Annotated in this window: 55 protein-coding genes and 2 tRNA genes; 23 read left to right on the forward strand and 34 right to left on the reverse strand. The window is 56.4% G+C overall.

Annotated elements, in window-relative coordinates:
- Positions 1-3: 3 nt before the first annotated feature.
- A tRNA-Leu gene (locus HMPREF0183_RS10025) sits at positions 4-85 on the reverse strand.
- 118 nt (positions 86-203) lie between these two features.
- Positions 204-674 carry a thioredoxin-dependent thiol peroxidase gene (gene bcp, locus HMPREF0183_RS10030; protein WP_005885720.1) on the reverse strand — a complete coding sequence of 157 codons (471 nt, stop codon included), beginning with the start codon at positions 672-674 and terminating at the stop codon, positions 204-206.
- A 74-nt stretch (positions 675-748) separates the two neighbouring features.
- On the opposite strand from bcp, the gene HMPREF0183_RS10035 reads away from it, so the two are divergent.
- From HMPREF0183_RS10035 to HMPREF0183_RS10050, 4 genes are all read left to right on the forward strand, one after another.
- Positions 749-1,027 (forward strand): DUF3618 domain-containing protein, encoded by a 279-nt coding sequence (locus HMPREF0183_RS10035; protein WP_005885721.1) that lies wholly within the window; start codon positions 749-751, stop codon positions 1,025-1,027.
- A gap of 4 nt (positions 1,028-1,031) precedes the next feature.
- The gene (locus HMPREF0183_RS10040; protein WP_005885722.1) at positions 1,032-1,376 is read left to right on the forward strand and encodes a GroES family chaperonin; all 345 of its coding nucleotides are present in this window, start codon (positions 1,032-1,034) and stop codon (positions 1,374-1,376) included.
- A gap of 118 nt (positions 1,377-1,494) precedes the next feature.
- Positions 1,495-1,567: transfer RNA gene (locus tag HMPREF0183_RS10045), tRNA-Lys, on the forward strand.
- A gap of 110 nt (positions 1,568-1,677) precedes the next feature.
- Positions 1,678-1,899, forward strand: a complete 222-nt coding sequence (locus tag HMPREF0183_RS10050; protein ID WP_005885723.1) for a hypothetical protein — start codon at positions 1,678-1,680, stop codon at positions 1,897-1,899.
- Between the two features lie 135 nt (positions 1,900-2,034).
- Here the strand turns inward: HMPREF0183_RS10050 and HMPREF0183_RS10055 are convergent, their stop codons facing one another.
- Positions 2,035-2,847, reverse strand: coding sequence for an SDR family oxidoreductase (locus HMPREF0183_RS10055; RefSeq protein WP_005885724.1), 813 nt, complete (start codon positions 2,845-2,847; stop codon positions 2,035-2,037).
- 127 nt (positions 2,848-2,974) lie between these two features.
- Between HMPREF0183_RS10055 and HMPREF0183_RS10060 the strand changes: the two genes are divergently transcribed.
- Positions 2,975-3,376 (forward strand): universal stress protein, encoded by a 402-nt coding sequence (locus tag HMPREF0183_RS10060; RefSeq protein WP_005885725.1) that lies wholly within the window; start codon positions 2,975-2,977, stop codon positions 3,374-3,376.
- 116 nt (positions 3,377-3,492) lie between these two features.
- Here HMPREF0183_RS10060 and sucD read toward each other — a convergent pair whose 3' ends face one another.
- On the reverse strand, positions 3,493-4,392 hold the full coding sequence (gene sucD, locus HMPREF0183_RS10065; protein ID WP_005885726.1) for a succinate--CoA ligase subunit alpha: 900 nt from the start codon (positions 4,390-4,392) through the stop codon (positions 3,493-3,495).
- 20 nt (positions 4,393-4,412) lie between these two features.
- Complete coding sequence (gene sucC / locus HMPREF0183_RS10070) at positions 4,413-5,579, reverse strand: ADP-forming succinate--CoA ligase subunit beta (protein WP_005885727.1); 1,167 nt, start codon at positions 5,577-5,579, stop codon at positions 4,413-4,415.
- Positions 5,580-5,883: 304 nt separating this feature from the next.
- Here sucC and HMPREF0183_RS10075 point away from each other — a divergent pair, with 304 nt between their 5' ends.
- Positions 5,884-6,372, forward strand: a complete 489-nt coding sequence (locus HMPREF0183_RS10075; protein ID WP_005885728.1) for a MarR family winged helix-turn-helix transcriptional regulator — start codon at positions 5,884-5,886, stop codon at positions 6,370-6,372.
- Between the two features lie 80 nt (positions 6,373-6,452).
- Complete coding sequence (locus HMPREF0183_RS10080; protein WP_005885729.1) at positions 6,453-7,169, forward strand: hypothetical protein; 717 nt, start codon at positions 6,453-6,455, stop codon at positions 7,167-7,169.
- Between the two features lie 48 nt (positions 7,170-7,217).
- Here the strand turns inward: HMPREF0183_RS10080 and HMPREF0183_RS10085 are convergent, their stop codons facing one another.
- From HMPREF0183_RS10085 to HMPREF0183_RS10110, 6 genes are all read right to left on the reverse strand, one after another.
- A complete protein-coding gene (locus tag HMPREF0183_RS10085; protein WP_040348973.1) occupies positions 7,218-8,798 on the reverse strand; it encodes a PucR family transcriptional regulator in 1,581 nt (526 codons plus the stop codon).
- On the reverse strand, positions 8,795-9,883 hold the full coding sequence (locus HMPREF0183_RS10090; RefSeq protein WP_040348975.1) for an S-methyl thiohydantoin desulfurase domain-containing protein: 1,089 nt from the start codon (positions 9,881-9,883) through the stop codon (positions 8,795-8,797). Before HMPREF0183_RS10090 ends, HMPREF0183_RS10085 begins: the two co-directional genes overlap by 4 nt.
- A gap of 64 nt (positions 9,884-9,947) precedes the next feature.
- On the reverse strand, positions 9,948-11,051 hold the full coding sequence (locus tag HMPREF0183_RS10095) for an S-methyl thiohydantoin desulfurase family protein (protein ID WP_005885734.1): 1,104 nt from the start codon (positions 11,049-11,051) through the stop codon (positions 9,948-9,950).
- A gap of 6 nt (positions 11,052-11,057) precedes the next feature.
- Entirely contained in the window at positions 11,058-12,140 is a 1,083-nt protein-coding gene (locus HMPREF0183_RS10100) for an S-methyl thiohydantoin desulfurase family protein (RefSeq protein WP_005885736.1), read from the reverse strand.
- On the reverse strand, positions 12,137-13,684 hold the full coding sequence (locus tag HMPREF0183_RS10105; protein WP_005885738.1) for a hydantoinase/oxoprolinase N-terminal domain-containing protein: 1,548 nt from the start codon (positions 13,682-13,684) through the stop codon (positions 12,137-12,139). Before HMPREF0183_RS10105 ends, HMPREF0183_RS10100 begins: the two co-directional genes overlap by 4 nt.
- Positions 13,684-15,003: a purine-cytosine permease family protein gene (locus HMPREF0183_RS10110; RefSeq protein WP_005885740.1), complete on the reverse strand. Its 1,320-nt coding sequence runs from the start codon at positions 15,001-15,003 to the stop codon at positions 13,684-13,686. Before HMPREF0183_RS10110 ends, HMPREF0183_RS10105 begins: the two co-directional genes overlap by 1 nt.
- 464 nt (positions 15,004-15,467) lie before the next feature.
- On the opposite strand from HMPREF0183_RS10110, the gene HMPREF0183_RS12985 reads away from it, so the two are divergent.
- Together HMPREF0183_RS12985 and HMPREF0183_RS10120 are read left to right on the forward strand one after the other, a co-directional pair.
- Positions 15,468-15,692 carry a hypothetical protein gene (locus tag HMPREF0183_RS12985; protein WP_211205346.1) on the forward strand — a complete coding sequence of 75 codons (225 nt, stop codon included), beginning with the start codon at positions 15,468-15,470 and terminating at the stop codon, positions 15,690-15,692.
- 215 nt (positions 15,693-15,907) lie between these two features.
- Complete coding sequence (locus HMPREF0183_RS10120) at positions 15,908-17,494, forward strand: AbgT family transporter (RefSeq protein WP_005885744.1); 1,587 nt, start codon at positions 15,908-15,910, stop codon at positions 17,492-17,494.
- A 138-nt stretch (positions 17,495-17,632) separates the two neighbouring features.
- Here HMPREF0183_RS10120 and HMPREF0183_RS10125 read toward each other — a convergent pair whose 3' ends face one another.
- The 4 genes from HMPREF0183_RS10125 to HMPREF0183_RS10140 all read right to left on the reverse strand — a co-directional run bounded on the left by HMPREF0183_RS10125 (position 17,633) and on the right by HMPREF0183_RS10140 (position 21,615).
- Positions 17,633-18,094 carry a hypothetical protein gene (locus tag HMPREF0183_RS10125; protein ID WP_050775411.1) on the reverse strand — a complete coding sequence of 154 codons (462 nt, stop codon included), beginning with the start codon at positions 18,092-18,094 and terminating at the stop codon, positions 17,633-17,635.
- Positions 18,091-19,197: an adenosine deaminase gene (locus HMPREF0183_RS10130; RefSeq protein ID WP_005885748.1), complete on the reverse strand. Its 1,107-nt coding sequence runs from the start codon at positions 19,195-19,197 to the stop codon at positions 18,091-18,093. The genes HMPREF0183_RS10125 and HMPREF0183_RS10130 overlap by 4 nt, the downstream gene beginning before the upstream one ends.
- 17 nt (positions 19,198-19,214) lie before the next feature.
- Complete coding sequence (locus HMPREF0183_RS10135) at positions 19,215-20,366, reverse strand: amidohydrolase (RefSeq protein ID WP_342610924.1); 1,152 nt, start codon at positions 20,364-20,366, stop codon at positions 19,215-19,217.
- Between the two features lie 142 nt (positions 20,367-20,508).
- On the reverse strand, positions 20,509-21,615 hold the full coding sequence (locus HMPREF0183_RS10140) for a mannose-1-phosphate guanylyltransferase (protein WP_005885752.1): 1,107 nt from the start codon (positions 21,613-21,615) through the stop codon (positions 20,509-20,511).
- A 234-nt stretch (positions 21,616-21,849) separates the two neighbouring features.
- Between HMPREF0183_RS10140 and sdhC the strand changes: the two genes are divergently transcribed.
- From sdhC to mobA, 6 genes are read left to right on the forward strand one after another with little or no spacing between them, the layout of a single operon-like run.
- Positions 21,850-22,227, forward strand: a complete 378-nt coding sequence (gene sdhC / locus HMPREF0183_RS10145) for a succinate dehydrogenase, cytochrome b556 subunit (RefSeq protein WP_005885754.1) — start codon at positions 21,850-21,852, stop codon at positions 22,225-22,227.
- A gap of 5 nt (positions 22,228-22,232) precedes the next feature.
- A complete protein-coding gene (locus HMPREF0183_RS10150; RefSeq protein ID WP_005885756.1) occupies positions 22,233-22,682 on the forward strand; it encodes a succinate dehydrogenase hydrophobic membrane anchor subunit in 450 nt (149 codons plus the stop codon).
- Between the two features lie 31 nt (positions 22,683-22,713).
- Positions 22,714-24,474, forward strand: a complete 1,761-nt coding sequence (sdhA, locus tag HMPREF0183_RS10155; RefSeq protein WP_005885758.1) for a succinate dehydrogenase flavoprotein subunit — start codon at positions 22,714-22,716, stop codon at positions 24,472-24,474.
- On the forward strand, positions 24,474-25,268 hold the full coding sequence (locus tag HMPREF0183_RS10160) for a succinate dehydrogenase iron-sulfur subunit (protein WP_005885759.1): 795 nt from the start codon (positions 24,474-24,476) through the stop codon (positions 25,266-25,268). Before sdhA ends, HMPREF0183_RS10160 begins: the two co-directional genes overlap by 1 nt.
- 1 nt (position 25,269) lies before the next feature.
- Entirely contained in the window at positions 25,270-26,556 is a 1,287-nt protein-coding gene (locus HMPREF0183_RS10165; protein ID WP_050775412.1) for a D-alanyl-D-alanine carboxypeptidase family protein, read from the forward strand.
- Positions 26,553-27,173 (forward strand): molybdenum cofactor guanylyltransferase, encoded by a 621-nt coding sequence (gene mobA, locus HMPREF0183_RS12290; protein ID WP_005885762.1) that lies wholly within the window; start codon positions 26,553-26,555, stop codon positions 27,171-27,173. The genes HMPREF0183_RS10165 and mobA overlap by 4 nt, the downstream gene beginning before the upstream one ends.
- Here mobA and HMPREF0183_RS10175 read toward each other — a convergent pair.
- Positions 27,163-28,197 carry an App1 family protein phosphatidate phosphatase gene (locus HMPREF0183_RS10175; RefSeq protein ID WP_005885764.1) on the reverse strand — a complete coding sequence of 345 codons (1,035 nt, stop codon included), beginning with the start codon at positions 28,195-28,197 and terminating at the stop codon, positions 27,163-27,165. The genes mobA and HMPREF0183_RS10175 overlap by 11 nt on opposite strands.
- 32 nt (positions 28,198-28,229) lie before the next feature.
- A complete protein-coding gene (gene trpS / locus HMPREF0183_RS10180) occupies positions 28,230-29,243 on the reverse strand; it encodes a tryptophan--tRNA ligase (RefSeq protein ID WP_005885766.1) in 1,014 nt (337 codons plus the stop codon).
- A 185-nt stretch (positions 29,244-29,428) separates the two neighbouring features.
- Between trpS and HMPREF0183_RS10185 the strand changes: the two genes are divergently transcribed.
- Both HMPREF0183_RS10185 and HMPREF0183_RS10190 read left to right on the forward strand, forming a co-directional pair.
- Complete coding sequence (locus HMPREF0183_RS10185; RefSeq protein ID WP_005885768.1) at positions 29,429-31,666, forward strand: carbon starvation CstA family protein; 2,238 nt, start codon at positions 29,429-29,431, stop codon at positions 31,664-31,666.
- The gene (locus tag HMPREF0183_RS10190; protein WP_005885770.1) at positions 31,659-31,862 is read left to right on the forward strand and encodes a CstA-like transporter-associated (seleno)protein; all 204 of its coding nucleotides are present in this window, start codon (positions 31,659-31,661) and stop codon (positions 31,860-31,862) included. The genes HMPREF0183_RS10185 and HMPREF0183_RS10190 overlap by 8 nt, the downstream gene beginning before the upstream one ends.
- A 108-nt stretch (positions 31,863-31,970) precedes the next feature.
- Here HMPREF0183_RS10190 and HMPREF0183_RS10195 read toward each other — a convergent pair whose 3' ends face one another.
- A complete protein-coding gene (locus HMPREF0183_RS10195) occupies positions 31,971-32,789 on the reverse strand; it encodes an exodeoxyribonuclease III (protein WP_005885772.1) in 819 nt (272 codons plus the stop codon).
- A 104-nt stretch (positions 32,790-32,893) separates the two neighbouring features.
- Here HMPREF0183_RS10195 and HMPREF0183_RS10200 point away from each other — a divergent pair, with 104 nt between their 5' ends.
- Positions 32,894-33,379: a GNAT family N-acetyltransferase gene (locus HMPREF0183_RS10200; protein WP_005885773.1), complete on the forward strand. Its 486-nt coding sequence runs from the start codon at positions 32,894-32,896 to the stop codon at positions 33,377-33,379.
- A 140-nt stretch (positions 33,380-33,519) separates the two neighbouring features.
- Here HMPREF0183_RS10200 and HMPREF0183_RS10205 read toward each other — a convergent pair whose 3' ends face one another.
- The 3 genes from HMPREF0183_RS10205 to HMPREF0183_RS10215 all read right to left on the reverse strand — a co-directional run bounded on the left by HMPREF0183_RS10205 (position 33,520) and on the right by HMPREF0183_RS10215 (position 37,001).
- The gene (locus HMPREF0183_RS10205) at positions 33,520-34,398 is read right to left on the reverse strand and encodes a bifunctional methylenetetrahydrofolate dehydrogenase/methenyltetrahydrofolate cyclohydrolase (RefSeq protein WP_005885774.1); all 879 of its coding nucleotides are present in this window, start codon (positions 34,396-34,398) and stop codon (positions 33,520-33,522) included.
- Positions 34,398-35,681, reverse strand: a complete 1,284-nt coding sequence (glyA, locus tag HMPREF0183_RS10210; protein WP_040348980.1) for a serine hydroxymethyltransferase — start codon at positions 35,679-35,681, stop codon at positions 34,398-34,400. Before glyA ends, HMPREF0183_RS10205 begins: the two co-directional genes overlap by 1 nt.
- Positions 35,682-35,849: 168 nt before the next feature.
- Positions 35,850-37,001, reverse strand: coding sequence for an acyl-CoA dehydrogenase family protein (locus tag HMPREF0183_RS10215; RefSeq protein ID WP_005885776.1), 1,152 nt, complete (start codon positions 36,999-37,001; stop codon positions 35,850-35,852).
- A gap of 98 nt (positions 37,002-37,099) precedes the next feature.
- Here HMPREF0183_RS10215 and HMPREF0183_RS10220 point away from each other — a divergent pair, with 98 nt between their 5' ends.
- The 4 genes from HMPREF0183_RS10220 to HMPREF0183_RS10235 all read left to right on the forward strand — a co-directional run bounded on the left by HMPREF0183_RS10220 (position 37,100) and on the right by HMPREF0183_RS10235 (position 41,504).
- A complete protein-coding gene (locus HMPREF0183_RS10220; RefSeq protein WP_156798248.1) occupies positions 37,100-38,704 on the forward strand; it encodes a phenylacetate--CoA ligase family protein in 1,605 nt (534 codons plus the stop codon).
- Between the two features lie 74 nt (positions 38,705-38,778).
- Positions 38,779-39,267, forward strand: a complete 489-nt coding sequence (locus HMPREF0183_RS10225; protein WP_005885778.1) for an antibiotic biosynthesis monooxygenase family protein — start codon at positions 38,779-38,781, stop codon at positions 39,265-39,267.
- On the forward strand, positions 39,264-40,439 hold the full coding sequence (locus HMPREF0183_RS10230) for a hypothetical protein (protein WP_156798249.1): 1,176 nt from the start codon (positions 39,264-39,266) through the stop codon (positions 40,437-40,439). The genes HMPREF0183_RS10225 and HMPREF0183_RS10230 overlap by 4 nt, the downstream gene beginning before the upstream one ends.
- Before the next feature lie 117 nt (positions 40,440-40,556).
- Positions 40,557-41,504 (forward strand): hypothetical protein, encoded by a 948-nt coding sequence (locus tag HMPREF0183_RS10235; RefSeq protein ID WP_040348983.1) that lies wholly within the window; start codon positions 40,557-40,559, stop codon positions 41,502-41,504.
- 108 nt (positions 41,505-41,612) lie between these two features.
- Here the strand turns inward: HMPREF0183_RS10235 and rplQ are convergent, their stop codons facing one another.
- From rplQ to infA, 6 genes are all read right to left on the reverse strand, one after another.
- Positions 41,613-42,191, reverse strand: a complete 579-nt coding sequence (gene rplQ, locus HMPREF0183_RS10240) for a 50S ribosomal protein L17 (protein ID WP_005885781.1) — start codon at positions 42,189-42,191, stop codon at positions 41,613-41,615.
- A 21-nt stretch (positions 42,192-42,212) separates the two neighbouring features.
- A complete protein-coding gene (locus HMPREF0183_RS10245; protein WP_005885783.1) occupies positions 42,213-43,211 on the reverse strand; it encodes a DNA-directed RNA polymerase subunit alpha in 999 nt (332 codons plus the stop codon).
- Positions 43,212-43,299: 88 nt separating this feature from the next.
- The gene (gene rpsK, locus HMPREF0183_RS10250; protein ID WP_005885785.1) at positions 43,300-43,701 is read right to left on the reverse strand and encodes a 30S ribosomal protein S11; all 402 of its coding nucleotides are present in this window, start codon (positions 43,699-43,701) and stop codon (positions 43,300-43,302) included.
- 27 nt (positions 43,702-43,728) lie between these two features.
- Positions 43,729-44,097, reverse strand: coding sequence for a 30S ribosomal protein S13 (gene rpsM / locus HMPREF0183_RS10255; RefSeq protein WP_005885787.1), 369 nt, complete (start codon positions 44,095-44,097; stop codon positions 43,729-43,731).
- Positions 44,098-44,260: 163 nt separating this feature from the next.
- Entirely contained in the window at positions 44,261-44,374 is a 114-nt protein-coding gene (gene rpmJ / locus HMPREF0183_RS10260; protein WP_005885790.1) for a 50S ribosomal protein L36, read from the reverse strand.
- A 64-nt stretch (positions 44,375-44,438) separates the two neighbouring features.
- Positions 44,439-44,660, reverse strand: coding sequence for a translation initiation factor IF-1 (gene infA / locus HMPREF0183_RS10265; RefSeq protein ID WP_019159374.1), 222 nt, complete (start codon positions 44,658-44,660; stop codon positions 44,439-44,441).
- Positions 44,661-44,846: 186 nt separating this feature from the next.
- Between infA and HMPREF0183_RS10270 the strand changes: the two genes are divergently transcribed.
- Positions 44,847-45,845 carry a C2 family cysteine protease gene (locus tag HMPREF0183_RS10270; RefSeq protein ID WP_005885794.1) on the forward strand — a complete coding sequence of 333 codons (999 nt, stop codon included), beginning with the start codon at positions 44,847-44,849 and terminating at the stop codon, positions 45,843-45,845.
- A 117-nt stretch (positions 45,846-45,962) separates the two neighbouring features.
- On the opposite strand, the gene HMPREF0183_RS10275 is transcribed toward HMPREF0183_RS10270, so the two are convergent.
- The 7 genes from HMPREF0183_RS10275 to HMPREF0183_RS12990 all read right to left on the reverse strand — a co-directional run.
- On the reverse strand, positions 45,963-48,026 hold the full coding sequence (locus tag HMPREF0183_RS10275; protein WP_040348985.1) for an LPXTG cell wall anchor domain-containing protein: 2,064 nt from the start codon (positions 48,024-48,026) through the stop codon (positions 45,963-45,965).
- A 179-nt stretch (positions 48,027-48,205) separates the two neighbouring features.
- The gene (locus HMPREF0183_RS10280; RefSeq protein ID WP_005885798.1) at positions 48,206-48,652 is read right to left on the reverse strand and encodes an META domain-containing protein; all 447 of its coding nucleotides are present in this window, start codon (positions 48,650-48,652) and stop codon (positions 48,206-48,208) included.
- 34 nt (positions 48,653-48,686) lie between these two features.
- Positions 48,687-51,488, reverse strand: a complete 2,802-nt coding sequence (locus HMPREF0183_RS10285; protein ID WP_005885800.1) for an alpha/beta hydrolase — start codon at positions 51,486-51,488, stop codon at positions 48,687-48,689.
- A gap of 88 nt (positions 51,489-51,576) precedes the next feature.
- A complete protein-coding gene (gene map / locus HMPREF0183_RS10290; protein ID WP_005885802.1) occupies positions 51,577-52,401 on the reverse strand; it encodes a type I methionyl aminopeptidase in 825 nt (274 codons plus the stop codon).
- The gene (locus tag HMPREF0183_RS10295) at positions 52,401-52,964 is read right to left on the reverse strand and encodes an adenylate kinase (RefSeq protein WP_005885804.1); all 564 of its coding nucleotides are present in this window, start codon (positions 52,962-52,964) and stop codon (positions 52,401-52,403) included. The genes map and HMPREF0183_RS10295 overlap by 1 nt, the downstream gene beginning before the upstream one ends.
- A 21-nt stretch (positions 52,965-52,985) precedes the next feature.
- The gene (gene secY / locus HMPREF0183_RS10300; RefSeq protein ID WP_005885806.1) at positions 52,986-54,287 is read right to left on the reverse strand and encodes a preprotein translocase subunit SecY; all 1,302 of its coding nucleotides are present in this window, start codon (positions 54,285-54,287) and stop codon (positions 52,986-52,988) included.
- 163 nt (positions 54,288-54,450) lie between these two features.
- A partial coding sequence (locus tag HMPREF0183_RS12990; RefSeq protein WP_005885808.1) for a hypothetical protein occupies positions 54,451-54,976 on the reverse strand: 526 nt, incomplete at its 5' end.

Below are 54,976 nucleotides of genomic sequence, written 5' to 3' on the forward strand. Positions count from 1 at the left end.
CAGTACGCGAGGAGGGACTTGAACCCTCACGTCAAAAGACACTGGAACCTAAATCCAGCGCGTCTACCAATTCCGCCACTCGCGCGCGCCTATCCAGCATAGTGCAAACCCAGCGCCAGAAAAAATCCGGCTACCACCTCGGCGCGCAAACCCGCCGAACCTCAGCCAACCTATACCGAAACTAGCACCCGTCAACCCGCTTCCTACGAAGCCAGGCCAACATCCTTCAGGATCCGCGCCACGTGACCGGTGGCCTTCACGTTATACTTGGCCAACTCAACCTTGCCGGACTCATCAACCACAACCGTGGACCTAATCACACCCTGCACAACCTTGCCGTAGTTCTTCTTCTCACCAAACGCACCCCACTCTTCAAGCACCTTCTTGTCGGGGTCGCTCAGTAGCGTGAAGTTCAGCTCTTCCTTGTCTGCAAACTTTTGTAGTGATTCAGGCTTGTCAGGCGAGATCCCCACCACCTGATACCCAGCGCCTTTCAGAACCTCGAGGTTGTCACGGAAGTCGCACGCCTGAGTGGTGCAACCGGGCGTCATCGCCTTGGGGTAGAAATACACGATAACTTTCGACCCAGCGAAGTCCGACAGCTTCACGGTCTCCCCCTGCGCGTTGAGCAGTTCAAACTCTGGCGCAACGTCACCGATTTCTAAACGTGGCATGGCACATCTCCCCTTGTAGGTATTGTGAAGAACACATTCCACGATAGTCGGTGACACCAGGTAAACTTCAAAACATGAGCAACGTTTACACGTCTAACGTCACTGTAGATAACGCAAACAAAGACCAGCTGATTGAATCGATCCGCCTGCGTGAACAGCGACTCGCGGCGAACATTGACGAACTTGTTGGCCGAGTTCACCCCAAAGCCTTGGTCGCACAAGCAACGGACTCTGCTAAAGGAATTGTCGTCAACCGCGACGGCTCCCCCAAGGTCGACCGCTTGGCATTGACCGGTGGTATCGTCCTGGGCACCGCCGCTCTGATCACGTTCCTGGCTACCCGCAAAAAGTAGCACCGTGACTGATACTCAGGCACGCAGTTCCAACCTGGACTCGGTCCCCGTGCGCATGTTGCACGACCGCCTCCTGGTGGAACCGGATAAAGAATCAGGCGAACGTAAGTCATCTGCAGGGATCGTCATTCCGGCGACTGCCCGGGTTGGGCGCCGGCTCGCGTGGGGCACGGTAGTTGCCGCGGGGCCGCTGGTTCGGCAGGTTTCGTTGGGTGATTCGGTTTTGTTCGACCCTGAAGAACAGGCCGAGGTGGAATTGGACGCGCGTACGCTCACTCTCCTGCGTGAGAGGGACGTCCATGGCATCGCCGATCAACCAGACGACAGCTCGACAGGGCTTTACCTGTAAAACTGGCACGGTGGCGAAGGTAGCACCACGCAAATGTGACTTCTCACACAAAAAACGAAAATCTGCTTTTTTCAATTTCCCTTCTGGGGATCAGGCATGTAAAGTAGTTTTTCGTTGCGCACCTCTAGCTCAATTGGTAGAGCAACTGACTCTTAATCAGTGGGTTCCGGGTTCGAGTCCCGGGGGGTGTACGGTTCAGGAATTTTCCTCAAAAGCCTCGCTAATCTAGCCACAAGCTTCATTAGCGAGGCTTTTGCGTTAACACCAACTTCCAGCCCAGCCCCAGCCCAGGGAGTCGCCGATGACCTTCTCCAATACACCTCGACTGCTCAAGGTAGTCATTGGCAGCGCGTTGCTGTTTCTCACGGCTGGGTTCGGTTTCGTCGTATGGTCGCGCAATTCAGAAGCCGGGTGGATCAGCCTGGGTGCCGTCGCCATTTTTGCTTTGATCCTAGGCGCCGGGCTTGCGCTGTGGGCCGCCATCTGGCTCATTTCCCTAGCGCTGAAACATCGAAACAACTAACTCACCGCACAACGGCACTCAAAAAACACAAGTGGTGCGAGCGCATCAGCACCCGCACCACTCGTTCACTGATCACTCAGGACGCTTCACACGCCTTGTGCAACACGCCCTTCACAGCACACTCAGAACACCGCATCACACGTTGTCAATGTGGCGTGGTTCGTGCCAAATGTCAGCACCTCGACCCTGTTCAGTGGAGTCGAAACCGCCGTCCACGTACAGAATCTGGCCCGTCATAGAACGGTTCTCAGCTGAAACAGTGAACGCCAAAGTGTGCGCAATGCTTTCGGGCTTCACTGGACCGTTCAGCGGTGCAGGCATTGTGCCAAGAGCCAACTTCCGACCTTCTTCCGAAGCCAGCAGCTCCTTAGTCATTGGGGTTTCAACCACACCGGGTGCCACTGCGTTGATCGCAATTCCACGCCCTGCAAATTCCTCAGTAGGAGCCATCTTGCGCACCCACGTGGCGATCGCGCGCTTGGATGCCGAGTAGTTGGTGTACCCCACCTGTGGCCCCGACTCCGCCAGCTTGTCACCGTACGCCACTGCCTTTTCGCGGTCTCCGGCAAGGAGGAGTTCCACCAGTGAGTAGTCGGTGGGCTGGAGGGACGCGCCCGAGGCGGTAACGGCCACCCGCGGGTTGTCCGACTTTGCGAGGAGTGGTGCGAGCGCCTTGATCGTGTCGACTGCACCAAAGTAGTTCACTTTGAGGTCGAGCGAGGTATTTGACTGGGTTCCAGCGTTTGCCACAACCGCATCAACGTGGCCGTGGGTTTCGCTGATCTGCTCAACCATGCGAGCAATCGCATCTGGGTCAGACAGATCTACGTCAAGGTCTGCGCCTTTGAGGTCTACACCAACAACGGTGTGTCCCTGTTCACGCAGTACTTCAGCAGTTGATTTACCAATTCCGGACCCTGCACCGGTTACAACAACAATTCGTGACATGTTCTCAACCCCTACCAGTCGCTGTGTTGGTCACTTTGAGGCTAACACGCGCGTTTTTAGCGCCGAACACCGAGTACCGGACACGTTGATGGCACGTTAAGCTGGGAGGACTGAAAGGAGAAACGCCGTGACGATCATTGTGGGTTACGTCCCCAAACCACAAGGGCGCTCTGCCGTCGACACGGCAGTTCAACTCGCCAAAGACACTGGTGACACACTCTTCGTTGTCAACGCCGGAGTGGGTGAAGCCGTTGACGACCCACTGGTTGCTTCTCCTCAACATTTACAAGAACTCCGAGACCACCTCGGCACTACAGGGGTGCCCCACGAAGTCCACCAGTTCTTGCGTGGCAACGACCCGGTTGAAGAGATCCTCGCACTTGAAGAAACGCTCCCCGACGTTCGCGTGATCGTGATTGGAACACCTCGGCGGTCGCGGGTGGGCAAGCTTTTTCTTGGCTCAATTGCACAGAGCATCATTTCGCAAGCCACTGCCCCAGTTCTGTGCGTCAAGGCACCTCGGAAGTAAAACCTCACCCACCCCGCTCACCACGAAACAACCCCACTCACAACACAACAAAAGCGCGCCACCCACAACAGGGTGACGCGCTTTCACAGCCTGCAAGCAGGCCGTTAAGAAGAAACCTATGCGCCCAGAATTTCGCGCATGAGGTTAGCGGTTTCAGATGGAGTCTTACCCACCTTCACACCAGCAGCTTCAAGAGCCTTCTTCTTGGCTTCAGCGGTTCCTGATGAACCGGAAACGATCGCACCAGCGTGCCCCATGGTCTTTCCTTCTGGAGCGGTGAAGCCTGCAACATAACCAACAACTGGCTTGGTCACGTTTTCCTTGATGAACTCGGCTGCACGCTCTTCAGCGTCACCACCGATTTCACCAATCATCACGATTGCTTCCGTGTCAGGGTCTTCCTGGAACGCTGCAATAGCGTCGATGTGGGTGGTACCAATCACTGGGTCACCACCAATACCGATGCAGGTGGAGAACCCGATGTCACGCAGTTCGTACATGAGCTGGTAGGTCAGCGTACCCGACTTGGACACCAGACCAATCTTTCCGCGCTTGGTAATGTTCGCGGGGATAATTCCAGCAAGCGACTGTTCAGGGGAGATGATTCCCGGGCAGTTAGGGCCAATGATGCGGGTCTTGTTGCCCTTCGCAGTTGCGTGCGCCCAGATTTCAGCCGAGTCCTGAACCGGGATTCCTTCAGTGATGATCACCAGCAGGCCAATGCCAGCGTCGATCGCTTCGAACGCAGCGTCCTTGGAGAACGCAGGAGGAACGAACGCGACCGAAACGTCGGCTCCAGTTTCCTTCATGGCTTCTTCAACCGAAGCAAATACTGGAAGCTCTACATCGTTACCGTCTTTGTCCTTGTGGGACACCTTGGTGCCAGCCTTGCGCGCGTTCACACCACCCACAACCTTGGTGCCGGCAGCCAGCATACGTGCGGTGTGCTTGGTTCCTTCACCACCGGTAATACCCTGGACGATGACCTTTGATTCACTGTTGAGGAAAATCGACATGAGTGTAAGTCCTTTCCGGGTTACTTAGCTGCCAGTTCGGCGGCCTTGTCGGCTCCACCGTCCATGGAGTCGACAGTGGTGACGAGTGGGTGGTTGGCTTTAGCCAGGATTTCGCGGCCTTCTTCAACGGCGTTTCCATCCAAGCGCACAACCAGAGGCTTGGTGGCGTTGTCACCCAGGATCTCCAGGGCCTTAACAATACCGTTTGCAACCTGGTCACATGCGGTGATTCCACCGAACACGTTCACGAACACGCTCTTGACCTGGTCGTCACCAAGGATGACGTCCAAACCGTTGGCCATGACTTCAGCGGAAGCTCCACCACCGATATCCAGGAAGTTCGCTGGCTTTACACCACCGTGCTTTTCACCGGCGTAGGCAACAACGTCGAGAGTGGACATCACCAGTCCAGCACCGTTACCAATGACACCGACCTCACCGTCGAGCTTGACGTAGTTGAGGTCGAGCTTCTTTGCCTTCAGTTCCAGCGGGTCTTCAGCCTGGATGTCACGAAGTTCTTCGTGTTCTTCGTGGCGGAATGACGCGTTGTCGTCCAGCGACACCTTGCCGTCCAACGCAAGAATCGTGTTGTCCCCGGTCTTGACCAGTGGGTTAACCTCGACCAGCGTTGCGTCTTCTTCCTTGAATACCGTCCACAGCTGCTGCAGGACAGGAGTAACCAGGCCAGCGGTTTCAGCGTCGAAGCCTGCTTCTACAGCGATCTGCTTAGCTTTAGCTTCGTCGATACCGTCGATCGCGTCTACAGGAACCTTAGCCAGGGCTTCTGGACGTTCAGCCGCGAGGGTTTCAATGTCCATTCCACCTTCCTTGGAGCACATCGCAAGGAAGGTACGGTTCGCACGGTCCAAGAGCACTGAGAAGTAGTATTCTTCAGCGATGTCGGCACCTTCGGCGATCATCACCTTGTGAGTAATGTGGCCTTTGATGTCGAGCCCCAGGATTTCTTCTGCGCGCTCTTTTGCTTCAGCAGGGTTGTGAGCCAGTTTCACACCGCCGGCCTTACCACGGCCACCGATCTTCACCTGAGCTTTTACGACGACCGTGCCGCCGCCTAGTTCTTCAGCTGCCTTCTGTGCTTCTTCCGGGGTTGATGCGACCTTGGCCTTGAGCACGGGCACACCGTGCTTTTCGAAAAGGTCGCGGGCCTGATACTCGAAAAGATCCACGTCTATTTCCTTTAGTTGTAGATTTGGGCCACTTCCTTACGGAAGTTGTTCTCCTACGCACATCCCAGCTTATTCCTCGTTGTGCGACCCGCCCACGCAATCGCGCGAACCGCGCACACCAATCGATGAACAAGTTGGTTCTACGCCCAATTCCTCACTCTAGTCGTTTTAGCGCGCATGTCAGGCGCTGAGCGAATATTTGATCGCAAATGTGACAGGGCGCACGTGCAATGCAGGCTACACAACCAAATATCTTGGCGACAAAGATTCTTGATGCCAACCTAAAATGTCTTAGAATTGCAGTATGGATGAGGTTGATCTCATTGTCAGTGCGTGGGAACGCGAACGGCCAGACTTAGATGTCACACCCATGGAAGTTTTGTCGCGCGTCTCCCGCCTGGCTCGGCAACTGGACTTAGCGCGCAAAGAAACGTTCGCAGCCCACGGACTTGAAGTGTGGGCATTCGATGTCCTGTCTGCCCTACGTCGCGCCGGGGAACCCTACGAACTCAGTCCGTCGACCCTGGTCAACGAAATGATGGTCACCTCTGGCACCATGACCAACCGCATTGACCGCCTCGTTTCCCGCGGGCTTGTCAGCCGCCACCCCGACCCACATGACCGCCGCGGGGTCCACGTCCGCTTAACCACCTCGGGACGAACAAAAGTTGACACCGCGCTTGCCGAACTTCTAGAACACGAACACGCTTTACTGTCGAACTTGAGCGCAGCTCAAAAACGAAAACTGGCAGAATTGCTACGCTCGTTATCAACAGGGTTCAGCCCCGCATAGGTTTAAACCCGCACAACTTCACATAACCGAATCAGCTCAAACGGCCAAGTCCGGCCCCTTCCCACTCTTTAGGAGTAGCCGTGATCCGACCACAAACTCTTGCGACCTCGGCGTTGGTAGCCACCGTGGTGGCCACCCTGTCAGCGTGCGCAGTCAACCCCACCGAACGCCCGGGCACCAGCTACGCAACCGGTAGCCCCGAACCCGTGCCGTCCATCTCGGCCCCTGCCGACGCCCCCGAACTCACCGTGGTTGACGCATCCCCCGGCGGGTCGCGGAAAAACGACCCGCTGTGGGACACGCTCGCGAAGGCAGCTGGCGACAAAAAGCCGGTGTACGTGGATGTGGTTGTGCACACCGGCGCCGAGGTGCCTGACAGTGACCGTGCGACGCTGACTCCCGACACCCCGGATTCGGTAAGTGTCACGGTGGATCGCGATGTGGTGTCGGACAGTTCGCCTGGGTTCCACCGGATCCGTGGCACGTTCGAAGCCGAACAGTTGGGTGACAGCGCGTTCGAGCTGAGCACCAAGAGCACGGACGAGATCCCTGGGCTGATCCCTAAGAACAAGGAACTGAAAAAGGAGTGCTCAGACCCGGAGGGTGCCGACCGGATTGGTGCAGCAGCTGAGAAGCTGGCGGGCGATCCTGATGCGCGCGAAGACCTGCGCAAAACCTGGATTTCAGCACCAGAACTGTGGTGGGCGATTCAGCAAAGCGCCGTACTCATGCGCGAAACTGACGGCGAAACAGAAGGTGACTTCTTCTTCCAAGCCTGCGAGTCAGTTCAGTCATAGGTGGGGCGGGGCACCAGCTGGTGAAGTGACGACACATTTCCAGCTTCGTCACGCGTAGAAGCCAGACGCGTCCAGGCTGCCAAACCTCAATTCCGCACGGGTCGCAAGATGTAAAGCGAGCCTTGTTTCCGGATCGTCCAAGGACACGTCCAAGACAGACTCAATCCTCTTGATCCGCTCACTGACCGTGTTGCGGTGAATACCCAAGACAGCCGCAGTCTCAGTAATCGAAGATTCAGCGTCTAAGTATGCAAGGAGTGTCTTGGTGAGATCGCGTCCTGAATTCTCCAGCTGTTTGAGGAATTCTCCCGCGGTATACGCAAACTTATCCGCGGAAGTCCACGACAAAAGAAGTTGATCTAGGCCCAACTTGTCAGCTACCGCGACATAACCGCTCTGTGGCCTGTTCCAAGCAATACGTGCAGCGTCCGCGGCTCGCGACAACGACCGTATGAACTCACCCAGCCCATTTCCAGTTGCACTGATACCACAGCTTGCTGCAATTCTTTCCCTAATTTCCCCGATCGCAGTGCGAACGAGTTTTTCCCAGTCACGTCGAGCTACATGAGCAGTGGAGTGAGGCCACACAAACCAACCGTCGTCTACTTCCGCGATATTCACGGTGACACCCTGATGTTCGAAAGCCATCTTCACAAAACGCGTTGCAGCTACAACGTCCACTGCAGGCGAACACGCTATCCGTGCGACCGATTGAGTGTCTGAAACATCCCACCCAATATCGGCAATGCGCCGGCGAATTTCTGCACGCGGATTATCCGGGTCAGAATGCAAAAGCTCCTCAATGAGTCTCCGCCTTTCAACCGCACCGGATTTATCCACCAATCGCGAGCGCATGATCACGTGCGCACACACCAGCGCCGCGGCATTCATCAAACCACTGAGAGTTGACACATCTGATTTTGAGGGGTTGCTAGCAACGATGCCCAGGCGAAAAGGTTTTGGCATGTCTGTATTGATCGGCACTGTGAACAAAGTTTGACCTGAGCCAATAGCTGTTTTCCCCATGCCCACATCAGGCAGCCTGTCGAAGGAACTAATGTGTTCAAACTCGCGAGTAGAGATGCGTTCGGAAACTTCGAAGCCGGTGGGATCAAAGAGATAGACAGCGACACCCAAAAGGCGTTCTAGCTCTGAAAGAGCTTCATCCAAACTTGACACGGTGGCGACTAGCGACAGAATCTCTTTAACCGAAGTCCGTCGGGTATTCCAATCGTCAGAAAGCGTCGCGAGAAAGTGGCGATATAACTCTGCCGGCTCACGGCAGACAATGAGAGTGATACCCAAGCGATGTGCAAGGGATACAACGCTAGCGGGAAGGGACTCTTGTTCCGGGTCAATCGCAATCGCAGCAACATTTGCAAGCGCAGCTTCCCTCACTAGCACGTCAAGTCGCCAGTCTATGTTTACATCGTTTGCAAGAAGAACTAGCAAAACGCCAGAGTAGATTTTCTTCTGGGCGCTGATACCGTCCACGACTGAATACAAGTACGGAACGTCATGTCGAAGACACACACCCACCGCGTCATGAATTATGACTTTGCTGTGTGTAGTAACAATCTGAGCTTCTGGTGCAGACGGATGGCCTAGCGTCACTTCTAAATCAATCACGCTTTAAACACCTGCTCTCGTTCCGCTAGGCCGTACGCGCTCAGTTGCAGTCTTTCAACGTCTCGTTTGCCGGCTATTCGCTCATATGGATAAGGAGAAGTCATGACCCGCACGACCATTCCATGACGGACCTCTTGAGGTGAGCACAAAACGCCAGTGTGTACGTCTTGCAGAGAAATAATATCTGGCGCGGCAACAACCAGTTCACCATCAACGAGCACAAGGAGGAACTCATTTGTTGCCTCGACTCGCAACACAGTTTCTGAACGCTGGTCATGAAGGGTGAAGCTCCGTACGTTGCGAGAACCTTGTCCCGCAAACCTACTTTGCGGATCTTTGACACCGTAGTGGGCGTTTTCCGTGATGCGGCCCTCACCAAGAATTTTTACCCCAACGTGGCTCAGATCGTGGCGATCCTTCAGCCCGTACCCCGTTTGCATCATCTCGTGGCCAATCCTGCGGGCGACACTTAGTTGGCCATGAACAACATCTGTCGTTTGAAAGGGAGAACTGGCAGGCGCAATGGCCAGCACCATCCAACCGCAGCCAAATCCCAACATTTGACGAACAGTTCTCTCAAGATGCGCGAGATCGCGAGTACGAATCGACACACGCTCTCCTGTTGAACTTGCGAGTCCCGCGTTGAGCGGGGAAAAAGGATCGAAACACGCCACTTGTTCGAGTGAAGAAGCTGCGCGCCCTACAAGATCCGCGTCAATAAGTGGAAGATCAAGTAAAACAGAACTCGCAACCGCGGTCAGCGTACAGACACCGCCTACTTGCCACGGCATAACCGAGTTAAAACTGTAGGTAGAAACCTGAGCGAGGCTTTCAAAAGCGGAAGCCAACTCTGACCCACTCGGTAGAGCCTCATCCACGACCTCCGTGGGGCCAACGATCCCCACCGCGCAAGTCCGCGACTGTTCGTTCCACTGCTGTATAGCCACAGAGTCCACTTCCGCGTTGTTATAACGCAAATACTCACGAAAGGTTCGTGTGGAACCGCCTCCACCTGAGCCTAAGAATCCACAGCCCAGCTCAATTTCATCGATATCTAACAATGTTGCTGAGTCGGGTGCATTCACAGCAACAGTCTGACACGGTGATGGTTACCGTGCCAGACTGTCGCCATGGCGAGAAGAATGTTCACTAGCTAGATTGTCCAGCACGTTCCTCTACTGGGATGAAATCGACGTCTAAGCCGAAACCTTGTGGACCAAAGACTGCGAGCGCTTCCGGAGTGCGCATCATTTCCGGCGTGGACACCCCAACGACTCGCACCCGCTGTCCATATCTCAATCGTTCTGTTGTGATTGGCTCAAAGGTATCCCCTTCAATTACGCAGATAAGATCCGGCACGCTTGCGAGAATTGTGTCTCCAGCTTTGGCGATGAGGTTCTCGTTTTGGAACTCGATTTCCATGGGAGAAGCGCCGTCGCTTTGGATACGCGCCCGCCCACGAGTGAAACCGCTTTCAACCCTCCTCTCAACGTCGACGATTTTCCCAACGTAAAGTTCTCTCACGTGCGAATAAAGCGTCGTTGAAAACGCTGTTTGCAACATTTCAACGGGGTCACTCCGTCTGGCATGGCTTTCACGCAAGGCCCGACCTGCGGCAAGAGCTAGAGAAAGAGTGCGCGGAACTGCTGTACGTTTTACTTCTTCTCCAGTCATTGCGTATTCAGCAATGTGCGAGGCACCGCCAAGTTGCACGGTCATCGCACGAGCTAGATCTTCCATACGTTTGTTGTCGGTCTTGGCATCGATGATGACGCTGTGCCCTCTTTCATCTCCGATAGCCAAAGGAGACCCGGAGACACCGTAAACGGCAAATGTTTCCATTTGGAGTTCCGGAAAAGCCCGGCCCATGCCATCCGCATCAACAACTGGCATCCGTTTCTGCGCTCCAACCAACAGAGGAATCATTGAGTTGATGCCCCCACATTCAATCGGCATCGTTGCGTCTGCTTTACGTCCCAGGTGCTCCTCAAGCGCTTTAAGCGACAGTTCACATTCATTGCCAGCCGGAATCCGCTCCATGATGACCGAAGGCGCACCCATCTGTGCAGTTGGGATAACGCACACGTCATCATCCAGCTCTTCAGGATCCAGAATCGTGATAGGACCATTCTTTTCTATCGCTTGCTCAACGAGCAGACGACCAATGTATGGGTCTCCCCCACCACCAGTTCCGAGAAATGCCGCGCCCCTAGCCAAATCCTCCAGATGCTCAATGTCAAGTGTCCAAGCCACAGCTTCTCACCTGTTCCAGTCGGGACGAATCGGATCAGTGTCATAGCCGAAGTAGCGTGGACCGGCAATCTCCAAGCCTTCATTCGTATGCCAGCGTTCGTCTGCAGGGGCTGCCAAAACCGTCACGCGGTTTCCGAAGCGAAGCTGTTCAGTGGTAATCGGTTCACCCGTATCTGTATCGACGACCATGATGAGGTCCGGAGTAGTCACCACATATTCGTCACGAAGTTTGGCAACCAAATGTTCGTTTTGGAACCCAAGAACAAGCTCGCCTTCTGGGCACTCAACGCGAGCGCGTCCGTGCGCGAACCCTGCAGTTGTCCTACGCTCAACGTCGATCACTTTTCCAGACGCAATGTTGACACCGTTAAGAGTCGACACTATCGAGTCCACGGCCGAGCCAGCGGCGTGGCGCAGTCGTGTAATTTCACGTCCCAGCTCGGCACACAACGACAAGGTTCCGCTGACGAACGATTCGGCAGTCTGCTTCCCCGTCATGGGGTAGTTACTGACAATTGCAGTACACCCCATTTCGATGGTTGCACTTCGTGCAATTCGTTCTGCCCACTTGTTCGTCACGGTATCGATAACGGCAGTATTGCCTTTTTCGTCTGCAAGAGAGAGTGGCGTCGCAGCGATCCCGTTAATCGTGGGGAGCACCATTTGGAGTTCAGGAAAAGCACGTCCCATTCCATCGCCGTCAACAAGGGGAAGACCCATCTGCGCCGCAGCTGCGATGGGAATCATTGAGTTAACGCCACCTACTTCAATACACGCCAGATGAGTTGCCGGCCGGTCTAGGTATGAGGCCGAGGCTTCAACCACATTCCTGAACTGTTGTATCGATGGAGTTTTCTCGACCATGACGGTGGGCGCACCCATCATGGCCACCGGATATACGGCATCGGTATCCTCAAGCGAGTCAAGCGAAATCACTTCTACAGGACCGTATTCCCGAATTGCTTGCTCGGCCATAAGCATCCCGACGTACGGGTCACCACCACCGCCGGTACCGAGGATGGCCGCACCCACTGCAATATCGCGGCAAGTAGCTTCGTCAATAACTGTCAATGTGTTTGTGTTACTCACTTCGTTCCTTCCACTGGGAGGTCGCCAACAGCCTTTACTCGCACGCGAGTTGAGTTTCCTGGCAAGTAAGGAATAGGAACTTCATCAAACTCAACGATAGAAACGCTGCCTGGAGTGGCGCCTGCCTCAATTGCACGAACCCGAGCTTCTTCCTGAGCTTCCTCGATGACGCTGTCCCGCTGGCCATCTTTAATGGAGTAGACACGGTCAATTTCCCCAGAAACTTGGGCAATTGCGGCACCAATTGCGTTGGCGACTCCCGCGTTTTCAGGACGGAGCACTTCACCAAGTTCGCCCAGGCTGTCAGGAAGCAGGAACGCCCCTCCGCCCACGGCGACAACAGGCAACGGGTCCGGCGTTGTACGCATGCGGTCGACAGTGTCTGCGATTCGTTCAGAAATTCGCTCAAGCACAGCGTTGACCATCGACGTTTCAAGGTGTGCCACCTTGTCAGGATCACCGATTTCCGCTCTACCAGACGCAACAGCAATATCGGTTGCTGTCAGGGTAGAACCACCAAACACAAGTGCCTTTGGATTCAACTGGTATCCGACCGACTCTGGGCCGACTTCCGCACCGTTCACCAGTGACCCACCACCAATTCCAATTGATAGCACGTCCGGCATTCGGAAGTTTGTGCGTATGCCAGCGACAGTGACTTCGGTTGTAGCCTCGCGGGGGAATCCGTTAGTCAAAACACCGACATCGCTTGTAGTTCCTCCAACGTCTACAACCGCACACGTACTCAGACCCGAGGTGACTGCAGCGCCACGCATGGAGTTGGTTGGCCCAGAGGCAAACGTCGCTACAGGGTAACGCCGGGCATCCTCAACATCCATGAGCGTGCCGTCGTTTTGGCTTAAGTACAGGTTGCAGTTGTACCCAGATGTAGCTAAGCGTTTGGTGAGTCCACCGATGATAGAGTCGGCCAGCTCCCGCAACGCAGCGTTAATAATGGTTGCGTTTTCTCGCTCGAGCAGTCCCATTCTCCCGATCTCCGATGACAGTGAAATCGATACCTCAGGGCCCAGCTCGCCTCGAATCACTTCTTTGGCCGCCTGCTCCAGTTCATCGTTAATTGGAGAGAAAACAGAGGAAATAGCAACCGACTGCACTCCGTGTTCCGACATGTCAGATGCCGCGCGGCGCAACTCGTCCTTGTCGATGGGTGAGATCAAACGACCGTCAAACTCATGCCCTCCATGCGCCAAGTAGCTACGTCCTTTTACCGCTTCAACGAGGCGGTCTGGCCAACCTACGAACGGAGGCAGAGATGCTGTTGCAGGAAGTCCGAGCCGAATCGCAGCCGTTGGCGCTAGCTGCCTCGCTTCCACTAGTGCGTTAATAAAGTGGGTCGTACCCACCATGATTGCGTTAACTTCGCTTGGGTCGAATGAGTGCTTGTTTTGCAAAGCACTCAAAGCCGCAATGATGCCTTCTGTGACATCTTCCATCGTGTTTTGCTTAATACCAGCCAGGACAGTAGACCCGTCCATCAAAACTGCGTCAGTGTTAGTACCACCTACATCGATGCCGATACGCATTAGATGTTTCCTTTCTTGTTTACTTCGATCTTCTGAACACCAGTTCCTCGCACAAAGCCAAGCTTTCCTGCCAAAACGTAGAGCACAAATGCAAGTACGACGGAGTTAATTGATGGCATGCCAAATTGCACAAAATAGCCAAAAACGGAGCTTGCTAGCCAAATCACAAGCGTGGCGAAAACCCATCGAGGAGCAGTATCAGGAATAGACTCACCGGCTGAATCTAACTCTGGGCGAAACTTCTTGACGACAAAGTATTCCGCAACCATGATGCCCGCGATCGGCGGGAAAACTACGCCAAGAACGGTGAGGAAGTCAGTGAATCGTTCAAGTATTCCAGCTACTGCAAGTGCAGTTCCAATGACACCGATAGTCGCTGTCACCAAGGCACGGTTTAATTTCTTGCCAAAAGTGGTGTCAATGAAGTTCACAACGCCAAGCCCAGAACTGTAAAGATTCCAGTCGTTGATCTTGAACGTTCCTAGGACGATGATAAGAACTCCGACCCATCCAACAGACGAAACCACAATGTGCGAGATATCCGCAGTTTTGACCGCGTGAGCAAGGAGAACTCCCGCCATACCAATGACGTACTCGCCCAGCGTGACACCCACCAACGTCTGCTTAACCACGTCACCTACTGACCGGTTGAAGCGAGTCATGTCAGGCGTAATCACCGCACCAACGATGAATCCACCCGCGACCAAAGTCGTCGCTTCGACCATTCCAAGTTGTGGGCCGGGTGGTGGCGACCAGACAAGTTCGCTCAATGGGTGATTAAGCAATTCAACGACAATGGCCCACCCAACAAGAACAAGAAACATCGGCACTGTCAGGTTTGCGATCCATTGCATTGACGAGAAACCACGGAGCACGATTGCGGTAACAGCGAGCCCAAAGAAGATTGCCCATGCCCACGACGGCCAGAAACTCAGAATGGCCGCTAAGCTGTCAGCTGCGACTGCTGTCTGAATTCCGAACCACCCAACAAGGCTGACTCCGATAGCCAGACCAATGAGGGAAGAACCAATCGTTCCAAAACCGGTCCACCGCGTGACCACCGATGTGCTCAGGCCTTCGCGCATCCCAATTATTCCCACAAATATAGCTAGCACCTCGAGAATCACCGCACCAAGCGTGAAAGCTAGGAGCGACTGCCAGAATGTCATGCCGTAGCCGATTGTCGCGCCAAGAATGAACTGAGTGAGAGCTGATACCTGGCCAAAACGCTGAACTGCAACAGAGAACCAGCCATATCGTGCTGATGCAGGAACGCGCGCTAGCGCATAGTCATCAACAGAAATTTTTCTTTCTCCCATGAGGTCACCCCTATGCGCGTCTGCCGGCCTTCTTCGCCGGATCCGAATATTAAGAACACGCTAGACCTTGCTTGACACATCAACCATGGGCGCTTTGCTTGGTTTATGGGGAGCAAACATGCAAAGTGCCCACAACGATGAAGCCTTTAACGCGCATCACACAAGAGCAGAGAGCCCGCAACATGGCCTCAACTCAATGGAAGCCGGCTTCAGCTAGCGATCGACAGCAACGATTTAAGAGTCGTCATCCATCACTTAATAACTCACTGACCCCACTCCGCCCGTAAACAATTTTCATGTGGATTTATGAATATTTATGACACAGTCAAACGTGGACAATCTCAAGCCAGAAACACAAAACACAACACCCCCGCACGAACGACTGTCACAGTTTGACCTAGTTTGCACATTCGCTCGCTGTGCACGGTAAAGTGCAAACCACTGGAACAGTTGAGAACGTTCAAGTGAAGTTTGAGCAGGTTGAACTGATCACTTTGAGCTGGGATTGGAAGGAGTCGGTAACTGTGGCCGAACACGCTTTCTCATCCTCGCGCGCCTTCCCAGCAAATGCTCACGACATTCAGCTCCCTCACCTCGACGTGGTGGCAGCCCGCAAGCCATTGGACAGGGCCGGGCCGTGTATGTGCGCGGTGCTGTCGAATTCCTTCGGCTTCGGCAGGCACGCGTAGCCCTGCTCGCCAACGTTTAAGTGATTCGTCACATCACGCGAGCACTGAGCCACACCCTAACGGGCAGCCTCGCTCCAAACGGGACGTGCCTTATCAACCCGCACACGTAGCCTGCCACCTCAGACACACTCAGATTCTGGCTGAGACCAGCCGCAACGAGAAGCGATGCACCGCGGTGATTTATCCCCATCCAACCCGTGTACAGGAGCTTCACTATGCCCAAAAACACTCAGCTGAACGAATCTGATTTCAGCTCAACTACAACAATCAACCCAGACGACAAACAACCGACCTCCTCAACGGAAACCCAGGAGACCCACCCAAACCCCGCAACCCCGGAAGATACCTCGGGCAGCCCTGATACCCCGGCAGGGTCTGATACCTCGGCACACCCAGCTACCAGCACAGACACCCCAGCAAAGCGGTTCCAGATGCCGCACCTGTTGTGGCTCATGCTCATCATCCTGGGCTTGGTCGTCTTAGCCAGCTACTTCATCCCGGCCGGCCAGTTCGAGGAGGGCCCTGACGGAAGCATTGACCCGGACTCATTCTCCTTCCTCAGCCAACAAACACCGGTCAGTCCGCTCGACGCACTCATGCTCCTGCTGAGTGGTGCTGTAAAAATGGCCCCCATCGCCTTCGCCGTGCTCATGGTGGGAGCCAACGTACACGTAGTGCTGGAATCCAAAGCGTTTGAAAATCTCCTCAACGCGACCGTCTACCGACTCCAAGATAAGAGCACTCCCCTCCTGATTTCAGGGCTGTTCTGCCTCATGGTCTACCTGGGCGGGTTCTCCGGCAGTGACGCGCTCATCGCGATCGTTCCCATCGGAGTGCTGTTCGCCCGTAAGCTGGGCCTTGACGGCATCGTAGCAATCAGCGTGACCACGTTCGCGGCTCTCATCGGATTTGGGACCGGGCCAAAACACATGGCCATTACGCAGATGATGATCGGCCTGCCGCCCTACTCCGGTTTTGGGGTGCGCCTACTCATCATGAACGGGTTCATGCTGGTTGGGCTCGTGTTCGTGCTCCGCTACGTGAACAAAATCCAACGCGACCCCACCCGCTCCCCCATGTGGAAGCACGGATGGCGCCCGCTGGCCCAGGACGACGACAGCACCGTCGCCGCTGAAACACTCCGCTTCCGATCAGTCATGGTCATCGCGCTTTTCCTGTTGCAGTTCGGCGCGATCATTGCGTACTCACTGCTCATCGATTCCAAACGAACCATCGACGCGATGTTTGCGGTCAACCTCGTATCGGCGATCGTGATCGGTAAAGTCGCCGGCTTCAAGTGGAATCAATTGGCCGAATCGATCGTCCGTGGTCTCCAAAGCATGGCTTTCGTATCGGTCATCATTGGGATGGCCGGCGCGATTTCGATCATTCTGCAAGAAGCCCACGTGATCGACACAATCGTGTACACCATCACGCGTCCGCTTCACGGGGTGGGGCTGGGCTGGTCGGCTGTGCTCATGGTGCTACTGTTCGCAGTCATCAATTTCATCATCCCGTCCACAGCCGCGAAGGCCGCGATCTTGATTCCGCTTCTGGCGCCAATCGCAACCGCACTGGGCATGCACCACCAGATTGCGCTGCAGGCGTTTCAGCTGGGTGACGGGTTTACCAACCTGCTGTCGCCTGTTCTGGCGTGGCTCGTGGGGTCCTGCGTGACCGCAGGCGTCCCGTACCTCACATGGGTCCGCTGGGTCGCCCCTAAGGTCGGAGTCTTCCTGGTTTTGAGTGCCGCTCTCATGTTGGGGCTCACGGCCTTGGGCTGGACGGGAGGCGTCGCGTAACTCCGCGCGTCTATGCGGCTCATCCTTCAGGGTCTCGCGGGTGCCGAGGTGTGTGCACCTAGGTGTTTGCACTCAAGCACCCGCGGGGCTGGTAGGCCCAAAGGTCCCGCCTGCCCGGCATTGCGTCGAGGTTAGCCCTCACCGCCGCTTCTTCAACGACTCCTGCTGAAGCCCCTTCAGGCGTTCTTCCTCACGGGCTTCGTGCTCAAGCAAGCGCGCTTCATACCAGGTCAGAGTAGGTGGCGCGAACAGCCCCACCAGCGTCGCCACGGCCAGCACAATCGCCGGCCCGCCGACCCGAAAATCCTGCCCCACAATCGCGAACCCAGAAATTAACTGCAACACCTGCCACGCCACACTTGCAGGGCGAGCCCAGCGGACACCTCGGGAAACCCCGAACATCACGCCCACCATCAACGCGCCAAACACCACAAACATGGCCCCCAACGCCAACAGCGACGTCACTTCTTCCTGAGCGGAAACCGCCAGAGCAACCGCCCACACGCCTGCCCCTACCAGGGCAAGCGCCTCCAGCGACAGTGCCCCCAAGGCAATCCACAGGGTTGATGGCCGAGGTGGAACAGAGTTTGTCTGGGTCACAGCTCGATCCTGGCGAACCCTGGGATCACAAGCTCGTCGAGCAGACGCTCGCGCACGTCTAAAGGCAGGAATGCCGCGTTCAACGCGTTGACGGTGACCCATTCGAGGTCGGTCTGATCCCACCCAGCACGGTCAACCAGCAAACGCATCTCCTTGGACACCGACGTTCCTGACATCAACCGGTTATCCGGGTTGACCGTCACCGCAAAGCCCAGGTCTTTCAGTCCCGTGATGGGGTGCGTTTCAATCGAGTCGGCCGCACCCGTGTGAACGTTCGAGGTGGGCGACAGTTCCAGCGGAATCTGCCGGTCCAAGATCCACGAGGACAACTCCCCTAAGGTCCCCTGACCGTCGACAATGTCCATGTCTTCGACGATCCGCACACCGTGCCCAATGCGCTGCGTGTGGCATACCTGGACCGCTTCAAAAATCGAGTCGACCCCAGCGCCTTCACCCGCGTGGATCGTCAGAGGGAAACACGCCGCGTGCAGAGTTTCACACGCTGTCAAATGTTTACTTGGCGGGTTGCCCTCTTCAGCACCAGCCAGGTCAAATCCAACTACCCCGCCATCACGGTGACGCAATGCCAGCTCCGCTACCGCAACAGAATTCTTTGCGTGGCGCATGGCCGTGAGGATCTGCCCCACACGAATGAACTTTCCAGCTTCAGCGACAATCGCAGTTCCTTCATCCAACCCCGCTTGCACTGCTGCAACAGCCGCATCCATGTCGAGGTCACCCTGCACGTGTTGTTCTGGAGCCCACCTGGCTTCTGCATAGAACACTCCGTCCGCAGCCTGATCAAGTACCCATTCACGGGCAACACGCTTTAGAGCATCGGCCGTCTGCATGACAGAAACCGTCAACGCGAAGGACTCCAAATAACGTTCCAAGCTCCCCGAATTGGACGCGCCCAAAATACGTGCCCGCATATCGCTGGGGTCACCTGAAGGGATCTCAACGCCGGCTTCCTGGGCCAGTTCAATCAGGGTTGAAGCGCGCAAACCACCGTCGAGGTGGTCGTGCAGTGAAACCTTGGGAAGCTCCAAGATAGGGTCACGGTCGTCAACGCCAACAGGTGTAGGAAAAAGGTTAGTATCCACACTTCCACCCTAGCGGATCACGCGCGGTTCAGAACCTCTAGCGCCACGGCACAGTTCACCCGCGTCGCAATTCCCACAGCGCGCTCGTCAACCAAGAAGTCACCCTGGTGAATGTCATACGTGTGTCCGCCAGGCGTGCGTGTTCCCAAACGAATGAGAGCACCCGGCACCCGGGTGAGATACCACGCAAAGTCTTCCCCACCCATCGACTGTGGGGTCAGTTCCACCGAATCCGGCCCTAACTCCTGCCGGATTGCGTGCTCTGCCAACGTCACTTCTTCTTCGGTGTTGACAACCGGCGGGACACCTCGACGGTGTTCCAACTCAACTTCCACACCGTACGGGCCCGCAATCCTGTCAACCAAGTCTGGCAAAACCTGCGCAACCTTATTCCACCCGTCAACGTCCAGACACCTCAACGTCCCCATAAGGGAACCTTCATTGGGCACCACATTGGGAGCATGACCAGCTTCGACCGCGCCCCACACCAAGGAAAACGCGTGGCGTGGGTCAATCAGCCGCGACAGAGTTGACGGCAGATCAACGGCCAAGCGGCCAAGGGCGTACACCAGATCCTCAGTCAAGTGCGGACGTGACGTGTGGCCACCGTGTCCACGCAAGCGCAGAATAACCGTGTCACCTGCCGCCGTGATGGGCCCAATACGCGAACCCACCTTGCCCACGTCCACGTTCGGATCACAGTGCAGGGCGTAGCACAGAGGAACACCCGTGAGCGCACCCTGCTGGATAATCTGCAGCGCCCCACCCGGAGTTACTTCTTCAGCTGGCTGGAAAATACAGCGGATCGTGCCACCTAAACCACCCTTGGTTTCGTGGATACGCGACAAGGCGAGCGCAGCACCCATCGCCGCGGTGAGGTGAACATCGTGGCCACATGAATGGCTCACACCGGGCACGGTCGAAGCGAAATCGGTCCGGGTTAAATCATCTAGCGGAAGGGCGTCGATGTCAGCGCGCAGGCCACCCACGATGGGGCCTTCGCCCACATCCACATACAAGCCGGTACCTTCGAACAGCACGGGCTCAAGACCCGCGTCCCTCAGGCGTTGCGCGATCTTCTCAGTTGTGCGGTGCTCAACATTAGACAGTTCGGGGTGGGCGTGAATATCACGACGGAACTCGATGAGCTCATCCACTAGCTCGTTCACAACTGACTGAATCAACGCGCCCTCTTCCTATTCACTGTGTGCCAATAATGTAGTCGCTCACCGCCACGTGAGCCAGTTCATGACACGGAATGACACACTTACTGGCACACAACAGGGCCCTACAGAATCTGCGTCACAGAAGTCACAGAATCTGGTTCAACCCCTGATCTTCCAGACGCGCAACCACGCTCTTGACTTTTTGGGCGCTGTTCCGACTCGTCACAAGCAACGCGTCGTCCGTGTCCACGACTACCACGTCGTCAAGACCTACAAGAGCCACAGGACGGTCACCGGTTGAAATCACCACACCAGACGAGTCCTCCGCTACCACCGGCGAATCACCAATCACCTTCACCGCACACCGTTCCCCTGGCGCCGGCTGCCGTAGCTTGGCCACCGCATCGAAGTCTCCCACGTCATCCCAACCGAAGTCGCCGGGAACAACCACAACACGCCCAGCACGCGCGGCCGGTTCGGCGATCACATAGTCGATCGCCACTTTCTCCAACTGTGGCCACACCTCGGCCAAGACAGCTTCTTGACGGTCGGTGCCCCACACCTCGGCGATCTTTTCAAGCCCCGCATACAGATCAGGGGCGTGTTGCGCGAACAACTCCAACATCGCGTCAGTGCGCGCAATAAACATTCCCGCGTTCCACCGATAGCGCCCCGAAAACGTGTACTTCCGAGCCGTCGTCGCATCTGGTTTTTCAACAAAGTTCAGCGCACGGCGGGCAGTGGGGGCAGCGTGCAACCCCAAGTTCGCACCGGCCTCTATATACCCGTACGCCGTCGACGCATATGTGGGTGTGATCCCCACCGTGACAATGTCTCCACCAGACGCTGCCGCCACCGCTTGTGTGACCACCGTGCGGAAATCTTCGGCGTTGGTAATCGAATGGTCGGCAGAAAACGACCCAATGACGGCATCCGGATCAGTGCGGTGAATGAGCGCGGCGGCCAACCCAATGGCTGCCGCAGAGTCCCGAGGTGAAGGCTCCCGAACCAGCCGATCCTCACGTAAGTCTGGGAGCTGCTGCGAGACCTCCTCAGCGTGAGCCTGCCCCGTCACCACCCACATGTGGTCCGGGTCCACCAACGGGACCGTCCGTGACCAGGTGGACTGCAGCAGGGTTGACCCCACCCCCAGAATGTCGTGCAAGAACTTTGGCCGGTCACGACGGGACAAAGGCCACAGCCTGGTCCCCGCTCCACCGGCTGGGATCACCACATGAAAGTTGGGAATCATTGCATCATTGTTGCTGGCATAACGTCCACACTTCCACCAGACACGCGCCACGATATGAAACCCGAGAGATACCCCACGCTTATATGGCGTTATTATGTGTAATGTCTGCGAATCTCATAAAGATCGCGGTAATTCGCGGGATTTAGTGGATACAGATTCGCTCGATTGGCTAAAGCGACGCCCCAGGCGTAGCTTTTATATGTTATTAAAACTGTCTCAACTGGAGGATGCCCCGTGGCTAAAGCCTCAACGGGCACGCTGTACCGCGGACACGAAGGAATGTGGTCCTGGGTCGCTCACCGCGTCACAGGTGTTGGTATTTTCTTCTTCCTGCTGGTCCACGTGCTTGACACAGCCCTTGTACGCGTATCGCCTGCAGCCTATGACGCTGTTATTGGAACCTATAAGACCCCCATCATGGCAATGGCTGAGATCGGGTTGGTTGCAGCAATCATTTTCCACGCATTCAACGGTGTGCGCGTGATTCTTGTCGACTTCTGGAAGGGTGGCCCCAAGAACCAGCGCAAGATGTTCTGGGCTGTCATGATCCTGTGGCTGATCGTCATGATCGCTTTCGTTCCCCGCCACCTCATGCACACGTTCGGAGGTTGAGAAAAGTGACAGCAACTTCAATTCCCGCTCCTCGTAGCGAATACACCCGCCACAAGAACACCCGTTCCAAGTTCGAGCTTGCGGCCTGGCTGTTCATGCGTGTTTCAGGACTGATTCTTGTCATCCTGATTTTTGGTCACCTGTTCGTCAACCTGTGGCAGGGCGAAGGTGTTCAGGGACTCGACTTTGGTTTCGTCGCCGGTAAGTGGGCTAGCCCGTTCTGGCAGATATGGGACCTGGCTATGCTGTGGCTGGCTATGCTCCACGGAACAAACGGTATGCGTACCATCATCAACGACTACGCAGAGAAGCCAGGCACCAACGTTGTCCTGCAACTTGTTCTGTACATCGCATCAGCCATCGTTGTGGTTCTGGGAACCCTGGTGATCTTCACCTTTGACCCATGCCCAGTGAACACCTCGGCTGAACTTCTGCCCACATTCTGCACCGCTTAGTGACAGTCGTTTAAAGGAGAATTGAGTATCTATGCAGGTACATGAGTACGACGTTGTCATCGTCGGCGCAGGTGGCGCCGGCATGCGCGCAGCCATCGAATCCGGGCAGCGCGCACGCACAGCTGTTCTTACCAAGCTGTACCCAACCCGTTCGCACACCGGTGCGGCTCAGGGTGGTATGTGTGCAGCTCTTGCCAACGTTGAAGAAGACAACTGGGAATGGCACACATTCGACACCATTAAGGGTGGCGACTACTTGGTTGACCAGGACGCCGCTGAAGTCATGGCAAAAGAAGCCATCGATGCGGTTCTTGACCTGGAAAAGATGGGGCTGCCGTTCAACCGTACGCCTGAAGGCAAGATTGACCAGCGTCGCTTCGGTGGACACACCCGCGACCACGGTAAGTCGCCTGTACGTCGCGCGTGCTACGCCGCTGACCGTACGGGTCACATGATTCTTCAGACCCTTTACCAAAACTGCGTCAAGCACGGCGTTGAGTTCTACAACGAGTTCTACGTTCTGGACCTCGTAATGACCGAGGTCGACGGCCAGCGCCGTCCGGCAGGTGTCGTTGCATACGAACTGGCAACAGGCGAAATCCACGTCTTCCGCGCTAAGGCCGTTGTGTTTGCAACCGGTGGTTTCGGTAAGGTCTTCAAGACCACCTCGAACGCTCACACGCTCACCGGTGACGGTGTTGCTGTGACCTACCGGAACGGTCTCCCACTTGAAGACATGGAGTTCTTCCAGTTCCACCCAACCGGTTTGGCTGGCTTGGGAATCCTCCTGTCTGAGGCTGCCCGAGGTGAAGGTGCAGTTCTGCGTAACTCCGAGGGTGAGCGCTTCATGGAGCGTTACGCACCTACCATTAAGGACTTGGCTCCACGTGACATCGTGGCTCGCTCCATGGCGAACGAGGTGCGTGAAGGTCGCGGTTGTGGACCAAACAAGGACTATGTTCTTCTGGACCTCACCCACCTGGAGCCAGCACACATTGACGCGAAGCTTCCGGACATTACCGAATTCGCCCGCACCTACCTGGGTGTTGAGCCATACACAGAACCTGTTCCTGTGTTCCCAACGGCTCACTACGCGATGGGTGGTATCCCCACCAACGTCGAATCGGAAGTTCTTGCCGACAACGACACGGTAGTTCCTGGCCTTTACGCTGCCGGTGAATGTGCCTGTGTTTCGGTCCACGGTTCAAACCGTTTGGGAACCAACTCGCTTCTGGACATCAACGTGTTTGGAAAGCGCGCGGGAATCGCTGCTGCGGAATACTCCAAGACCGCTTCGCTTCCTGAACTCCCAGATGGCGCTGCTGACCGCACGGTCGATATGATCGAAACCATGCGTCGCTCCAACGGTTCAGAACTGATCGGCGCGATCCGTAAGGACCTTCAGGAAACCATGGACACGCACGTTCAGGTGTTCCGTACTGAAGAAACTCTGCGCACAGCGCTTAAAGACATCGAAGCTTTGCGTGAACGCTACAAGAACGTGGGTATCCACGACCGCGGAAAGCGTTACAACCTGGATCTCCTCGAAGCAATCGAGTTGGGCTTCCTTCTTGAAATCGCCGAGGTGGTTACGGTTGCCGCTCTGCACCGTAAGGAATCGCGTGGCGGACACTTCCGTGAAGACTTCCCGAAGCGTGACGACGAAAACTTCATGCACCACACCATGACCTACCGCGACGAATCAGCAACTGCTGAAGGTGTCGCAGGAATGCGTTTGGAAACGAAGCCCGTCGTTATAACGCGGTACCAGCCTATGGAGCGTAAGTACTGATGAGTGAAAAAGAAGTAAAGACAGCTGAGCCAGCATCCAAGGTTGATCTTCCTGAACACCTGGGTGGCGGTGGCGGAGAAATCCCATCGTTCGATTGCACAATCCGTATCGCACGCTTCAACCCTGAAGCTGACTCCGAGCCACACTGGGAAGACTACAAAGTCACCATGTACGGCACGGACCGTATCCTGGACGCTCTGCACAAGATCAAGTGGGAGATCGACGGTAGCCTGTCGTTCCGCCGTTCATGTGCGCACGGTGTCTGTGGTTCGGACGCTATGCGAATTAACGGGCGTAACCGCCTGGCATGTAAGACCCTGCTGAAAGACCTGGACACGAACAAGCCCATCACGGTCGAAGCTATCAAGGGCCTGCCTCTTGAAAAAGACCTCATCGTGGACATGGAACCGTTCTTCCAGTCCTACCGCGAAATCATGCCGTTCTTGATCACGTCTGGTCACGAACCAACTCGCGAACGCCTGCAGTCGCCTGAAGACCGCGCCATCTTTGACGACACCACTAAGTGCATTCTGTGTGCCTCGTGTACCTCGTCCTGCCCAGTGTTCTGGACCGATGGCCAGTACTTTGGACCTGCAGCAATTGTGAACGCACACCGCTTCATCTTCGACTCACGTGACGAAGGTGGCGACATGCGCCTCGAGGTTCTCAACGATAAGGAAGGTGTATGGCGTTGCCGCACCACCTTCAACTGTACGGAAGCTTGCCCGCGTGGAATTGAAGTCACCAAGGCAATTGCAGAAGTCAAGCAGGCGTTGCTGACCCGAGCGTTCTAACGTGGCTTTACACCCTCTAACATGTGGCCGTCGCTTTTTAGCGGCGGCCACTGTTGCCCTCGCAACCTTTTCAGTTGTGGGGCCCACCAACGTTGTGGGGACGGAACCGGCGAGCGCGCACACGGTTGTGGCGCAACCGGCAGAAACCACCTCTGCCACATACACCAGCCCCACCGACTTAGGTGACGGCACTTCCCCACCCAAGCCAGCAGCCGATGCGTGGCTCGTAGCAAACCTGGATACCGGCGAAGTACTGGTATCCCATGGCGAGGACGTGGTCTCATCGCCGGCTTCCGTACAGAAACTTCTCACAGCCCTGGCCCTGGTCGACGAACTCCCCGACGTCAAAAAGAAACACCGCATTTCAGAGGCCGACACACAAGTCGACGGGACCCGCGTGGGATTACTGCGCGACAACGAGTATTCGATCGACTTGCTGTTCCGCTCAATGCTCATGTCCAGCGCTAACGACTCCGCGTACGCGCTTGGCGAAGCAGTGGGCGGGCAACATAAGGCCCTGGAGCTCATGCACCGCAAGGCTCGGCAACTGGGAATGGACTCGACCGTTGTGGGCACCACCAGCGGCCTTGACGCCCCCGGGCAAGGCACCACCATCGATGATTTGCTAAGACTCGCACACGAGTTCACCAAGAACAAGTACCTCATGAAGGTTGTACAAACTCAGACCTTGGATTTCCCCGGTGGTTATGACCACGACAAGAAGAAAAAGGTCAAGGGATACCAGATCCAGAACCACACGCGGTTAATTGGGCTGGTTGAGGGGGCTATTGGCCTGAAAAACGGTTACACGCAAGAAGCCCGCGGTTCGTTTTTAGGGGCCGCCACCCGAGGTGACACCACGTACGCCGCGGTGGTCTTGCGCGCGCAGACACAGAGTCGCCAAGCAGCCGCAGATCTTCTCAACTGGGCATTCAACCAGACAGACCCAAAAGTCACGCGCACTGTGGCGTTCGAAGATCTCAGCACGCCCTCACCTGTTGCTTCGCCTGCCGCGTCGGCTGGGACTAGTGATTCTGGAGCTGAGAGTAGCTCGTCCGACGCACGCAGTGGGACAGAGTCAGATATATCAGTCGAAGAGATGCGTGAGTCTCAACCAGCCGGAGCTGCGATCCCTGCCAACATCGGGCTCGCACTTGGCCTTCCCGTTGCCGTCTTTGCTGTTGCGGGTGGCATTCTCATGTACCGTTCGCGCCATAGTCGTTCCGGCAACAGTCGTTCCCGCCGAGGCGAAGAGGCGCGCGAAGACCAAGAAGGTACCGGCAGGTGAGTCAGGGCTCACGCACTGAGGAGCCTTCGCTCACTGCCCTTCTGGTGTCCGGAGGCAAGGCAACGCGGCTGGGCGGTATCACCAAGACCGCACTCACAGCTAACGGTGTTCCGCTGATCAAACGCGCCCTCTCAGCCGTCCGTGGCGTATCCCCGCACTGCCCCGCCGTCGTGGTGGGAGACACGGACGGGTTGGACGACCTCGGGCACGTGACCCACCTACGCGAAAACCCACCGTTTTCCGGCCCTGCCGCAGCGATTGCCGCCGGGGTGGAGCACGTGACGACTGACCTTGTTGCGGTCCTTGCCGCCGACCTCCCCCTCATTGACGCGCACACCATTCGCGCGCTCATTGACGCGGTAGGTCAAGCGGATTGCGCAGTGGCCGTTGACCCTACCGGGCGAGTGCAATATCTGACGGCCGTGTGGCGTACGCGGGCGCTGGCTCAAGTGGTTTCCGCCGCCGAGGTGGCCCACCGGCCCGCTCGCACCCTTTACGAGCACTGTGAGTGGGTTCCCATTCACCTTGAGCAGGCGACCACGGCAGACATCGACACCTATGCTGATGCTCAGCGCTTCGGGGTGGACTTAAGAGGCGCGTCCACGCCTAGACAATGATTCCGCGGTCGTTCATCTTCTCCATGAGGCCTGCTCCGTCTGACGCGTAAATCCACGGAACACCCTGGCCGCGTCCCGAATTCTTCGAACGCCCACCGGCCCACACTGCTTCACCCACTGTGAGCTGACGGATACACACGGCGACAACATTGTTGGGGTGGTTCTCGACGAACTCACCATAGATGTCTTCATCATGCTGGCCGTCGTCTCCTACCAGCAACCATTTGATGTTGGGGAACTCCCGGGCCAAACGTTCCAACTGGATGCGTTTGTGTTCTTGACCAGAGCGGAACGCTCGCGTAGCTGTTGGGCCCCAGTCAGTGAGCAAAAACGGCCCGTCCGGATACAGGTTCCGGGACAAGAAACGTTTCAGTGTCAACGCCACATTCCATGCCCCCGTAGACAAATAAATGATGGGCGCGTGCGGGCGCAAATAGGTGAGACGGTCATACAGGACCGACATGCCCGCGACCGGCGAACGCGCATGCTCATCCAACACAAACGTGTTCCACGCGGCCAAAAACGGACGCGGCAACGCAGTCACCATGACCGTGTCATCGATGTCAGAAATGATGCCGAACTTTTCGTCATCTGCCACAACGTGCGCAGTAGCCGTGTCGACCAGAGACCCCTGCGTCCAGATCTCCAACTCAACTTTCCCCGGCTCAAAGTCGCCGGGAATCACGGCGTCCACGATGCCACCTCGGTCGGATGCCACCATATGTTCCTGGCCATTCACACGCACCCACGCAGTCGCCTCGTTGAGCGGAATGGACCCAAACGACCTGAAACCGCGAATACTCGCGTGCATATCTGCAGCCGGTTGCCCGGTCTTAGTCAAAACAATGCGCGCCAACACGCGGATAAAACTTTCAGTCCCATAGGAGTCATAGGCGATGACTGTGCGTTTCCATCCACGCTTGGTCGCTTGTTTCCGTTGCCAGTCCTGGACCTTGTCTTCGAGACGAGCGGCGGTGTGGATGACCTCGGGGGCAATGTTGTTGGGCTTGTATTTCTTGGCCACCAGGTGGTGCTCCTTAGGGGTGGGTGGAGAGTTTAGAGAAAACCGACGCGGTCATACGCATTTTTGACCGTCACATCAGCGATCTGCGTAGCCTTGTGAGCTCCGTTCAAGAGGATCCGCTGAAGTTCTGCTCGGTCTTCCAGCAGTTCGTTGGTGCGGGTCCGTACGGGGGTGAGAGCTTCAACAGCGAGATCTGCGAGCGCAACCTTGAGGTGGCCGTACATCTTCCCGTCGAATTCGGCAACGATGCTGTCGATGCTCTGGCCCGACAAAGACGAATAAATGGTGAGCAGATTCGACACTCCCGGCTTGTTATCCGGATCGTACGCAATCACAGTGTCGTTGTCAGTGACGGCAGATTTAAACTTCTTCTGAAGAACCTTTGGCTCGTCCAGAATGTCGATGCGCCCAGCAGGGTTCTTCCCAGACTTCGACATTTTTGCCGACGGATCTTGTAGGTCATAGATTTTCGCCGTCTGTTTGAGGATTCCTGCCTCAGGAACTTTGAACGTTTCGCCGTAGCGGTTGTTGAAACGTTCCGCCAAGTTGCGTGTCAGTTCCAGGTGCTGACGCTGGTCCTCCCCCACGGGCACAACATCGGCCTGGTACAGCAGGATGTCAGCGGCCATGAGTGCCGGGTAGGTTAGCAATCCCAGCGACACGTGTTCGTTCTTTGCGGATTTGTCTTTGAACTGGGTCATGCGCTGAGCTTCACCCAAAGACGTGGTGCATTCCAGGATCCAGCTCAGTTTTGTGTGTGCGTCGACGTGGGACTGCACAAAGATTGTGGACTTTTCAGGGTCGAGTCCCGCGGCAATGAACTGTGCTGCTGTGCGCAAGGTACGTTCACGCAGTTCCTCAGGGTTCTGCTCCACCGTGATCGCGTGCATGTTTGCGATGAAGAAGAACGCGTCGTGGGTTTCCTGCTGTGCAACGAACTGTTGCAGAGCGCCAATATAGTTACCGAGGTGAAGGGATCCCGACGTCGCTTGAACACCTGAAAGTGAGCGAGGACGGGTGACTGCTGATTGACTCATGCCCTCCATTCTGCCATTTCAGCATCATAGAACCGTCTCAATCAGCAAAAAACGCGTTGATTGCACGTGTTAAGAGTCACATCAAAGTATTATGCTAATTACCTCCAAAGTTGGAGTGACCGCAAGCACACTCTGCGTGTGCAAAACCAAAGCTTCGTCGCCTGCGACGACATACCCCAAAATAAGGAGCTCGAATGTCGGTTGAGTACATTAAAACCGATGAAGCTCTCCCACCAGTTGCAGTGGAAGAGAAGCCCCGGTGGACACCGGGCAAAATTGTTTTATGGGTAGCCATTGCCCTTATCGCCGGTATCGGCTGGACCATGATTGCGATTGTTCGTGGTGAACAGCTCAGCGCAAGTTGGTTCGTCGCAGCAGCTGTGGGTTCCTACCTCATCGCTTTTAGGTTCTACGCGAAATTCATCGAATGGAAAGTGTGTCGCCCTGACCCCAAGCGCGCCACACCCGCTGAACTTAACGACAACGGAAGGGACTTCACCCCCACCGACCGACGTGTTCTCTTTGGCCACCATTTCGCCGCCATTTCTGGCGCTGGGCCACTTGTGGGACCGATTCTTGCTGCTCAGATGGGTTACCTTCCCGGCACCCTGTGGATCGTTCTGGGTGTGATTGTTGCTGGAGCCGTGCAGGACTACATGGTTCTTTACTTCTCGACCCGCCGGAACGGACGCTCACTTGGCCAGATGGCCCGCGACGAGCTCGGCAAGGTCGGCGGTATCATCACCTCAATCGGAATCATCCTCATTATGACCATTCTGATTGCGGTGCTGGGTGTTGTCATTATTAACGCCCTTGCAGAATCCCCATGGGGTGTCTTCTCGATTGCGATGACCATCCCAATCGCATTCTTCATGGGCTTCTACATGCGGTACCTGCGCCCAGGTGCAATCGTGGAAACCTCGGTGATCGGTGTTACCCTTCTTGTCCTCTCAATCGTTGTAGGCGGTTGGGTTCACAACGACCCGTTGTGGTCAGAAGTCTTCCACCTCACCAAAGTCCAGCTGGCATGGGGGCTGATGATCTACGGCTTCTTTGCAGCCGTTCTCCCGGTGTGGATGCTTCTTGCACCACGTGACTACCTGTCCACCTTCATGAAGATCGGAACGATCGGCCTGTTGGCAGTCGGAATCATTCTGGTGAACCCAGAAGTGCAGATGCCTGCAGTCACACCGTTCGCGTCTAATGACCAAGGTCCGGCATTCGCAGGTTCCTTGTTCCCATTCCTGTTCATCACGATTGCATGTGGTGCACTTTCTGGATTCCACGCCCTTATTTCCTCTGGAACTACGCCTAAGCTGCTAGAAAAGGAATCACAAGCCCGCCTCATTGGTTACGGCGGAATGCTCATGGAATCGTTCGTGGCAATCATGGCGCTTGTCGCAGCTGTCAGCTTGGACAAGGGAATCTACTTCGCAATGAACGCCGCCGAACCTCTCACTGGTGGAACGCCTCAGGGCGCGGCCGACTTCATTACGAACAAACTTGGTATGCCGGGCATTGACGTTACTCCAGAAGCACTTGAACAAGCCGCGCACGACGTCGGAGAAGCCTCGATCGTGTCCCGTACCGGTGGTGCTCCTACCCTGGCTATGGGAATGGCCCACATTCTGCACAACGTGTTCGGTGGACCGGCCTGGATGAGCTTCTGGTATCACTTCGCGGTGATGTTCGAAGCGCTCTTCATCCTCACCACGATTGACGCTGGTACTCGTGTCGCACGTTTCATGCTTTCAGACCTGTTGGGCAACTTCATGCCTAAGTTCCGAGACCCGTCATGGAACCTGGGCGCGTGGCTCACCACCTTGGTCATGGTTGCCGGATGGGGATCGATTCTGGTGATTGGTGTGACTGACCCTCTTGGTGGAATCAACACGTTGTTCCCGCTGTTCGGTATAGCTAACCAGCTTCTTGCAGCGGTAGCCCTTGCGGTGGTTCTAGCGATCGTTGTGAAGTCTGGTTACGCAAAGTACGCGTGGATCCCAGGTATTCCACTTGCATGGGACCTCGCTGTGACCATGACCGCGTCGTACCAGAAGATCTTCTCGACTAACCCCAAGCTCGGATACTGGGCACAGCACTTCGCAGTGCGTGAAAAGCTGGCCGCTGGGGAAACGTCCATGGGTAACATCAACGGCGCAGAAGCGATGAACGCGGTTGTTCGCAACACGTTCATCCAAGGAACCCTGTCAATCGTGTTTGCTGTTCTGGTGCTCATGGTCGTCCTTATGGCGCTGTACCAGTGCTTCAAAGCAGTCACCACAGGAAAGGTGAGCACGTCAGAAGAGCCAGCAGTGCCCACGAAGATCTTCGCACCAAAGGGACTCATCCCCACTAAGGCAGAACGTGAAGTTCAGGCTCAGTGGGACGCGTTCCAAAAGGAGCATGCACAAAAGGTCAAAGCGAATGACTAAGGTTTCGACACTCCTTAAACCGCTAAAAGCTGTTCATTGGTATATCAAGGAAATCATGGGCGAAAACGCCTACAAGCACTACCTCGAGTCCTATCAACAGCGGCATGGCACCTGCGAAGGCGCCATGGGAGAACGCGAGTTTTGGCGCGATCTCACTGACGAACAGGATCGAAACCCTAAAGCGCGCTGTTGCTGAGCACGCTGTAGCTAAGAAACTGGGGGCACACGTTTTCACACGTGTGCCCCCAGTTTCGTTTACGCCTGACTACATGTGAGGAGTTACGCTTTGACCCGCCGTTACCACTTACTTGTTGTCCACAAGCTCCGGCAGGTCGTAGTCAATGACTAATGGCGCGTGGTCACTCCACCGTTCACCCCATGACGCGGCCCTGTGTACTTGCGCGTTCGACGCCAATTCAGCAAGGTTGGGCGTGGCCATGTGGTAGTCAATCCGCCAGCCTGCGTCATTGTCGAAGGCTTTTCCTCGCATGGACCACCACGTGTACGGGCCCGGAACCTCACCGGAAAGTTTGCGGTGAACGTCGATCCAGCCGAGGTCGCCAAAGAATTCGTCAAAGTACGCACGTTCTTCCGGAAGGAAACCAGCCTTCTTTTGGTTGGCTTTCCAGTTCTTAATGTCCAGTTCCGTGTGCCCCACGTTCAGGTCACCCGTCACAAGTGCATAGTCAGCGTGACGCGCAAGCTGTGGCAAACGCTCTTTCATGCGATCCAAGAATCGATACTTGTCATCCTGTTTAGGCGTCCCCGCTTCCCCTGAGTGCACGTACGCGGAAACAACCGTGAGTGTGGAGCCATCGTCTAAGTCATAGTCACATTCGATCCAACGGCCGGCCCCCGCAAAGTACTCATCGCCGATCCCGATACGCACCTCACGCGCTGGTGTCTGCGATACAACAGCAACACCTGCCCGCCCTTTTGCTTCAGCATCAGCGCTGTATGCACTGCCTCCGAATGGCTCCATGACTGAGTAGGCAATGTCATTTGCAGCCCTGACTTCTTGCAAGGTTAAGATCTGTGGCGTGTTCTGGTTAAACCAGGGTTCCATTCCTTTCCGCATAGCTGCGCGGATTCCGTTCACATTTACGCTGGCGACAGTAATCATGTGTTCATCCTTTCACGCAAAATATCTTACGAGTGACTCGGCTAACGTCCCTGTCATGAAAATTGGGTACAGTTAGAAGTCCTGAGATGACAAGGAGACGACTCATGGCAACACCGGAATTCGACATTGAACGTCTAACCGTCAGCCCACTCGACGAAGTCGACGCGCAAGACCTGCGCACCTTCTTGGTCGATGAACAACAGAAGTTCTGGGGCGAACGCGACCTCAGCGAAGACCATGATCCATACTGGTTCCGCCAGTTGGCTGCGTCTGGCCTGGTCGCTCGATACAAAAACGAAATCGTTGGGTACCTTCTGGGTGTGATTCCTCTGGACGGTCCCGCTTATATTCACCTCGTTGCTGCCCGCGACGACTTCCGCCACCAGGGAATCGGTCGCAGGCTTTACGACTCGTTCATCGAGTTGGCACGAAGCAAAGGCAAAACCGAAGTTCAGGCAACAACAATGCCGGAAAACTCAGCAGCCGTTTCGTTCCACTCATCAATTGGGTTCGAAAGCGTGCTCATGGACAATTACGCAGGCAAAGACAAAGCGCGCATTTTGTTCAAGCTCACGCTTGCTCTGCAGTAGTCGCAGGCACACAAACCAAACACAAAGCGAGGGGATTCACATCCCCTCGCTTTGTGTTTGTGCGAGCAACACTAGCCAGACAAAACTAGCCAGCTAGACAGCTCCGGGTTAACCACCTCGGGCGAACCCTGGCAAGCCCACTACGCAAGTGACCGTTCAGCGCTTTCAATGACGTTACGCAACAGTTCAACGCGCGTCATGGGCCCTACTCCCCCAGGGTTGGGCGAGTAGAACGACGACTTAGCCCGCGCTTTTTCCGAAACGTCGCCCACGACCCGGGACTTCCCAGTTTCAGGGTCGGTTTCGCGCGAAACTCCCACATCAACCAGCACCACGCCATCCTTGACCGAGTCCCCATCCACAATGTCTTTCACTCCTGCGGCGGCGACAACGACATCGGCCTGTTGGAGCAGTTCCTTGAGGTTTGTGGTGCCCGTGTGCGTGAGCGTCACAGTGGCGTTCACGGCGCGACGAGTCAGAATCAACCCGATGGGCCGGCCCACGGTCACTCCGCGTCCCAGCACCACTACGTGTTTACCGTTGAGGTCAACACCGTGGCGTTCCAGAAGCTCAACGATCCCCACCGGCGTGCATGGCAGTGACGACTCAACGTCTTCACCCACCCGTAGAACCAGGCGCCCCAAGTTCATGGGGTGCAGGCCGTCGGCGTCCTTGTCAGGGTCGATCAGTTCCAAAACCCGGTTGGTGTCGATTCCTTTAGGCAGTGGCAACTGCACGATGAAGCCCGTGCACGCAGGGTTGTCGTTAAGGCGCTGAACTGCGTCCTCAATTTCCTGTTGGGTCGCGGTTTCAGGAAGGTCTTCTCGAATCGACTCGATGCCCACTTCAGCGCAATCGCGGTGTTTACCCGCCACGTACCACTGTGAACCAGGGTCCTCGCCAACCAGCAACGTGCCCAGTCCAGGTGTGACACCGTGCTCTCTGAGGCGCGCAACCCGTTCAGCGAATTCCTGTTTGAGTGCTTTTGCTGTCGCTTTTCCGTCGAGAATCTGGGGCATCAGTACTGTTTCAGTCCTTCATAGAGCGGGAATGCTTGGGTCAGGCGGTTAACGCGCTGGCGCTGTTCGTCAAGGTCGCAGCCTGGTTTGAGGACCTGCGCCATGATGTCGGCGACTTCGGTGAATTCTTCGTGGCCAAAGCCTCGGGAAGCCAGTGCTGGGGTTCCCACGCGCAGGCCCGAGGTGACCATGGGTGGCCGTGGGTCGAAAGGAACCGCGTTGCGGTTAACAGTGATGCCAACCGAGTGGAGTAGGTCTTCCGCTTCTTGCCCGTTGAGCGCGGAGTTGCGCAGGTCGACGAGCACCAGGTGGACGTCGGTTCCTTCTGTCAGCACGCTGACACCGGCGTCGGTGACGTCGTCCTGCAGGAGGCGTTCAGCCACGATCTTTGCTCCACGAATGGTGCGTTCTTGCTTTTCTTTGAACTCAGCTGACTGTGCGATCTTAAATGCGATCGCTTTAGCCGCAACCACGTGCATGAGCGGCCCGCCCTGCTGTCCAGGGAACACAGCCGAGTTGATCTTCTTGGCGATGTCTTCGTCGCGGCTCAGGATCAGACCTGAACGTGGGCCACTGAGGGTCTTGTGCACGGTTGAGGACACCACGTCCGCGTATGGGACGGGGCTGGGGTGCAGACCTGCGGCCACGAGCCCGGCGAAGTGCGCCATGTCTACCCAAAGTTTCGCGCCAACTTCGTCAGCAATTTCGCGGAATGCTTCGAAGTCGAGGTGGCGTGGGTAGGCCGACCAGCCGGCCACAATCACTTTTGGCTTGCTTTCCAGCGCGGTCTTGCGCACCTTGTCCATGTCCAGACGGTTGGTTGCTTCGTCCACACCGTATGCGGCGATGTCGTAGAGGCGGCCGGAGAAGTTGATCTTCATACCGTGAGTCAAGTGACCACCGTGGGCCAGGCTCATTCCCATCAGCGTGTCCCCTGGGCGGGCCAGAGCGTGCATGACGGCCGCATTTGCCTGTGCGCCAGAGTGAGGCTGCACGTTAGCGAAGTTTGCCCCGAAAAGCTCTTTCACACGGTCGATCGCAAGGTTTTCTGCGACGTCAACGTGTTCGCACCCGCCGTAGTAGCGACGCCCGGGGTATCCTTCCGCGTACTTGTTAGTGAGGACTGACCCTTGGGTTTGCAGAATGGCTTTGGGGACGAAGTTTTCCGACGCGATCATCTCTAACGTGTCGCGTTGACGTTGCAGTTCGTCATTCAAAACCTGTGCGATTTCTGGATCGACCTGTTCGAGCGATTCGCTCAAAATGGAGGGCACTGACGACATTAAACTCTCCTTGCAGAACTGAAGATCAGCGCTCATCTTTGTGACACTGACCACCCTTGTTTAAGGGCCTATGTTCACCTTAACAGCGAGCTCACACACGGGCCGTTGTTATTCGTCGATTGGGCGGGCGTGACCGCGAAAGCCGCAACCACCTCGGCCTGGAAGTGATTAATCTTCGATCGGACCTAACAGTGCGTTGCTGTACGCGGAGTGCAGGCTCTCGTTGTCACTGGGCTGGTAGATTCCCGCCAGGACATCCCGGTACAAGCGCTGGAGTTCGCTGCGCGAATAGTACTGCGAACCTCCACACACGCGCAGGGCAGTGTCAACGGCACTCTTTGCCGCCTCGGCCGACCTATTCTTCGCCGCCGAAAAGTGCAAGAACCACTTCATGCCGTAGTTAGGATCACGGTCAGTGCCCACCAGGTCAAAGTCCTCCGTGAGTTTTTCAAGCTGTAGGCTAGCGCCGTCCATGAGGATTGCGGCTGATGCGATCTGCCAACGAATGTCGGGGTCCTTGGAATACGGGGCGCCTTTGGCTCGGGACATGCGCTTCTGCACAATCTCGCTGGCCAGGGAGACCGCGCGTTCACCAATTCCGTTGTACACACTGCCCAAGAACAGTTCGAAACACCCGAAAATCCCGAACACAAACGGGTCATCATTGGGCCCTACAGGCGTATGCGTGGCGACGCGATCAGACGACAAGAGCACGTTGTTCAGGACCGTTGTACACGACTGGGTGGCACGCATGCCCAAGGTGTCCCAGTCGTCCTTGATTTCGATGCCTTCTGAGTCGCGGTCGATGAAACCGAAAACTAGCTGGTCCGAGTCCTTCACGCGAGCGTGGACAACCAAGCGCGTCCACACCGGCGACAGGGAGGTGAAGATCTTGGTGCCCGTGAGCTCGTAGCCGTCATCCGTGGGGACCGCTTCAGTGGAGGAGTCGAACAGGACGGAGTCGTTGCCGGCTTCGCTGATCCCGAACGCGAAAATGTGCCCATCCATCGCGTCACGCAAAACCCAGTCGGTGGTCGTATCGCCCGCACGGTGCAAACGCGCGCACAACCCCACGATGATCTGGTGCATGTTGAACGCGAGCGCCGTTGCCGGAGCCGCCTGAGCGAGCGTACGTTGGACGCGTGACACCTCGGCGACACTCATCCCCGCCCCGCCAAAGGACTCAGGAACCAACATGGTGAGATAGTCGGCTGCCCGCAGGTCCTCCATATCTTCAAAGCAGAACTCATTGTTCGCGTCATAGCGGGGAGCACGTTCACGTAACGTGTCAAGAAGCTGGAGAGACAGAATGTCGGTCATGAAATTTTCCTTTCTTTTCGCGTCCCACGTTACCCGTGTGACAGTTTTGGCAAGTTGTACCTAAACAAATCTCACGCATGACCACTAGGTTTGGTCATATGAGTGAAAAGCGTCCAGCCCTGCGCAAACCCGTCATCAAACGCGGACCCGTCAATATCGCACGTCAGACCCTGCTGCGGCTCACCAACATGGGCTTGACCACTGCATACAAGGCATACCGTGTGCATCCGGCGATTTGGCGGCTCACCGCGCGCAATTACCAGCCGGGGCTCGAACGCATCGCCCGGCTCAACGCATGGATGATTTGCCAACAGGCCTCCCTGGACGTTCCGGCGTACCAAGACTATTTAGTTGAAAACGACTACGAGTTCACGTGGTGGAATCTGCAGAACTACCCTGCGACCAATAAACACGATTACGTCACGCAGTATTCCGAAGACGAGCGGTGCTGGAACGGCTCCATTGAGACCGTGGGCACTGTCGTGGACGAATCATCCGGATCATCAGGCAAGCCGTTTAACTGGATGCGGTCAAAAAAGGAATTGGACACGGTCCACCGCAACGTAGCCGGGTACGTGACGTTCCTGTTCGGTTCGCGTGACCTGTTCTGCATCAACGCGTTTTCCATGGGTGCGTGGGCCACGGGAACCAACACGGGACTGGCCATGGCCAAAGTCGCAATGGTGAAAAACACGGGCCCTGATCTAGAGAAAATCATTGACACGTTGACCCACTTTGGACCGGGCCACACGTATTTGATCAGTGCTTATCCTCCATTCCTCAAACACTTAGTCGACTACATGGACAACGACACAGAACGCGGCCCGGAGTACTGGGACCAGTTCACGCTCAACGGGTTCGTGGGCGGCGAGGCCATGACAGAAGGTCTACGTGAACACGTGGAGAAACGGTTCAACCGGGTGTACTCCGGTTACGGGGCCTCTGATCTGACAATCGGGATGGCCGGCGAAACCGATGTAGCGGTTGAGATCCGAAAAGAGCTGACACGCAACGCTGACTTCCGCGCGGCCCTGCTAGGCGAAGACGAATCGCGCGTTCCTATGATTTTCCAGTACAACCCGCTAGAGACATTCTTGGAAACAACTGAAGACAATGAGCTTATTGTCACAATTAACTCAGCGGCGGTGATGAGCCCTAGGCTTCGCTACAACATCGGTGATGAGGCCACGCTCATGAGCTTTGACGACATGGTAAACATCACGCGCGCATTCCCGCACTTAGCAAAACGCTTGTCTGAAGCGTTCAAGCGTCAGGGAATGCGCCTGCCGTTCGTGTTGCTGTTTGGTCGTTCGGATTCCACGATTTCGTACATGGGCGCGAACATTTATCCGTTGGACGTTGAGAACGGTTTGTACCGCGATGAGCGCTACGCACCATTGATTGATTCGTTCCGCATTGAGCTTCAGGACACTGGAGCCTTGGAGATGCGACCTACCTTGCACATCCAGCTGCGGGACACCTCGGCGGCGGAAAACTTGGACGCTGACCAGCGCGAACAGATGCGCACCGCACTGACCGCGGGGGTTCTTGAGCACTTGTCCGCGGTGTCACGTGACTTCAAGCAGTCGCTGGAGGAAGACCCGTCGGCGGCAGACATTCGCGTTGAGCTCCACGACCACGGCACGGGCCCGTTCGCGGAGGCTACCAAGAAGATCAAGAACACCTACCTGATGAAGTCCTAGCCGCCGCCCAAGCAGCCGCCGTCCAAGCATCCGCCCGCCCAGACACCCCTCCGACACCAACAACAGGAGCACACATGCGTACACGTGACTTTTCCGCCACCCCACCCCAGGGGCAGGGCAACGCTCTGTTCTTGGGGTGTAACGAGTACCGGTCGGTCCTGGACATGGCTGACCAGGTGCGCCGCTGGACCAAACTGGCCCGAACTCTCAAACGCGCCCCCGGCTACCTGTGGCACCGCAGTTACTACGAGTTCCCCAAGCGGATCGGCCTGGTTGTTGTGTTCCAGTCCCTCGACGACCTCATGCGCTTTGCCCGCACGCAGGAACACCACGAAATCATGCACTGGCTGGTGGGCAAAGGCGACAAATCCCCAGCTAAAGGAGGGTTTATCCGCATTTACGAGGCGAACGAATGGGGGTACTCCAACGGCATCTTCCGCGCCGAGGACGGCCGCACCGGCATGATCGACCGCTTTACACAGCTCCCCGGCGAATCGGCAACGTCCAGCACTCAGTTGCCCGGTGCCGCCACCTCGCCCAGCACCCGCACCGACCTCCCGTGACCCCAGTGATCCCCATGCCTCCCATGATTACCGTCGAACAGGTGGAAACCCGCGCGCAGCTGCGTGAGTTCTGTGCGGTTCCAGCGTGGATGACCCCCGCCGAGGTGGCTTCCCGGGTCCCGCTGTTACGTTCCGATGTGGTGGCATGGCACCGGGGCAGGTCGTGGTTTCCCGGCCCGGTGACGTTGCTGTTGGCCCGCGACGCGCATGGCACGGTTGTGGGCCGGTGTACGGTCCATTCGCACGCTGACATGGACGCGAAGCTTGGCTTTCCTACCTTGTTGTTTGGGGCCCTCGAGTTTGCACACCGCGACGCTTTCGAGGCGCTCATGGCCACGGTTGATGAGCACGCCGCCCGCACCGGCAAGACACACATCATGGGGCCGGTCTCGCTGTTGCCCAACGAAACCGGGGGCGTTGTTGTCGCCGGTCACGAACACCCGGGCTTCTTCGACTCCGCGTGGAACTCCCCGCTGGTGTCCCACGCGTTCGAGACAAGCGGCTTCACCCCGTTCAGCGGCGGCCGCACGTGGGAAGTGGACCTGGGTAAGGTGCCAGCTAAGCGGGCTACGGCGCCCGCGCCGCAAGCGTTCGCCGAGGTGGGAGTCGAGTTACTCAGCCCCGGCCGCTTGGGTGTGAGGAAGGTTTTGAACCGCGTGTTGCCCACGCTCAACGAAGCGTTCGACCCGCTCCCCTACTACACGCCCATTTCCGCAGAGCAGTTCGCGTCACAGACCAGTGGCTTGGAGTTGCTCATGGACCCCGGACTGATTGTGGCGGCCCAGGAGATGGGTGCAGAAGAATCCACCCCTGTCGCCGGGTTCATTCTCACTGTCCCCGACCCAGTCGAACATCTACGCGCAACCAACGGCGCTCTCTCCCCCACCTTTGCCGCACGGTTGCTACGGGAGCGCCTATCACGGCAGCGGTTAACCACCTCGGCGAAGGATGCGGTCCTCATCATCCAGGGCTCCCGCCCGTCCGTACAAGGCCGAGGCGTCGTTTCGATCCTAGCGCGTCAGATGTTCTCGACACTCATCAAGAAGAACTACCGCCGACTTAGAATTACATTTATTGGCGAGGACAACCCCGGCTCGGAAGCAATCCCGCGCAGGGCCGGCGGTCACCCGCTCCACGACATCCTATTTTTCCTCCGAAAGGTGCACACGTGAGCTTCTCCGAGGCCACTTTCGAACGAGTTTTCGCAACCGCCGGCTGGGCGCCCAGCGCGCACAACACGCAACCGTGGCTGCCCCAGGTGACCTCGCTGGCCCAGGCGCACGCTCCCCGTGACCGATCCGTACGCCATGGACCTGGGCCTCTCCCTGGGCTGTTGGGTCGAAGCGGCCAATATTGCCCTGGGCGCGACTAGTGCATGCATTGAGGACGTGCGCGTTCTGGGTGAAGAGCACGGTATCTGGCTTGAGTTGGACGTCGCCGAGGTAGGTCCGGGTGCGAGCGGTTCCGGCAGCTCCGGTGGCCCTACCCTGAGCGCGAGTAACCTCGAAACTGACAGCGGGGCTAGTTTTAAACCCGCCGAGGTGTTAGACCGCCAGGTGGACCGCGGCAAGTTACTGCCGCGCACCGACCGCCTGGAAGAGGCACTCACCCAGTTCGCCAAGACCAACTTCGCATACACCTCGGACCCTATTGCCAGCGCCCAGATTCCTGAAGCCACCTGGAGCGCGGCCTCCCGGTACGCGCAGGCGGCGGCGCTGTCACCTCGGGAAGCCTTGGACGAAACCCTGAAGTGGTTGCGCCTAGACGACACCGACCCACGCTACTACCAGGACGGGCTGACCGCGGAAACACTGCGGATACCGCGGGCCGTGGCTCGCACAGGCGCCCGTCTGGTCAAGGGCGGAAGCGACACGCTTTTGAACGCCGTGTCCCGCACCGGCGTATGGAGCACCATGCTCCCCACGTTCACATCACGCAGGGCCCCAGACCGCGTGGTGTTGGCGCTGCACCGCGATCACGCGTCGCAGGTCAGCGCAGAAGAATGGTTGCAGGCTGGGCGCGACCTGTTGCGGTTGTGGCTGATTCTTGCTCGCCACGGGCTCCGGGTGGCTGTCGAGTCGCAGTTGAAGGACACGCCATTGTCAGCTGCCATGCTGTGCGATGTTTTACGACGCACCGACCCCCACGGCAGTTTCGTCCCGTTTGCCGTTTTCTCGGTAGGTGAGTCCGCAGGCGAGGTCCCCAAGTCACACCGTCTGGTAGAGCAAGAGTCCTAGCAGCACCCCCTTCTCGTTATGTGCCTCCTGTGGAGTAACACCTGACGAAACGGCGCAAAACAAAGAACCCGTCCACCAAACGGTGAACGGGCTCTTGCCAAAGAAACCTTACTTGGTTTCTTCTTCAGCCTTTTCGTCTGCTTCTTCAGCAGCGTCGTCAGCTACAGCCTGTGCTTCGTCTTCCTGAGCACCGGAGTCAACGTCAGCAGGAGCTTCAGCCTTAGCCTCAGCAGCTTCGTCAACCTTCTCTTCAGCTACGTCAGCTTCTTCAGCAGCAGCGGTTTCAGCCACTGCTTCAGCTTCCTTGACGGCCTTCTGCTTTGGCGAGTAAGTCTCAAGGACCAGTTCAATGACAGCCATTGGAGCGTTGTCGCCGCGACGAGGACCAATCTTGGTGATGCGCGTGTATCCACCTGGGCGCTCAGCAACAGCAGGAGCAATCGAGGTGAAAAGTTCGTGCACGATTCCCTTGTCGGAAATCGAAGCAAGAACACGACGGCGTGACGCGAGGTCGCCACGCTTTGCGAACGTGATGAGACGTTCTGCAACGGGGCGCAGGCGCTTTGCCTTGGTCACCGTGGTGGTTACTGACTTGTTTTCAAAGAGCTGGGCTGCCAAGTTGTTCAGCATTGCCCGCTCGTGCGCCGGGGAACCTCCCAGACGGGTTCCCTTAGTAGGGGTAGGCATGGATATTTCTCCTTGGAATTCTTAGAACTGTTCGTCCTCAACGAACGATTCGTCTGAGTCGAGGTTAGCTTCACCGAATCCGTTCGGGCTGTCCTTGAGGCTCAGGTTCAGTTCATTAAGTTTCTGCTTGACTTCGTCGATGGACTTCGAACCGAAGTTACGGATGTCCATGAGGTCAGCTTCGCTACGAGCAACCAGTTCACCAACAGTGTGAATACCTTCGCGCTTGAGGCAGTTGTACGAACGAACCGTCAGATCGAGGTCCTCGATCGCAAGCGCCAGGTCAGCAGCCAAAGCAGCGTCAACTGGCGACGGTCCAATGTCAATACCTTCAGCTTCCACGTTGAGCTCGCGGGCAAGGCCGAACAGTTCGACAAGGGTCTTACCGGCCGATGCAACTGCATCACGTGGCAGAATCGATGGCTTGGTTTCTACGTCGATGATCAGGCGGTCGAAGTCGGTGCGCTGTTCAACACGTGTGGCTTCAACCTTGTAGGTGACCTTCAGCACGGGCGAGTAGATCGAGTCGACAGGAATCCGGCCGATCTCAGCGTCAGCGTTCTTGTTCTGCGCAGCAGAAACATAACCGCGTCCGCGTTCGATCGTCAGTTCAATGTCGAGCTGACCTTCGTCATTGAGCGAAGCGATGTGCAGATCCGGGTTGTGGACCTCTACACCGCCAGGCGCAGAAATGTCGGCGGCCGTGACTTCGCCAGGACCCTGCTTGCGCAGGTAGGCGACGACAGGCTCGTCGAATTCCGAGGAGACGACCAGTGACTTGAGGTTCAAGATGAACTCGGTGACGTCTTCCTTAACTCCAGGCACGGTTGAGAACTCGTGCAGGACACCGTCCACCCGGATGCTGGTGACAGCAGCGCCAGGAATTGAGGACAGCAGGGTGCGACGAAGTGAGTTACCGAGGGTGTAACCGAAACCTGGTTCAAGAGGTTCAATGATGAATCGTGAACGGTAGTCGGATACGACCTCTTCGTTAAGCGTGGGGCGTTGTGCAATTAGCACGTTGGCTTCCTTTCAGCGAGCAACCGCTATTTGACGCTCGCATTGCACTCAGTGGAGGGATTTACTCGTGACGCAACCTGTTAGGGAATTAGCCGCGACGACGCTTTGGAGGGCGGCAACCGTTGTGTGGAACTGGGGTGACATCCTGGATGGTGCCCAGTTCCAGACCAGCAGCCTGGAGCGAACGGATCGCGGTTTCACGACCTGAACCCGGTCCCTTAACGAAAACGTCTACCTTCTTCAGGCCGTGCTCTTGAGCACGGCGAGCAGCAGACTCGGCAGCCATCTGAGCTGCGTAAGGGGTGGACTTACGGGATCCCTTGAAGCCAACCTCACCCGAGGAAGCCCAGGAGATCACAGCGCCCGTTGGGTCCGTGATCGAAACAATGGTGTTGTTAAAAGTTGACTTGATGTGCGCCTGGCCATTAACAACGCTCTTCTTGACCTTGCGACGCGTAGGACGCGCTGATGCGCGTGACTTGGGTGGCATGTGTGAAAACTCCTTACGAAAACCTGATTACTTCTTCTTACCGGCCACGGTGCGCTTTGGTCCCTTGCGGGTACGCGCGTTGGTCTTAGTGCGCTGACCACGCACTGGAAGTCCGCGGCGGTGGCGGAGGCCTTCGTAGCTACCAATTTCCACCTTGCGGCGAATGTCAGCTGCAACCTCACGGCGGAGGTCACCTTCTACTTTAAAAGTACCTTCGATGTAGTCGCGCAACTGCACGAGTTCATCGTCAGTAAGGTCCTTCACACGGGTGTCCGGGTTAACCCCGGTCTCCGTCAGGGTCTGGCTCGCACGAGTGCGGCCCACACCATAGATGTATGTCAAGGCGACTTCCACACGCTTTTCGCGCGGGAGGTCGACTCCGGCAAGACGTGCCATATTTGCGGTTCTCCTATTGTTGATCAGAGGTACTTACTCAGACCTGTTCCCTTTCGGGTCCTCGGCCCCTGAACCGAGGGTGTCGTCCCGCTTGTGCGGGGGGCGAGGCCTGCTTGGGTGTGGGTTCGCCTGCTGAGCAGTGCGAATCCGTGATCTGCGTTGATCAGCCCTGACGCTGCTTGTGGCGCGGGTTGGTGCAGATAACCATCACGCGGCTGTTGCGGCGGATGACTTTGCAGCTTTCGCAGATCTTCTTGACGCTTGGCTTAACCTTCATCGCTATTCCTTCATATCGACAACAGCACAGTTATGCGCAATTGCCGAGTAGTCGAAAAGATCTCTTACTTGTAGCGGTAAACAATTCGTCCACGCGACAGGTCGTAAGGAGACAGCTCCACTACGACACGGTCTTCGGGAAGAATACGGATGTAGTGCTGACGCATCTTTCCAGAGATGTGAGCGAGCACCTTGTGGCCGTTTGTCAGCTCAACACGAAACGAAGCGTTCGGAAGAGCTTCAACAACGGTTCCTTCGATCTCAATGACCCCTTCTTTTTTGGCCATATCGTTCGCTAACCCCATTTTCCCGCGGATAACCCGCGTATTGAATGAGAACCCAAGGATGGATTCTTTTACCGCGGCCTGTGTCGTGAACCAAATAAACGTAGACTCCGCTAATATCTAACGAAGTAGCTTGTTTTTGAGCGCACGACAGCCATAGACCAATTGAACACTTTACATGGATTCCCTATGCTGTTCAAGTTTAAATACTCCACTTGGAAGCCAAATCACAGTACACTTCGCACTGTCATAGCGGAACTCGAGGCGATTCACTCCCTCGCGCTCACTCATGGGCTGTCCTCAGTCCGGGCCGACCTCGGGACCATCAACGCCTTCCTCGTCACAAACCCCAAGGCGCGTGCCGTACGCACAGCCCTCATCCAGCACCTCCACGTCCACCGGCCGGAACTGACCTATCTGCTTAAATATCTTCCCGCCGTTGAACCACGGTTCCGAGGCCCCGCCACCCATGAACTCGCACGTCTGCACGATGGCGTCACCCAGGTTCGCCAGGGGCAACTGGGCGACTGTTGGCTCATCGCAACCCTGGCCGCGTGCGAAAACGCCAAACCGGGATTCACGGCCAGCCTCATTGAACACAGCCCGCACATCAACTCACCGCACACGGTCCACACTGCTGGCGTGCGGCTCCACTCCCCCTGGCCACGCACGATCGCCGTGACCCGCTGGGTGCCACGCCGCCACCGAGCAGGCGACAACCGGCTTGACGCGAACAACGCCAGCCTGGTCGAAAAGGCCGTCGCTTCCCTGGTCCACTCGTATGTGCGCATCCAGTTCAACTTCGCCGGCACGGCACTGTGGCTTCTCACCGGCACGTGGTGCCCGGCACGGCCGGTCCCGCGCGACCTCGGGGTTGTGCGGGAATGGCTTGCCAGCGGGCGCCCAGTAGTTGCGTCAACGCTTGTCCACCGCCGAGGTGCGCGCCGCCTTCCGCGCGAAGATCACCCCGACCGGTGGGTAGGTGTGATGGCGGGGCACGTGTACGTTGTGTGCGAAGTCCTGCGGTGCGATGAGGACGGTCGCACTGATGACGACGCGCCGTGGCGGGTACACGTGCACAACCCTTTAGGTAGTGCGGAGGGGGAACCGCGTCGCACAGATCTTTTTCTTTCCGCGGCACAGTTCAAACGCGCGTTTTTAAGTGTCAATGTGGGGCCGGTTGTGTAGGCGGTGCTCGTGCTCTTCGTGAATATGCCAGAGGCGGGAAGGATTGCCCTTCCCGCCTCTGTTATGTGCGCAACCTAGCGGTTTACACGTGGCGTTGTATGCCTTTGCGCTTACGCTTTATGCTTTACGGCGACGTGAAGCTGCAATCAGGCCACCACCAACGGCGATCATTCCAATTGCCACTCCGGTAGCTGCAAGAGCAGACGTACCTGTTCGAGGCAGAACGTTTGTGCCCTTGTTTCCGGACTTGTCGTCCTTGCCCTTGTCACCCTGGTCGCCCTTGTCGCCAGGCTGAGCGGTGTCGTCAACAACCTCGAACTGGCCCGTCAGTTCTGACTCGTCGAACTTCGCGATGACCGAGTACTTACCGAGGAAGCCTTCACGTGGGCCGGACTCGCCCCACACGCGAGCAACGGCTACACCATTTTCATCTGCGACACCAGAGGTTTCGCGAACAACCTTGCCATCAAACAAGGTCTGGAACGTTACCTTGGTTCCTGGCTTGAGGCCCTTGACGGTGTAGCTGACACCAACTTTGTCGTCCTTCTTACCGTCACCAGCGAACTTGTCAACGTCGATACGCTCAGGGTCAACCGTCAGCGTGGTCTTAGCATCCTCAGTGGGCTTTTCCGTCGGCTTCTGGGTTGGCTTCTGAGTAGGTTTCTGCGTTGGCTTTTGGGTAGGTTCCTGAGTAGGTTTCTGCGTTGGCTTTTGGGTAGGTTCCTGAGTAGGTTTCTGCGTTGGCTTTTGGGTAGGTTCCTGAGTCGGCTTCTGCGTTGGCTTGTCTGAAGCCTTAGTCACCGTGTAGGAAATTGCCAGTGGCAGGGAGACCTCGTGCTTGGTGTGCAGGAAGAGGTTGCCAGAGACCTTGTCACCAGCTTTGCCTGGGGCCTTGAACGACCACTTGCCGTCCTTCACAGTGACAGAAACCTCGGTGCCATCTTTGAGTACAAAGGTTCCACCCGTGAACATGGAGTCGGCTTTGCCGCTGAGGCTTCCACCTTCTTCGACCTTGGTTGAAACTGGCTCGGCAGCGGCTTTTGCACTCTTCGTCAGTCCCTTAGGTCCACTCTTTGCAGCAGCTTTTGCACCGTCAAACGCAGGTTCTTTCTCCACGAGAACGCGTGACCCGTCACCAATCTGGTCGAGGTCGTTGCGTAGGTCAGAGAACCACGCGTAGTTTCCGTCATCTGTTTTTGCGTAGGCGGAGAATACACCGGCTGCACCGCCATCCTGGGTGATGACCGGCCCACCAGAGTCTCCAGGCTTACCTTCTATGTACCCGCCAAAGCCCTTAACCATACGGCCTTGGACGTTGAACCAACCGGTTGCAACTACCTTCCCTGAATGAAATCCGGTGGTGCGTCCCGAACGTGCAACGGTGTCATTGATCTCAGCGTCGTGGAGCTTCTGTACCGGAATGCTGTCATCCACCAAGTCGGATGGGTCAGTCCACTTGGTCACACGTGGATATACGCCTTCAAACGTCTTCAGGTCATAAATACCGAAGTCAATGTATTTCTTACCGTTCTGGAATTCAACTGCGCCAGGCGGCAGGCTGTAATCAGGCTTCTTTTGCCCTGGAGCTCCCATCTGGAAGCTCTTGATTGCGCCCGTTACCAGGTCATTGCCCTTTTCAGCTTTTCCACCTGCCGCAGGTGATCCTTTGGGATCGGCCCACAGCAACTTCGTCGCTGTTCCGATCGTCAAATTGTCCCCGGCGTCGATGTTGGCCGCGGTGCAGTGCCCGGCGGTGGAAATCTGGGGCGTGAACTTCTTGGAGAGGAGCGCGAAACCGGCAGAGCACACAGCCGCTTTCGAACCCGTGTCATTTCCCATGAGAGTTGGGTGGCCCGCAACTACCTGGCCACCAGAGGCAAAAGACGCAGGCTTGTCTAGTTCAACAACTTCCACATTCTTGTGGCTGCGGATGAACTTTTCGGCGTCTTTGCCGAGCTTGTCGCCTTTGACCTTGAAGATTAAGACTTTGCCGTCTTCACCTCGGGCATAACCCTTCACCTTGGAGTCTTGAGCGAGCTTGTCGCCGTTAGATTCAAACTGTGCACCGGCAACTGCAGCTTCGGAAGCAAAGGACGCTGTTCCTGTCGTAGCTACGCCAGCGAACCCAACGGCCAGAGCGGCACCAAATGACATCAGTCGTTTAGAAGGCGTTACACCCATATGGTTTTCTCCACATCTTTATCAGTGAGTTGCGCGCTCGTGCACACAACTCTTGATACATACTTGGACTCGACCATACTGTCACGCACATCACCTGAGGAAAACTTGCGGTCATTTTGTTCACGGCATTTTTCACAATGCCCACAATGCCAAGGTTACTTGCGATCCACTCCGTGACTTTACGAGCGGAACAGTTTCCCAATTTCCTTGCCGCTGTGGTCTTTCACCGTCATCTGAGTGTCATCGAACTCCACTTCACGCCCCTCAGCCAGCCACTCATCAACGCCTGGGCAACCTCGCAAGGTAGTTGCGTAATCCTCGAGCCGAGCCGCGTTGCGCTCTGGGTCGCTGTTCATGGAATACCGCGTGAGAATTCCGTTGCAACCGGTACTTCCTTCGACCGTTCCGTCTTCGTGGAACTCTAAAAAGGCGTCACCTTTTTCACGGGCCTCCCAACGCCCAAGAATCCGCGACTGGTTGGTATCCGAACTCTCCGCGTCCTCGGTTCCTCCAAATTGGTTGTCACTACTGCTTTGCGAACAACCGGCCAAAAGTAGAATGCCTGCAATCAGTACGGCCCATACACCACGCATTTTCGCCCCTAACGCATCAGTGGACCCAAGCATATCGCTTGGGTCCACTGACTGTTTTAACTATTTTTTACAGTTGCTTGCGCTTGCGTGCCACAGCAACAGCACCTGCACCAGCAGCCACGAGGATCAGAGCAATTCCTGCCTGGAATCCAAGTTCGGCACCAGTACGTGGCATCGAGCCGTTGGCGTTGGAGTCCTTCGACCCCTTGCCGTCGCCCGTATCGGACGAGCCACCCTTGTCGCTACCTTCATCGGAGGAGCCGTCCTTGCCACCCTCGTCAGAGCCACCCTTGTCAGAGCCGTCCTTGCCATTGTCGACGTTTCCGCCGGACTCAGGGTCATCTTCCTTAGGCTGTTCTGCCTTCATGATTTCAAGGTCACGGGTTGCAACTACCTTGCCGTTAGCGTCCACCAGCGAAACCTTGACGGTTCCAGGCTTCAAGCTTGCAGGCAGGGTGAAGGTTCCAGCGCCGTTACCTCCGTTGTCGGCCTTCACGGTCGCAACAGTTTCGTCACCTACGCGGATGCTGTAGTCAGCTTCCGAGTTGTAGTGACCAAACATGTAACCGATCTTTTCACCTGCGTGCGCTTTCGACGTTGAGGTCGAGAACGACGACTCGCGGAACGTTTGAACCTTGCAACGGGTGTTAAACGTAACGGTGTTACCCAGGTCGTCCTTAGCAGTGTCAGGCTTCTTAAGCTTTGCACCAAAGTCGCCGTCTTCTGGAACAATCCCCTTCTTGAAGAAGTCGTTTACCGTTTCATCAACACAGATCTTTTCTTCGTCACCAGAGATGAACGAGGTGTGCGAAGCACCCGAAACGCTCAACAGGGTTCCGTCGATCAGACGTGCGAGCTTCACACCCGAGTCGTACGGGGTAGCCGAGTCGTGAGACGTCGAGATCACCAGAATGTTCGGAACCTTAGTCAGCTTTTCAGGACCAGGTAGGGTTCCCTTGAACTTCCAGAAGTCACAGTAGTCGTACACACCGGGAGCAACCGTTGCTGCCTGGAACGGTGCAGCCTCGTCATACGCCTGAGCGAAACGACGGATCAGATCCTTCGAAGGCATATCACCCTTCGAGTTCGAGTCAGTACAACGGATGTTGGTAAACGCCTGCAACATTGGGGCGTAGTGGCCCTCTTCGTCGCGGTCCATGTACTGGTCAGCCAGGATCATCAGACCACCGGCAGACTTTCCTGCCTTCAGTTCGTTCAGAGCAACGTTGAGCTGTGACCACAGCGTTTCGGAGTACAGGGCCTGGAAAACACCCTGACGTCCGTCAGCGAATGACACCATACGGTTGTCGTTTGGCTGTCCGGTAGGGAGACCCTTACCGCCGTTTGCAGTTTCCAGGGTCTGCAGGAGCTTAGCGTTCGCTTCAGTGAGCTTCTTGGTGTCAGTGATTCCGTCACCCAAAGCACACGAGAATGGCTGGTCTGCAAGTTCAGTTTCCGCAAACTCTGGCCACAGTTCGCCGTAGGTCTTACCTTCTGCACCCTTTTCGGAGCAGTCCAGTGCGAACTGCTCGAACGTGCCTTGGAATCCGGCGCCCTGTGCAATCGTGTCCTTCTGGTCGTCGGTGAAGTCCGAGCCATCAACAGGAGCCTCGGCTGCGACCTTCTTGCTGAGGTAACGGTCAGAACGCTGGTTGATCTGCTTCAGCGACTCGATTGCAGCCTTGTCGACATTACCTGGGTCAACAACACCGTCGAGAACCAGTTTCCCAACGTTCGCACCGTACTTCTGCGCGTAGACATACCCCAAGCGAGTTCCGTAGGAGAACCCAACATAGTTGAGCTTGTCGTTACCAGTGATCGAACGGAGCAGGTCCAGGTCGCCAACAGCGTCCCAGGTCCCCAAGTGCTCCATGACGTCTTGCTGGTTGGCCTTGCCCAGGTCGAAAAGCTTTCCGGTGTTGTTGAAGCAGTCCTCCGTGTAACGCTTTGCACGGTCGTTAAGGTCCTTTTCAGCATCTTCAAGGTCCATTCCGAACGAGTTGGATTCACGGTCTTCGTCAATCTGCTTGTCAGACGAGCACTGTGAGAACGGCATGGAAGAACCGGTTCCGCGGGGGTCAAAACCGATCATGTCGAAGTCTTCAGCCAGTTCAGGGTCGTACAAGGCGCCAACGACCGACATGGTCATTCCGGAACCACCCGGACCGCCTGGGTTCCACATGACCGAACCCTTGGATTTGGTGGGCGTGAACTTGCCGTTTTCATCAAGCTTCCCCGACTTGACCTTCATGACTGCAATGGCAATGTTGCCCTTGCTGGCATCATTCACGTCGATCGGCGCAATCATGTAGCCACATTCAGCCTTACGCCCAATTCTGGATTCGTATGTGCCATAGCCCAGCGCTTCACAGTTTTCGGGCGAGAAGTCAACCTTCTGGTTGTAGTACTTCTCGAGCCCGGAAGGAATGTTTCCGGCGCCTTTGCCGCCTTCGACTGGTTCGGTGATTTTGTACTTTCCGTCACCGTCGGGGTCGAACATTGTCTTAGCGAGCTTTGGGTAGTACTTGTCCAAAGCGTCGTCATCTGGTTCTTCGTCTTTGTTGACACGGGTTGGATCTTCAGTCGCAACCTCAGCGTCAGAGTCGGCGGGGGTTTCGGTTGTTTCCGCTCCCGAGGTGTCCTCAGGTGCCACTCTTTCTTCTGGGGCGCGGGGTTCGGCAACTTCCTGCGCTTCTTCCGAAACGCCGGGGGTCTGTGCAGCTTCCGTTGCCGAATCCTGGTTCGGCGTTTCTTCGGTGGGTTGTGCCTGCGCGGGGAGCGCACCCATGGTTACTGCGAGAGACAGGGACGAAATAAAGGCGAAGGCGCCGACACCGCGCCTCCGCCGTTGCAATTGATTTTGTGTCATGGGACCGATCTTAAAACATTCTGACCGGTTTCTGTGAAGCTCGTCACGATTTTTTCATATTTTGTCGTGAGCGCCTCAGGGCTGCGCCCTATTCAGGCAGTGGAACAGGGGTAACACCATAAGGCGCCAGGCGCGCTTCTCCCCCGTCTGGCTCAGTCAAAACCCAGATACCGTTCTGGTGCATTGCGACCGTGTTCTCCCAGTGAGCTGCACGTGAACCGTCGTTAGTTATGACCGTCCATTCGTCATCCAGTGTGGTGTTCGCCTGATCACCGCGCACCACAATTGGTTCAATACAGATCACCATTCCGGGACGAACCCGGGGGCCACGATTCTTAGCCCCATAATTCAGGACTTCGGGCTCCATGTGCATTTGCGTGCCAATTCCATGGCCAGTGAAATCTTCCACAACAGAAAGATCCGGAGCCACTTCCATGATGTAACCCTCAATCGCTGCACCAACGTCACCAATCCGCTTAGCAGAAGCAAACGCAGCGATACCAGCCCACATGGACTCCTCAGTCACATCAGACAAACGCTGGTCGGCAGGATCCCCACCATCACCCACGATCGTGGTAAACGCATTGTCACCATGCCAGCCGTCAACAATCGCACCACCGTCAACGGAAACCAGGTCACCCTCACGGATCACGCGGTCACCTGGGATCCCATGAACAATCTCTTCATTCACAGAGATACACACGGTGGCCGGATAGCCGTAATACCCCAAGAAATTGGAGGTGGCGCCAGCGTCAGCGATCGCCTGTGCGGAAGCCGCGTCGACCTCGACGGTGGTAACCCCCGGAACCAAAACCGAACGGGCGGCTTCCAGAGCCGCCCGCGATACGAGCCCAGCTTTCCGCATGAGCACGATTTCTTTATCCGATTTCAGTTCCACTTTGGAACCGAACATTACACTCCTAAAGCTTTGAGAACGCGGTCAGTGACCTCGTCGATTTCGCCCAGACCGTCGACCTTACGCAACAGTCCACGCTCTTGGTAGATGTCAGTGAGTGGCTGCGTCTGCTCGACGTACACGTCCAGGCGGTGACGGATCACGTCTTCGGTGTCGTCGGCGCGCTTTTCGATCTGTGCACGAGCCAGCAGTCGCGCCACAATTTCGTCAGTGTCAGCGGTTAGCTCAACCACGTGATCCAGTTCCTGCGAAGCTTCCTTCAGCATGCGGTCGAGTTCGTGGACCTGAGCCTCAGTACGTGGGTAGCCGTCGAGCATGAAACCGTTTGCCGTGTCGTCCTGGTTGAGGCGGTCCTGCACCATGGAGTTCGTCACTTCGTCAGGAACATACTCGCCAGCATCCATGTAACGCTTAGCGGTCTTGCCCAACTCGGTTTCGTTCTTCACATTGGCACGGAAAGTGTCACCTGTCGAAATAGCGGGAATGCCCAGCTTTTCACTCAAACGAGCAGCCTGAGTTCCTTTTCCTGCCCCAGGGGGACCAATCAAAATGATGCGCATAGCTTTAGCTACCTTTCTGAACTACCTGAGCAAACCTTCGTAGTGACGCTGCTGCATCTGGCTGTTGATCTGCTTAACCGTTTCAAGACCAACACCCACCACAATCAGGATCGACGTTCCACCGAACGGGAAGTCCTGGTTTGCGTCAATCAAAATCAGCGCGATGAGCGGAATCAAAGCAACCACGGTCAAGTACAGCGAACCAGGGAATGTGATGCGTGTCAGCACGTAACTCAAGTACTGTTCCGTGGGCCGTCCCGCACGAATTCCTGGAATGAATCCACCGTACTTCTTCATGTTGTCAGCGACTTCTTCAGGGTTGAAGGTAATCGCAACGTAGAAGTACGCGAAGAAGATCGTCAGCACCGCGTACGTGAGAATGTAAATCCAGTGGTCACCTCGTGTGAGGTGAGCGTTGATCCACTGTACCCAGCCGGCTTCCGGGTCACCGAACTGAGAAATCAGCGTTGGCAAGTAGAGCACTGAGGAAGCGAAGATCACCGGGATAACACCGGCCTGGTTGACCTTGATGGGAATGTAAGTGGAAGTGCCACCGAACATGCGGCGACCCACCATGCGCTTGGCGTACTGAACCGGGATGCGACGCTGCGACTGCTCAACGAACACCACGGCCAAGATAACCAGCAGACCCACGGCCAAGACGATCGCAAAGATGTCGATACCTTTTGAGGTCAGGATCGAGTTCAAGGCGGCAGGGAACCCAGCAGCGACCGAGGTGAAAATCAGAATCGACATACCGTTACCGACACCACGCTCAGTAATCTGCTCACCCATCCACATGATAAGTGCAGTACCGGCGGTCAATGTCAGAACAATAATGCAGATGCCCCACCACGTGTCATTCTGAATCAGGTTCATACATGCGTCGACGTTGCCAAACAGGGCGCCCGTGCGAACGGTAGTCACCAGGGTGGTGGCGTTAAGAATCGCCAACGCAATGGTCATATAACGCGTGTACTGCGTGAGCTTAGCCTGCCCGGAAGCACCCTCTTTGTGCAGTGCTTCGAACCGAGGAATCACCACACGCAAAAGCTGCGTAATAATGCTGGCCGTAATGTACGGCATGATTCCCAGAGCAAAGATTGAAAGTTTGAGGAGCGCACCGCCACTAAACAGGTTGATGAGCCCGAATGCACCTTGACCAAGAGCGGGTGAGGCAACACACGTTTGAACTTGCGAATAGTCAATGCCAGGCGCGGGAATAAAGCTTCCGAGCCGGAACAAAACAATTACCCCAAGGGTAAAGAGGAGTTTGTTTCTCAAGTCAGGCGTACGAAAGGCCCGCCCAATTGCGCCGAGCAAGAGTCCTCCAAAACAGTGGCCACGGCACGCACCGTGGCCCAAAAATCCGATTACAGTACCAGAGCACTTTATCAGTAACTTGAGCTGTGGCTGTAACGCGAAAGTTAACTTTTCCCGTGAACCAGCAACAACCCTTGCTTATTCAGTGTCTGCCGGGCATATTCTAGTGGTCACGATACTCGATGAGATGCGCGCTGGGAACCGCGTTGGCCACAGCCTTTTCTGACTCACGCAATGCGGCTGAATGCAATTCCAGAAGCGTTTTCATGAGCTTTGCTTGCGCAACCGCAAGGTTGGGGCCCACCGTCACTTCATCTGGTAAAGACGGCAACCGGAACCCCAGCATTGAGGCGGTAAAGAACACGTCGTAGTACTTTGATGGCGAAAGCCCACTCGATGACCGGTATGAGCGCTCAAGCTGCGCGACCTGCGTGCTCACACCTTCTATGTCTTGCACCTTCTCACTCACGCGATACGCTCGCTCAACAAGCTCTCGTGCCTGCCGCTGTGAAACAGGGCGAAGCGTCGTCGCAGTAGCCCAGGCATCTTGTGGCAACTCCACGAACGGCAACACCTCATGTGAACGGTCAACAACACCGAGCAATGCACCAGACCGCAGCTTCCCATACCCGTGGTGTTCCGCAATATAAAGCAATTTGTCGCGGCAGGTGCGGGACACCTCGGGAATC

The sequence above is a fragment of the Brevibacterium mcbrellneri ATCC 49030 genome (assembly GCF_000178455.1).
Classification (GTDB): Bacteria; Actinomycetota; Actinomycetes; order Actinomycetales; family Brevibacteriaceae; genus Brevibacterium; species Brevibacterium mcbrellneri.

What these genes read in the sequence shown, in the direction of transcription:
- bcp (WP_005885720.1), bottom strand. Translation starts at nt 674, where the DNA reads ATGCCACGTTTAGAAATCGGTGACGTTGCGCCAGAGTTTGAACTGCTC.
- HMPREF0183_RS10035 (WP_005885721.1), top strand. Translation starts at nt 749, where the DNA reads ATGAGCAACGTTTACACGTCTAACGTCACTGTAGATAACGCAAACAAA.
- HMPREF0183_RS10050 (WP_005885723.1), top strand. Translation starts at nt 1,678, where the DNA reads ATGACCTTCTCCAATACACCTCGACTGCTCAAGGTAGTCATTGGCAGC.
- HMPREF0183_RS10055 (WP_005885724.1), bottom strand. Translation starts at nt 2,847, where the DNA reads ATGTCACGAATTGTTGTTGTAACCGGTGCAGGGTCCGGAATTGGTAAA.
- sucD (WP_005885726.1), bottom strand. Translation starts at nt 4,392, where the DNA reads ATGTCGATTTTCCTCAACAGTGAATCAAAGGTCATCGTCCAGGGTATT.
- HMPREF0183_RS10075 (WP_005885728.1), top strand. Translation starts at nt 5,884, where the DNA reads ATGGATGAGGTTGATCTCATTGTCAGTGCGTGGGAACGCGAACGGCCA.
- HMPREF0183_RS10105 (WP_005885738.1), bottom strand. Translation starts at nt 13,684, where the DNA reads ATGCGTATCGGCATCGATGTAGGTGGTACTAACACTGACGCAGTTTTG.
- HMPREF0183_RS10110 (WP_005885740.1), bottom strand. Translation starts at nt 15,003, where the DNA reads ATGGGAGAAAGAAAAATTTCTGTTGATGACTATGCGCTAGCGCGCGTT.
- HMPREF0183_RS10120 (WP_005885744.1), top strand. Translation starts at nt 15,908, where the DNA reads ATGCCCAAAAACACTCAGCTGAACGAATCTGATTTCAGCTCAACTACA.
- HMPREF0183_RS10140 (WP_005885752.1), bottom strand. Translation starts at nt 21,615, where the DNA reads ATGATTCCCAACTTTCATGTGGTGATCCCAGCCGGTGGAGCGGGGACC.
- sdhA (WP_005885758.1), top strand. Translation starts at nt 22,714, where the DNA reads ATGCAGGTACATGAGTACGACGTTGTCATCGTCGGCGCAGGTGGCGCC.
- HMPREF0183_RS10160 (WP_005885759.1), top strand. Translation starts at nt 24,474, where the DNA reads ATGAGTGAAAAAGAAGTAAAGACAGCTGAGCCAGCATCCAAGGTTGAT.
- trpS (WP_005885766.1), bottom strand. Translation starts at nt 29,243, where the DNA reads ATGGAGGGCATGAGTCAATCAGCAGTCACCCGTCCTCGCTCACTTTCA.
- HMPREF0183_RS10185 (WP_005885768.1), top strand. Translation starts at nt 29,429, where the DNA reads ATGTCGGTTGAGTACATTAAAACCGATGAAGCTCTCCCACCAGTTGCA.
- HMPREF0183_RS10190 (WP_005885770.1), top strand. Translation starts at nt 31,659, where the DNA reads ATGACTAAGGTTTCGACACTCCTTAAACCGCTAAAAGCTGTTCATTGG.
- HMPREF0183_RS10195 (WP_005885772.1), bottom strand. Translation starts at nt 32,789, where the DNA reads ATGATTACTGTCGCCAGCGTAAATGTGAACGGAATCCGCGCAGCTATG.
- HMPREF0183_RS10200 (WP_005885773.1), top strand. Translation starts at nt 32,894, where the DNA reads ATGGCAACACCGGAATTCGACATTGAACGTCTAACCGTCAGCCCACTC.
- HMPREF0183_RS10205 (WP_005885774.1), bottom strand. Translation starts at nt 34,398, where the DNA reads ATGCCCCAGATTCTCGACGGAAAAGCGACAGCAAAAGCACTCAAACAG.
- glyA (WP_040348980.1), bottom strand. Translation starts at nt 35,681, where the DNA reads ATGTCGTCAGTGCCCTCCATTTTGAGCGAATCGCTCGAACAGGTCGAT.
- HMPREF0183_RS10215 (WP_005885776.1), bottom strand. Translation starts at nt 37,001, where the DNA reads ATGACCGACATTCTGTCTCTCCAGCTTCTTGACACGTTACGTGAACGT.
- HMPREF0183_RS10220 (WP_156798248.1), top strand. Translation starts at nt 37,100, where the DNA reads ATGAGTGAAAAGCGTCCAGCCCTGCGCAAACCCGTCATCAAACGCGGA.
- HMPREF0183_RS10225 (WP_005885778.1), top strand. Translation starts at nt 38,779, where the DNA reads ATGCGTACACGTGACTTTTCCGCCACCCCACCCCAGGGGCAGGGCAAC.
- rplQ (WP_005885781.1), bottom strand. Translation starts at nt 42,191, where the DNA reads ATGCCTACCCCTACTAAGGGAACCCGTCTGGGAGGTTCCCCGGCGCAC.
- rpsK (WP_005885785.1), bottom strand. Translation starts at nt 43,701, where the DNA reads ATGCCACCCAAGTCACGCGCATCAGCGCGTCCTACGCGTCGCAAGGTC.
- rpsM (WP_005885787.1), bottom strand. Translation starts at nt 44,097, where the DNA reads ATGGCACGTCTTGCCGGAGTCGACCTCCCGCGCGAAAAGCGTGTGGAA.
- rpmJ (WP_005885790.1), bottom strand. Translation starts at nt 44,374, where the DNA reads ATGAAGGTTAAGCCAAGCGTCAAGAAGATCTGCGAAAGCTGCAAAGTC.
- infA (WP_019159374.1), bottom strand. Translation starts at nt 44,660, where the DNA reads ATGGCCAAAAAAGAAGGGGTCATTGAGATCGAAGGAACCGTTGTTGAA.
- HMPREF0183_RS10270 (WP_005885794.1), top strand. Translation starts at nt 44,847, where the DNA reads ATGCTGTTCAAGTTTAAATACTCCACTTGGAAGCCAAATCACAGTACA.
- HMPREF0183_RS10275 (WP_040348985.1), bottom strand. Translation starts at nt 48,026, where the DNA reads ATGGGTGTAACGCCTTCTAAACGACTGATGTCATTTGGTGCCGCTCTG.
- HMPREF0183_RS10280 (WP_005885798.1), bottom strand. Translation starts at nt 48,652, where the DNA reads ATGCTTGGGTCCACTGATGCGTTAGGGGCGAAAATGCGTGGTGTATGG.
- HMPREF0183_RS10285 (WP_005885800.1), bottom strand. Translation starts at nt 51,488, where the DNA reads ATGACACAAAATCAATTGCAACGGCGGAGGCGCGGTGTCGGCGCCTTC.
- map (WP_005885802.1), bottom strand. Translation starts at nt 52,401, where the DNA reads ATGTTCGGTTCCAAAGTGGAACTGAAATCGGATAAAGAAATCGTGCTC.
- HMPREF0183_RS10295 (WP_005885804.1), bottom strand. Translation starts at nt 52,964, where the DNA reads ATGCGCATCATTTTGATTGGTCCCCCTGGGGCAGGAAAAGGAACTCAG.